This window comes from Pontibacter anaerobius (assembly GCF_026241195.1).
GTDB lineage: Bacteria > Bacteroidota > Bacteroidia > Cytophagales > Hymenobacteraceae > Pontibacter > Pontibacter anaerobius.
Map to the genome: position 1 here is coordinate 57,672 of NZ_JAPFQO010000014.1, position 56,226 is coordinate 113,897.

Below are 56,226 nucleotides of genomic sequence, written 5' to 3' on the forward strand. Positions count from 1 at the left end.
GAAACAAACGTATAGCCCTCTAAGGCTTATTTTTTAATAAGCTATGTTGTACTTTTGTAATTCGCCTTGGCCGGTGCAGGCGCACAGGCCTGCCATACCTGTTGCTGATGTAAGGAAAATCCGTTATTTTAGTAAGAAGATGCCCAAAACCAAGAAAGAAATCATTCTAGACACCGCATTAAACCTCTTTGCAGAAAAAGGGTACGATGCCACCCCAACCAGCCAGATAGCCAAAGCGGCTGGCGTATCAGAAGGCCTTATATTTAAGCACTACATCAGCAAGGAAAACCTGCTGGATGCAGTTGTAAAAGCGGGTTATAGGCGCATTACCGAGAAGAGTAAGAAATCGGTGGAGGAGAATGACCCGGCCAAGCTGATCAGCAATGTGCTGGACATGCCGCAGAAGCTGGTGGAGGACGAGCGGGATTTCTGGCGGATGCAGTTCCGGATGGTGGACGAGGAAGTGGCGCAGCGGCACCACCAGCGTTATTTGAACTCTGTAAAGGCCAAGCTGGTAGAGGCGTTCCGGAAGCTGGGGCATAAGGAGCCCGAGCTGGAGACGGAGATCCTGATGCTGTTGGTGGAGGGACTCTGGAGAGCCTACCTGACCAACGAGGATAAAACCCATTTCGCTAAAATGCTGGACCTGACAAAGGCAAAGTTCATCAACCAATAAGCTGAAGTATAAACCAGCATCATACTAAAACAGAAGAGCCTCCCGGCGCAACCGGGAGGCTCTTCTGTTTCTTATCCTGTAAAAACGCCTTAGCCTTTGTACACGATGTTGAATTTCTTCAGCTCATCCACCGGTCCGAAGTGCTGCTTCTCGATGGTTCTGCCGCGGCGCTTCAGGTGTACCTCCACTGGGGCCATGGTTCTGGTCATGTCGGAGTTAATCACCTTTACGTAAAATTTTCTGGCTTCTTCAGAGGCACCTTTCTCGAAAGTGTGCTTTTGCTGGTTGCCGTTTACCGGTAGTCCCGGAATTACCTGGTAAGAGGTGCAAACCACTTCATACTTAGGAAGAAACGGTTTGATGATGCTGGAAGATACTTTTCTAAGTAAGCTTTTCATATAGTAAACATTTAGGGGATGCTTCTTCTACACTGCAATGTAGCGTTTTATTTATTATTTCAAAGTATGGCGGCTGCAAAAAAGTGCAATTTAGTCCCTAACTATTTCGTTGTGGATTAGGTTCATCTTTGATCAGGACAAAATGCAAAAAAGTGTCGTGCAGCCTAAGCGGCTTGTTTCCAACACAAGAGGCAGGCAAAGTATAAGCGGTGTTAAAGTATAACTATTTGGTTGTCAGGGTGTCGGGTTGCTTGCCCTCCTTCTGTGCCTCTTCCACCCCTTCCTGTATCGTTTCTACCGCCTCTTCGTGGGTATCCTCGTCCGGGGCTGGGGCTACCTGCTCATACTTCTCGTCCGGCTCATAGCTCAGTGTCACAAAAATTGGGAAGTGGTCCGAGTTGATACCCTTCAGCCTTTTCATCTCCACCAGCTTGAAATGGTTGGAGTGGAAAATGTGGTCGAGGGGCCAGCGGAACATAGGGTAGTGGGCATGGTAGGTGCTAAAGAAGCCGCGGCCCACGCGCGGGTCCAGCAGCTGGCTTACCTCCTGGAAAAGCCGCGTGGTAGGCGACCAGGCCACATCATTAAAATCGCCGGCCACCACCACAGGGTATTTCGAGTCGGCCACCTCTCTGCCTACTATAATGATCTCTGCGTCGCGCTTACGCGAGTGCTCTTCCTCGGTAGGCACCGGCGGCTTGGGATGCACCCCCCTAAACTCAATCCAGGCGCCGCTGCGAAGCTGCATATACGTTTTAATGGATGGGATCTCATCATCCAGGATATAGCTGACCTTCTTCTGGCGGAGGGGCAGCTTGCTGTACAGGTGCATGCCGTAGGTGTTGGGTAGCGGCACCTCCACGCGGTAAGGGTAGGCTTTGGTAACCTCCTTCAGGCCTTCCTGCCACGCCGAGTCAGACTCCAGCGCCAGCAGTACATCCGGCTCATAGCTGTTTACCATTTCTATAAGATGGCTGTACGCTGTGTTAGTCATCAGCACATTAGAAACCAGGATGCTCAGGTGGGTGGTGTCGGAAAGGTCGCGCTCGGTCTGCTCCGTCTGCACCGGCGAAAGTATGGTGTAGGGGTAAATGTTGATCGATTGGTAAACCACAACGGTAACCAGCGTGAAAAGCAGCAACTTGCCCCTTTTGCGGTGCTGGTAATCGAAAAAGTAAAACAGCACCAGGCTAATGACGGCCAGGAAGAAAAGCTGCAGCCTCGGGAAATCGAAAACACGCACATACCATTCTTCTGAGGAGAAAAGCGGGATCACGGTACCGATGACAGCGATAGCTGCCAGGGCGCGGATCAGAATAATAAATGCTTGTTTCATAAGGGCTAGATTATTACCGCCTGCCGTGCAGAGGCTTTGGGTGGTGCCAACCGCTTTTCAAAGTTACTGCAACAGCCCTGCACCATAACCTGCATTACCTGTCGGCTGGCAGGGGCTTCACGCCGCGTGTCATCTCGCGTTTGCCCGGAGGGCCAGGTAGTGCCTCCACCTCGAAACCGGCTGCTTTCAGGCTGCGCTTAAAAGAGCCTTTGGCGCAGTAGGTAACCAATATGCCGCCCGGCCTTATGGCCTTGTATAGCCTCTCGAACATGGCATTGGACCACAGCTCCGGCTGCTTCTCGGGGGCAAAGGCATCAAAGTACACCACATCGTAGTACGAGTTCGGTGCCACATACTCCTCCAGCGACTCGTGCATTTTTTGCAGCGTAAAGTATGGGATGATTTCTGCAGGCACATTCCAGGGGGCAGCATGCAGCTTCAGGAAGTACTCGTGCAGCTCTGGGTTCAGGATGATGTTCTCATAGTGCAGCTGCTGTACCACCTCCTCGGAGAGTGGGTACTTCTCCAGCGTATCGTACTGGATAAAGGCTTTTTTTGCCAGCGCGAACGGGAAGGTAAGGATGGCGTTCAGGCCGGTGCCGAAACCAACCTCCAGCACCTTCAGGTCCTTTTTTTGCTCCAGCACATGCTCCAGGCCATACTTTATAAACACATGCTGCGACTCCTGCAGGGCACCGTGCACCGAGTGGTAGTGCTCGTTTAGTTCGGGCACGTAAAGGGTGTTGGAACCGTCTTTTGTCTGTCGGATTTCGAGGTGCATGTTTTTTGTATTACTTTGCAAAGGTACGCATTACTGCCATGAGGCCGCAATATATACGAATCAGAATTTAATAAAATAAAATGAGCCGGCAAGCGGATTTAAAGTATAATACTGCCGCTACCGCTGTTTCTGTACCATATGGCACGAGTTAAAGTAGATATTCCCACCCACACCCACTTTACGGCGCATATTCCGGTGCGCGTTACCGACCTCAACTATGGCAACCACCTCGGCAACGACGCCCTGCTTTCCATTATGCACGAGGCGCGCATGCAGCTGCTAAACCACTTCGGCTGGAGCGAGCTAGAATTGGCCGGGGCAAGTATGATTATGGCCGATGTCGCGATCGAGTACAAGGGCGAGGGCTTTTACGGCGATGTGCTAAGTATAAGCCTGGCGTTTAACGACCTGAACAAATATGGCTTCGTCATCACCTACCACATCACCAACCAAAATGGCAAAGAAGTGGCCCGCGCCAAGACCGGCATGCTGTGCTTTAACTACCAGGAGCGCAAACTAATGAGCCTGCCCACTCAAGTAAAGGAAAAGATTGAAACTAAAGCCTGAGGATTTTTGTAATTTTGCAGTATGAGTTTGATTGCAGATATAAATATCCTGAATAAAAAGGACATCCGGAAGCTGACGCTGGACGACCTGAAGGCGTGGCTGGTGGAGAACGGGGAGAAGGCTTTCCGGGCCAAGCAAGTATACGAGTGGCTCTGGAAGCACTCGGCACAGTCGTTTGCGGAGATGAACAACGTGAGCCTGGCCCTGCGCGAGAAGCTGGACCAGCACTTCACCATAAACGCGGTGCAGGTGGCCACCGAGCAGCTGAGCAACGACGGCACCATAAAGTCAGCTTTCAAACTGCACGACGCCCACATTGTAGAGGGGGTGCTGATTCCGCACGACGAGCGTAAAACCGCCTGTGTGAGCAGTCAGGTAGGGTGCTCGCTTACCTGCAAGTTCTGCGCTACCGGCTACATGGACCGTGTCCGCAACCTCGATGCCGCCGAGATCTACGACCAGGTGGTGCGCATCAACGAGCAGAGTCTGAAGCAGTATAACCAGCCGCTCACCAACATCGTGTACATGGGCATGGGCGAGCCGATGCTGAACTACGCCAACGTGATGAAGAGCATCGAGCGCATCACGGCACATGATGGCCTGGGGATGGCTGCCCGCCGCATCACGGTTAGTACCGCCGGTATCGCCAAGATGATCAAGAAGATGGCTGATGATGGCGTGAAGGCAAATCTGGCCCTGTCGCTGCACGCGGCCAACGATGAGAAGCGCAACCAGATCATGCCGATAAACGAGACCAACTCTTTGGAGGCTCTGAAGGATGCGCTGAAGCACTACCACCAGGTAACCGGCCGCAAGGTAACGTATGAGTACATCGTGTTCGATAACTTCAACGATACCCTGCAGGATGCCGAGGAACTGCTTCGCTTCTCCAAAATCATCCCGTGCAAGATCAACCTGATTGAATATAACCCGATCGAGAACGCCGATTTCGTGAATACGGATGATGACCGCCTGCAAGCGTTTATCTACTACCTGGCCGACCGTGGCCTGCAGGTAAACGTGCGCCGCAGCCGTGGAAAGGACATCGACGCTGCCTGTGGCCAGCTGGCCGTGAAGGAGAAGCTGCCTGCGTAAAGTATAAATCTCAGTTTAGAGTATAAGAGAACGGCCCCTGCTACACTAGCAGGGGCCGTTCTCTTATACTCTAAATTTGATAGAAAAAAATTCCCCTCTGGCGCCCCGAAAGGTTTCGGGGTGTCTTTTTATGATGTTGAGTTTGTAACTCAACTGGCTCGCAGAGCCATACTTTATACTTTGGTTGTACTTCGTACCTGTCTATTTATACTTGTCTAGCCTTCCTATAACATGAGTCAAGCTATACTTTATAGCTGCTGCTGATCCTAAGTCTTACAATCCTATCGTTTCATCTCTGACTTTGGCTCCCTCAAGGCCGGGAGGCCTCGTCTTCGGGCATCGCGCTGGGAGCTTTTCTTTGCTCGCTGTCGTTTTGCAATCCCTTCGGGACCGAAAAACTCGCATAGGCGCTCAACCCAAAGACTGGAATCAGTTCGATAGCCGCCGCTGACGGAGCTTGTACCAAGTCCCCCTTCGAAGGGGGCAGGGGGATGACCCGAAATGGCTGAGGATACGAAGCTTATACCTCTGATGTGACAGCTACCGAATTCCCCTCCTTAAGCAAGGAGGGGTAGGGGTGGTTGGAACCGGTACTGCGAAACTCCCTCTCCTGTTTTGGGGGTAGGGGTGGGTTTACACTTCTGATGATACCAGCAGTTAAGCAACCTATACTTTAGCTAAAGCAATCACGACTTCCCATCCTTAGACAAGAAGGTTGTTACCAACAACGCTGTCAACCACTTGAGGCAGAGGCATCCGCTTGCGCCAGACTGTTTATCGAATAACCAACAACGATCAGCCAAAGTTACCCCTCATACCTCCCCTCTGCCCGTGGCCGGCCGGTGCCCTCGCGGTCTTTTGGTTTGTCGGTAATCTCCCGCTCCTCCACAAACACGGCGTGCGCCTTAGGTGATATTTTCTGGCCAAATTTACGGGCATACTGCTGGGTAACCTCGGCACCGTAAAACACGATCATGGAGGAGTAATAGATCCAGACAAGTATAAGTATGATGGAGCCGGCGGCGCCGTAGGCCGAGCCGGGGTCGGAGGTGCCGATGTACCAACTGATAAGGAACTTGCCGATAGTGAAAAGTATAGCCGTGATCAGGGCCCCGATCAGGGTGTCTTTCCAGCGGATGTGCGCATCTGGCAGGTACTTATAAATAAGGGCAAACAGCAGTGTGATCAGGCCGATGGAGATAGCGAAATCAAGGAGCTTGATCACCCACACGCCAATGCCCGGCAGCAGTTCCGACAGGTAATCGCTCAGCACCGACACAGCCGCGCTTATGATGAAGGAGATAAGCATGAGCAACGCAATACTCAGGATGAGGCCGAAAGAGAACAAACGCTCTTTAGCCATGCGCATGATGCTGCTCGTTGGTTTCACCTTAATATCCCAGACGCTGTTGAGCGACTGCTGCAGTGTAACGAAGAAAGTGGTGGAGGCAAAGATCAGCGTACCGATACCGACCCACATCGCCCATCCTGTAGACTCCTGGGTGCTGGCGTTCTGCACCATGGTTTGTACCTGGGAGGCCGCATCCGGGCTTATGGCCTGCGATACCTGGTCCTCCAGCTTACCTGACACGGCCTGTTCTCCGAAGAAGAAGCCGGCCGCCTTAATAACAATAAGTAGTAGCGGCGGGATGGAGAAAATTGCGTTATAAGCCAGCGCTGCCGCTAGCCGAAGCGAGTTGTTCTCAAGAAAATTGTTGACGGAAACCCTCATCAACTGAAAGATTCCTTGAAGTGTATAATTAGCCATAGGCGTTTGTCCTTTTGTGGGATTAGGTACGCAGCGCCTGAATATTGGGTTAAATAATGTATGCCTGCACGGCTGACGCGGCATCCCGGGCAGGTATACATCCGTACACGAAAGCGCAACGATCAAGTATACACCGATGTCTCTGAAAAACCTGCTGAAACCGCTGCTGCTCTGCCTGTTGGCGCTGCCTCTGCTCTTTGCCTGTGCCCAGGACCCAGGCAACAAGGCGAAAGCCATAGCCCAGGAAGTAATGAAGAATATGGGTGGGGAGAAAGGCTGGAACGACACCCGCTACCTCGCCTGGACCTTTAGAGACCAGTACCAGGTATGGGACAAGCAGCAGAACCGCTTCCGGTGGGAGCAGGACAGCCTCGTGGCCATCATCAACACCGAAACAAAGGACGGGAAAGTATACGTGGACGGTAAGGAACTGCAGGACCCCGAGGAGAAGCGGGAGTTGCTGGAGCGCGCCCACGCCCTCTGGATAAACAACTCGTACTGGCTCGTGATGCCGTTTAAGCTGCAGGACCCGGGTGTTCACCTGGTGTATGTGGGCGAGGACAAAACCATGGATGGTGCCCAGGCCCATGTGCTGGAGATGACCTTTGAGGAGGTGGGGCTGACGCCGCAGAATAAGTATAAACTATGGGTGGATGAGGAGCAGGGCCTGATAACGCAATGGGCTTACTTCAAAAACAACGGGGATGCCGAGCCAGGCTTTACCCGCCGCTGGGGCAACTACAAGGACTTCGGAAGTATAAAGCTGGCCAGCGACCGCAGCAACCCTGAGAGCGACTTCGTGATTTCCCATATCGCCGCCCCCGCCCAAGTGCCGGATAAAGTGTTTAACAGCCCCAGGCCAATCGAGAAACTCTGATTTTTATACATTGACAAAGCATCATAAGACAAAGGACTTCTCTCTACCTGAAAGAAGTCCTTTGTCTTTTGCCGAAACTCTACTGCCTCGTAAAGCTACAGCTTATCGATAGTGGCTGTCAGTGTGCCCTTCGCGTTTACCACGGCCTTTATGCCGTCCTGGGTCAGGTAGAGATTGTCTGGGGTAATGTCCTTTATACTTCCGCGCAGCAGCACCGACTCGTGCACACGGCCTTGCTTGTCCAGGGTGGATTGCAGCATCTTTCTGGCATTATCCAGTTCGCCTTGCACCGGTATACTTACCTGCTGCTGTATCATTTCCTCAAACTTATTCTGGGCCAGCCAACTGGCGGTGCTCAAAATCCTGTCCTTGGTGTCGAGGTCGTAGGCTACGTCGCGCACCCGGATGGTGGCCGTTTCGGCATCGTAGTACGGGGTGCCGCGCAGGTATACTTTGCCCACGATCTTCTTGGTGAAGATGCCGGCCTTGGTCTTGCCGTTCACATCCAGCATCAGTACCAGTTGGTTACCGCCGGGCGTAATGGCTGCTTCGTTTACCGTAATCTCGCTCTTGCCTCCGTCAAAGGTATAGGTCTGTTTGGCCACCTGCTCCTGCACCATTTTGCTGGCGTGGGCATAGGGAATGCTGGCCGTTAAGCCGATCTGGATATCATCGCTCATGCGGCTGTCCATGATCAGCCTGGGCAGGGTTTTGTTTACCTGTACCTGTGGTTTGCCGTCGGTGGTAACGGTGATGTAGGAGGTGATGCCGAGGCGGGTGTTCAGGTTGCCGTTATGGGCCAGCAGCGGTGCCATGCGTATCTCCTTCGGAACCACGGTCAGCCAGGCGTTCAGGTCGTTGTTTAGCATTACGGGCTGTTGCAGTTGCTGCCAAGCCTCCGCCACATACTTCCTCACGTCCAGGCGGCTTTGCAGTTCCTTGTCCAGCTGCTTCGATAGCGTAGCCATTTGCTTGTGCAGGGTAGGCTCCACGAAACGGGCCAGGCCAATCCTGAGCGGGCCCAGCTCCAGTACCGGCTTGGTACTGCCCCACTCAAAATCCCCGCTGGTAATGGTGTTTATCTGGTAGTCCTCCGTCAGCCCTATTTTGCTTTCTGTTTTGATGATCATGTCGAAGGTGGTGTCCTCGGCCTTGTCGATGGATGGGCAGAGCTTGCACGGGTCCCATTTCCAGCGGCCTTTGGCGTAGATGCGCAGGGGCACCGTGAAGTATACTTTGTCGCGCTCGGCACGCATGCTAAGGCTACCATTTCGGGAGACGGTTACTGCAACGTTATCGTCGTTCAGGTTGGTATCTTTATAGAGGATGTCGGCGATTTCGTGGTTCAGCTTGTCTTCCAGGGCCGCCACCGAAATAGAAACGGGCACGGTAACCGACGATAGCTGAGGTTTGTAAGCAGGCGCCGCGGAAGCTGTGGCGGCAGGGGCGGCCGTGTTCAGTTTGTCGGTGCTGGAGCAGCCGGGTATGGCAACGGCTGAGGCCACCATCAGGAGCAGCACAAGCAGTGTTTGGATGTTTTTTAGACTCACGTATTTAGCTGGTTATAAAAAGCGGCGCAAGGTAGCACAGGTTTTCCATAACAGCTATAGGGCAAAGGTCGTTCCAGAAAGAAAGTAAGGTTAGTGGAGTTGTAGCAACATGCGCAGCATCTCCCGCAGCTCTTCCTCGGTGGCGGCTATTCCGCAGTCGGCAAGGGTGCCTTTGTTATAGGTGGCAAAAAAGGGGGTGCCTTTCAGCTTCACCTCCCTGCTGGATACCGGGTTCTCTTTGGCGTTCATGCGCAGGAAGGCAATCTCTTGATACATGGGCTCTTCAGAAATTCTTTTATACTTCGGCTGCATTACTTTGCAGATAGGGCAAGCCTCATCTGTAAATTTCACAATTACCTTATCACGTTCAAATATCAGTTTTCGCAGTTCGTTGTCGTTTGATTCTAGTACCATCATTGTCTATTTTCTTCAGTAGTGCCACCGGTCACAGAAGTATAGACGGGGTTTGGTAAATATGGGTTAAAACAGATATATGGGGAGGGCATGGGTAAAACAGCAAAGGCAGCAACTTCAGTTGCTGCCTTTGCCGGTTCCTTGGCGCTTTTAAATTGCAGTTGCTCCAGCACGCAATACGCTATCTGCTCCTCCGGTTGCTGCTATGTAAATGGCCAGTGTTCCACGTGTACCGCTCCGGTTAAAGTATACTTTTCCGCCTGGTCCTCGCTCTTTCGGATTTGCAATCCGAAAGTATAGTTGCCGCAGATTTGTAAACCTGGAACCTCTCTGCCGCAAGTTTAGCGGTAGCGTAACTTGTGGTTCAACATCATGTTGAGTTTGTAACTCAACTGGACCGGAGGGCCAAACAATAGGCCATAACAAGCGAGTTCAAGATCTTTTTTCGAAAATACTGTGTACTTTTCTGCTCCGCAGAAAGCAAGTTGAAAACTTGCAGCCATGAACAGCCACAAGTTACGCTACCGCTAAACTTGCGGCAGGTAAGGGTAGTCCTGAAAATCGTGGTAAAGGAGTCACCTATAAAATAAAAAAAGGCGATGCTGCCGCACCGCCTTTCCCTGTGGTTTATACTTTAGAGCTGCAGCTACACTGCCTGCTCCTGCTTCATCTTCTTCAGGTTCACGAGCATGTCCTCAGTCATGGCGTCCAGGTCATACTTCGGGTTCCAGCCCCAATCCTGCTGGGCAGCACTGTCGTCGATGCTTTGTGGCCACGAGTCGGCTATTTTCTGGCGGGAGTCCGGCTTGTATACGATTTCGAAATCCGGGATGTGCTTCTGGATAGAGGCCGCGATCTCTTTCGGGGAGAAGCTCATGGCGCTCAGGTTGTACGAGTCGCGCACTTTTATCTGCTCTGCCGGTGCGTGCATCAGGTCCAGGGTCGCCTTCAGGGCATCCGGCATGTACATCATCGGCAGGTAAGTGTCTTCGCTCAGGAAACACTCGAAGGTCTCATCCTCCAGGGCTTTGTGGTAAATATCCACGGCATAATCTGTGGTGCCGCCGCCCGGCAGAGCTTTGTAACCGATCAGGCCAGGGTAGCGGAGGCTGCGCACATCCAGGCCATACTTCTGGAAGTAGTACTCGCACCAGCGCTCACCAGCCTGCTTGCTGATGCCGTACACGGTGTTCGGGTCCATTATGGTTTGCTGTGGCGTGTTCTGTCGCGGCGTGCTCGGGCCGAAAACAGCGATAGAGCTTGGCCAGTAAACGCGGCCTACTTTGTGCTCCAGGGCCAGGTCCAGCACATTGAACAGGCCGTCCATGTTCAGTTTCCAGGCAAACTTGGGGTTCTTCTCACCGGTAGCCGACAGCACGGCCGCCAGGTGGTAGATCTGCTTGAATTTATACTTGGAGGCTAAGTCGGCCAGTACGTTCGTGTCCAGCACATCCACCTTCTCGAAAGGGCCTGAGTCGCGCAGGTCGGCTTGCTTGGGAGGGGCAATGTCGGCCGCCACCACGTTTGCATCACCATACATTTTGCGCAGCTCCATTGTGAGTTCAGAGCCCAGCTGCCCGCAGGCACCAATCACCAATACCGTGTCACTTGTGTTTGCCATAGCGAAATAAGAAATCTTTGCACAAAGTAACCGAATTCAGTGCAATCCAAAAAATATACTTCAAGAAGAAAGGCGGGGGGCGGGCGGAAAGTATAAAACGGAAAGAAGCCGCGGACTCAAAGTCAACGGCCTCTCCTCAACCTAACGTAAACTAACCGTTATTTCACCTTGGCAACAAAGGTATGGCGGGGTTAGAGGCGGGAAAAGTGCCCAGGGCAACCTTAACGATTAGATAACCCGGCGTAAACTATCGGTAACCTTAGCCCGGCGTGGCAGGCGGATTTTCTTATATTTGTAGGGATACCGGCACAAAGCAGCGCATGAATAGTCAATTTGAGCCCGAAACCGTAACTTGCGCCACCAAAGGCCTGTAACGTATGACATTTGAGGAGTTCCTGGTAAAAAAGCGGATAAACAAGGCGGCTTTTGAAGCGGCTGATCCGGCACGCTTTGCGGCGTGGCAGGAGATGTACGCCCAGATGCACCCCAACAGCTTTCTGGTGCAGGTGAAGATGGTGCTGAACGATGTGCGCCTGCGCTATCACCTGGCTGAAGAGGATATTCCGAAGCCAGAACCGACTGCTGCCCGTCCGGCCGCGGTGCGCAGGGCCGTTCCGCCTAAGCCTGCCACGGAAGAAACTGCCGCTCCGGCCGCAGCATCCGCCGGAGAAAGTACACCGAAACCAAGACCAGTAGTACGCCGGCCAGCCGCCATGCAGAAGCCCGCAGAGGGCGAGCCCACAGAAAAGCCGGCCACCACAGAAGCGGAGGAAACCAAGCCGGTTGCCAGACCTAGGCCAGTGGTGAAGCGGCCTGTTATACCTAAGCCATCGGCAGAGCATGCTGAGGGGGCAGAAAAACCGGAGACCAGCGAGGCTGCCAAGCCGGCTGCTCGCCCACGGCCAGTGATAAAGCGCCCTGCCGCACTGCAAAAGCCGGAGGAAGAGAGCGCTGCTCCCACACCATCAGATGAAAGTATAAATCCAGCTTCCGGGGAAACGCCTGCAGCTAAACCAGTACGCCCACGGCCGGTGATAAAACGCCCTGCAACGTTACAGCAGCCTAAACCGGAGGAAGAACAGCAGGAACAGGCCTCCGATCAGGCACCTGAAAGCGCACCAAAACCGCCACGGCCGCGGCCAGTGATGAAAAGGCCTGCCGCGTTGCAGAAGCCACAGGAGGAGCAGCCAAAGCCGGAGGCAGCGGTAGAGCAGTCTGCTGAAGAAACAGCACCCAAACCACTGCGCCCAAGGCCCGTTATCAAGCGACCGGTAGCACTGCAGAAGCCAAAGGAGGAGGCGCCGGAGCAAGGTATACCGGATGCTACAGAAGGGGCACCTGCGCCTGCCGCTGAAGATAAACCGAAACCGCCAAGGCCACGGCCCATCATACGCCGGCCACCGCCCAAAACCGACGAGACCGGCGAGGCAACCGGCCAGTGATCATACTTTAAAAAGAGAACAACGAGTAACGTATAACAAACAACGAAACTATGTACGAGACCTTAAAACCAGACTTAGAGCAGCAGCTTGCCGAGATTAAAGAAGCAGGCCTGTATAAACAGGAACGCATTATCACCACGCCGCAGGGCGCTGATATCGATACCACGCAGATGCACCATGTGCTTAACTTCTGCGCCAACAACTACCTGGGCCTGTCAGCACACCCGAAGGTGATAGAGGCTGCCAAAGAGGCGATAGATACGCACGGCTACGGTATGAGCTCGGTGCGCTTTATCTGCGGCACCCAGGATATTCACAAGGAACTGGAGCGTAAAATCTCTGAGTTCCTGGGCACCGAGGATACCATACTTTACGCAGCCGCTTTTGACGCCAACGGTGGTGTTTTCGAGCCGCTTTTCGATGCCGATTCAGCCATTATCTCTGATGCGCTGAACCATGCCTCTATTATTGACGGTGTGCGTCTGTGCAAAGCGCAGCGTTTCCGTTACAATCATAACGATATGGCAGACCTGGAGGCAAAACTGCAGGAGGCTGTAAACGCTAACACCAAGCACCGCATCATCGTCACCGATGGCTCCTTCTCGATGGACGGCACTGTAGCCCAGCTGGATAAAATTGTAGCGCTGGCCGAGAAGTATAATGCCCTGGTCATGGTGGATGATTCCCACTCTACCGGCTTCATGGGCAAGACCGGCCGTGGCGTGCACGAGTACCACAACGTAATGGACAAGGTGGATATCATCACGGGTACGCTGGGAAAAGCCCTGGGCGGCGCGATGGGTGGTTTTACCTCTGGCCACAAAGAGATCATCGACATGCTGCGCCAGCGCTCGCGCCCGTACCTGTTCTCTAACTCGCTTGCCCCGTCTATCGTGGGCGCCTCTATCGCCGTGCTGGACATGCTGAGCTCTACCACAGAGCTGCGCGACAAGCTGGAGTGGAACACCAAGTACTTCCGTGAGCAGATCACCGCGGCCGGATTCGACATCAAGCCAGGCGACCACCCGATTGTGCCGGTAATGCTCTACGACGCCCCGCTGGCGCAGGAGTTCGCTGCCCGCATGCTGGACAAAGGCATCTACGTGATCGGCTTCTACTACCCGGTAGTACCGAAGGGTCAGGCCCGCATCCGGGTGCAGCTATCGGCCGTGCACGACAAAGAGCACATCGATAAATGCATCGCCGCCTTTGTGGAAGTAGGCAAAGAGCTGGGTGTGATCAAGTAAGTATACCCCCGGATTAAAGTATAGAAAAGCCACTCCTGCCATGGGAGTGGCTTTATTTTTTTATAACTTGTACCACACTCAGGATAAAACCAGAAGTATGAATAATATCAAGATAAAGCCGGGGCAGGTGTTGTTGGGCACGGTGCTGTCGTGGATGGTGATCTCTTTTCTGGCTTATACTACGGCAGATATGCGCAACGAGCCAAACGTGGTGTACACGCTGCTGCAGATAACATTCTACTTCTCGCTGTTGCTGTCGGTGGAGGCGTACCTGAGCCTGCTGCTGAACCCGCAGTGGACGCGCCTGCACTTTGGCACCATTCTGCTGCTCATAGCACCAGCACTGCTGTACCTGATGTGGTTCGTAAGCGAAACCCTTTTCTAACTTATGATGGACCTGTTCGCACGCAACCCTGAGATTTTCCTGCTGGTCACCCTGAACTACCTGCTGGTGGCCATTGCCCTTATTCACCTCATTTTCAAGTCTGATTACCCCGTTGGCTCGCGCCTTATCTGGATGGCCATACTGTGGCTGGTACCTGTACTTGGTATAGCGGCTTATTGGCTGGTATGGTATAGGCGGGAAGGAAGGCTATAAAGTAATAAGTGTAAGTATACCAAGCACTCGCAGGAGCTCTGCATAAGCGAGATCTTAGGGAGTCCGCGTACTTATACTTCCTGCAACAGGAACCAAGCTATCCTTTCCTGCTAATGTTCATCCTCAGTCTTACGAGCGACATTTTCCATAGCTGACTTTGGCTCCCTCAGGCCCGGGAGGGCTCGTCTTCCCGCATCGCGCTGTGTACATTTCCTGCCCTCGTGCCTCGGGCTGCCTCGCTTCGCTTGTCACCGGAAATCTACAAGGCGCTCAACGGAAAGACTGGAATCAATTTGATAGCCAAAGCTATACTACTTGAACCAAGTCCCCCTTCGAAGGGGGCAGGGGGATGTAATCTCCTGCTGAAAGTTCCCCTCTCGGGAGGGGCAGGGGTGGGTTTATACTTTTGCTTATGACATCTATCCCCAATATGAAACTTATACTTCGGCCAAAGCAGTTACAGACTCCTCGTCTTAACAAGGAAGGGAGCTATACTTAACTACCTTTCCAAGTATAAACTTACGCGGCGCTAACTGATTTCTCAGAGACGGCGGCGGCTGGCTTCTGGTCGGTGTCGAACAGGAACTGGTTTAGTTTTACGCGCAGGTCGGCGGAGGACAGGTTGCGGTAAGCCTCGCCGTTACGCACCAGCGCAATCTGGCCCGTTTCTTCGGATACCACCAGCACAATGCTATCGGTAATCTCGGTCAGGCCGATGGCGGCGCGGTGGCGCAGGCCCATGGAGGCCGGAATCTCCTGGTTTTCGGAAACCGGAAGTATACAGCGAGCAGCCTTGATGCGGTTGCCGGAGATGATCACGGCGCCGTCGTGCAGCGGGCTGTGCTTGTTAAAGATCGACATGAGCAGGCGCTTCGAAATCACGGCGTCAATCAAATCACCAGACTCGGCGTAGTATTTCAGTTCGGAGCTTTTCGCGAATACAATAAGCGCACCGGTATTTTTGCCAGCCAACGATTTGGCTGCCTCAATAAATGGCGTCAGGCTTAGCTTCTCGCTCTGCTCGCGGCGCCACGGGAAACCCCAGAAGCGGTCGTGGTTAAGGGAGGTTGTTTTACCAATCAGCAGCAGGAAACGCCGTATTTCGGGCTGGAAAAGTATGATGGCAGCCAGCACACCCACGCCCATAAACTGACCAAGTATAATACTCAGCAACTCCATGCCTGCGGCGCGCACCACCAGGTACAGCAGGTACACCGACAGCAGGCCCAGGAAAATCTTCAGCGCCACGCTGCCCGTCAGTAGCTTGTACAACTGGTACAGCAGCACCGTCACGAGCAGGATATCGATGATATCGAGCAGCTCAATCTCTAAAAAACCTATGCTGAATAAAAAGATCAAAGTTTAGTTTTCTCTAAAAGTATAATGGTTTGCTTAGCTTCTTTTACGTCGTGCACCCGCAAAATGTCGGCACCTTTCATCAACGCTACACTGTTCACGGCTATTGTGCCGGTCAGGGCATCGGCCTGGTTAATTCCCAGCGATTTATAGACCATAGACTTGCGCGACATGCCGGCAAGTACCGGCAGGCCTAAGATACGGAAATCCTCCAAATGACGAAGCAGTTCAAAATTATGTTCCACGGTTTTCGCAAATCCGAAGCCGGGGTCCAGAATCACGTCTTTCACGCCGAGCTGCTGCAGTTTGGCCAATTGGCTTTGCAGTTCGTCCAGCACCTCCACCACTAAATTATCATACTTGGCGTGGCTGGCCATGTCTTGTGGTGTACCGCGCATGTGCATCAGCACGTAAGGCACCTGCAGCCGCGCTATGGTCTCGAACATGGCCTCATCCAGCAAGCCGCCCCCCACATCGTTTATGATGTGCGCGCCGGCGGCTATACTTGCCTCGGCCACGCTAGCCCTAAACGTGTCTACGGAAATAATCGCCTCCGGGAAGTTGCGGTGTATGGCCTCAATGGCTGGCAGAATGCGGTCCTGCTCCTCCTGAGCCGATACCTCTGCCGCGCCGGGGCGTGTGCTGTAGCCACCAATATCCAGTATGTCAGCGCCATCGGCCAGCATTTGCGCGGCCTTCTGAACGGCCTCGTCGGCGGAGTTCAGGCGGCTGCCCGGGAAAAAGGAATCAGGGGTAAGGTTCAGGATGCCCATCACGAGCGGCACCTCCAGCGAGAGTAGCTTTCCGCGGCAGTTTAGTGTGGATTTTTTCTTAAAAAGCGTATCTTTCGCTTCCAATGTTGGCATCTGGGTCAATTATTTTTAAAATTAAAGCTAAAAAGTTGATTAGTCAAACGCTGCAGGAATATAATCAGGTAGTACAACGCTGCAAGGATACATTTGTTAAAAAGACGAAGGACTACGGCACCGCCTGGCGCGTGCTACGGCTACCTTCCATCACCGATCAGATCTTCATCAAGGCCCAGCGCATCCGCTCCATACAGGAAAAGGGCAAGCAGCTGGTAGAGGACGACATCAACGGGGAGTTTGTGGGCATCATCAACTACTGCGTTATCGCGCTGATGCAGCTGAACCTGCCTGCCGATGCTCCGCTGAGCCTGTCGGCGGAGGACGTGGAGCGGGAGTATACCCATCATATCGAGGAGAACATTGAGCTGCTGAACGCCAAAAACCACGACTACGGCGAGGCCTGGCGCGACATGCGCGTGAGCTCCATCACCGACATTATCCTGATGAAGCTCTACCGCACCAAGCAGATCGAGGATAACGAGGGGCAGACGCTGATATCAGAAGGCGTGGAAGCCAACTACCGCGACATGATCAACTATGCCGTGTTTGCGCTCATAAAATCCGGGTTTGCGGAGAAGGTCGGCTAAGGTACGAGCTACAAGCTCGCACCAGCGATAGCAAACTGTACGCTCGCATCAGCGAAAACATAACTCCTAAACTCTCTAACTTTTTAACTCTCTAACTACTAAGGTTGATGAAGTTCATAAGTAATCTTTTCTGGCTGTTTGTAGCAGTGTTGTTCATTTTCTCTGGCCTGATCAAGATAAATGACCCGGTGGGCACGGCGATTAAGCTGGAGGAGTATTTCGAGGTATTCTCCACAGATATTGCACCTTTTTTCAAGAGCTTTGAGCCTTACTCGTTGTTTCTATCCATCTTTCTGAGTGCGGCGGAGATTGTGCTGGGCGTAGCGCTGCTGGTGCGGTTCAAACTCAAGGCGGTGCTGTGGCTGCTGCTCGTCATGATCGTGTTCTTCACCTTCCTTACCTTCTACTCTGCTTACTTCAACAAAGTAACCGACTGCGGCTGTTTCGGCGATGCCATTAAGCTTACACCGTGGGAGTCGTTTACGAAGGATATTATCCTGCTGGTGATGATCGTGGTGCTGCTGCTCACGCAGAAGTACCTGCAGCCGTTTATGCGCGCCTCTTCCGGGGCCATCATCACCATCATCACGGCGGCACTGTCGGTGGTGGTGGGCTGGTATGCCTATGAGCACCTGCCCTATATCGATTTCAGATCCTATAAAGTCGGCAACAACATCCCGACGCTGATGAAGCCCTCGGCACCGCTGCGCTACAAGTATATCATGGCAAAAGACGGACAGGAGGAGGAATTTGAGGAGTACCCGACTGACACCACCTATACTTTTAAGGAGATGGTGGCCATTAATCCGGAGGCCGGCCCCAAGATCACCGACTTTAACGTATGGAACGACACGGCCGATTTTACCCAGGAGGTACTGACGGGCAAAAAGCTGTTGATTATCGTGCAGAGTGTGGCCAAGGCCAAGCAGGACAACTTTGATAGTATAAACACGCTGGTAAAAGCTGCCGAGGCGGCTGGCATTACGCCAATGGTGGTAACCAGCAGCAGCGCCGCCGACTTTGAAGCCTTCCGCCACGAGGTGAACCTGGCTGCCCCTTACTACTTCGGCGACGGCACCGTGCTTAAGACCATCATCCGCTCTAATCCTGGCCTCGTGCTGCTGCAGGACGGCACCGTGAAAGGCAAGTGGCACCATAACGACACCCCGGATATAGAGGAGGTGACAGAGTTGGTTTCGACGGATGAGGAGTAGGCTTTTCCTTGCTTTGCTTGCTTTAATGCTGATCTCCTGCGCTGATGGTAAAACCTCTACTTCCTTTGATAGTTTAGAGACAATGCAAATCGACTCATTAGAAAGAGTTGATATAAAACAGGAATTAGGATTTTGGGAAGTAAGCAAAGCATCTCCCTATTTAGGAGGTTTAGGAAATAATATCTCATTTGCTTATGGGTTCGCGATGTGTGGAGATACAAGTTACTGCCAAGATTCTAAATGGCAGTATGGCGGATTTATTTGTACTTGCAGAAACCTTGTCATCAAAAGAGATAAAGGAATAGAGGTTATCAAAAATAGGTTTGAACTCAAGGAAACTTTTGCTCCTATAGAATCAAGGGGAGAGGCGTTAAGCTACGCTATTATCATGACAAGTAATTACCCTGTATTTGATGAAGAATACTTTAAGGACGAATATAGGTACTTCAGTAGTAAGCCAAGGCCAACAGCAGTACAGGAATTTAAGAATCACTATTTAGTTAAGTTATTCGACTATAAAACGTTTGGATGTGATCACCCATACTATTCAGTGCTGGTTCGTGTTGATAAGAACGGTGATGTTTCAGAGTATAGAAGGCAGGCTATATTCGAGGATCCGGAAGATGATGGGCTTTGTCGCGATTAATCACATCTAACATTCTATAACCGACAGTTCTAATGCGGATCTTCCTGATAGGCATGATGGGCAGTGGCAAAACCACGCTGGGGCGGCAGCTGGCGCAGCGGATCGGCTACACTTTCGTGGACCTGGACGAGTACATTGTGCGGCAGCAGGGGCAGAGTATTGCGCAGATCTTTGAGCGGCAGGGGCAGGAGCACTTCAGAAAGCTGGAGCGGCAGGCGCTGGAGGAAGTGGTGCAGCAGTACGAGCAGGCCGTGGTCTCTACCGGAGGCGGGGCTCCATGCTTTTTTAACAACATCGATTTTATTAACCTTCACGGCGAAAGCTTTTACCTGAAAGTACCCGTAGAGCAGCTGCTGCAGAGGCTGTTAGACCAAGGGCAGGCCGAGCGTCCCCTGCTGGCCGGCAAAAGCCCCGCAGAATTAAAAGTATACCTTACCGAAACATTAGCCCACCGAAAGCAGTTTTACGAACGCGCGAAGCATACTTTAGCTGAGGCGAGCCCCACCACCGAAAGCTTTCTGCGCTTGCTCAACCTATAGCGGACACACCTCGTTAATAGCAGTACATTGGTGGCCTGGGTGGGCTAACCTCAAAATTTATTTAGTTTTGCAGCGTTAAAAAATACAGCAAAATCTAACTATGAAACCTAATCACAAAGGAAGCGCACAGCTTTTTAAGAACCCTGTTCTGGAGAGGATGACCAGAACCCACATTGCCCTGCCTATATCAATTTTCCTGGTTATAGCCGTAGGGCTGATCTATTATGGCATCACACATGGCTTTATAAGTATTTTCGAGGCCATAGGCTTCTTCTTCGTGGGGTGGTTTATCTTCACGTTGCTGGAGTACCTGGCGCACCGCTACGTGTTCCACATGGATACCAACACCCCCCTGAAGGCACGTTTGCAGTACCTGTTCCACGGCAACCACCACGAGTACCCCAAAGACAAGAAGCGCCTGGCCATGCCGCCGGTGGTAAGTATACTTTACTCCTCCGCCTTCTTCTTTATTTTCAAGATCATCTTCGGCACGTTTGTGTTCGGGGTGGTGGCCGGCATGCTGTTCGGCTATGCCATGTACCTGCTGGTGCACTACGTAGTGCATGCCTATCCGCCGCCCAAGAACTTCCTGAAGCAGCTTTGGATCAACCACAGCATCCACCACTACAAAGACCATGAAAGAGCCTTCGGGGTATCTTCCCCGCTTTGGGATTACATTCTGGGTACGATGCCGAAACGCCCGAACAAGTAGTTGCCGAAAGTATAAGATATTAAAAAAGGAGCCCCTAAAGGCTCCCTTTCTTTTTTTCGGGCTTATCTTCTGAACTTCCTGAACAGCCAGGAGATCAGCACCACGATCAGTACGATGATGATTAGGGCCGTCCACATGCCGGCTTCAAAGATATCTCCTACCAACTCGCAACTGCTCATGGTAAACGTTAGCAGCACGAGCAGCGTCATTACATATGCTCTTATATTTTTCATAGTTTTATACGTTAGTTCATGCGCTGGCATTCAGCAAGTATGGCAATCGTAAAGCCAGGGCGAAATATGATGATATTGCCATTTATAGTTACTGCAAATCGGCTTAAAAGGTTAGCAAGCCGGAAAATGGCAGCAGGGCAAGTATAAAAAAACAGGTGCCCATACCTGAGCACCTGTTATACGGTTTATATGTTAAGAGAGGTGGCTTAGTTCTTGGCCCCTTTCCACTCGTTGTAGGCCGTAACAACAGCCAGAACATCCAGTACCCCAAACTCCTTGTTCTCTATTTTTGCCGCTAACTCAGGATAGTCGGCAAAGTACCTCCCCGCTAATTTTCGGAAATTTCTATTAAGGTTGATTCCTTGTGCACCGGAGGTAAAATATACTCCTACTGATGATGCCGCCTCTTCGTTTGGACGCTTAACGTAGAAGTTAATGTCTGAAACTTGGTGGTCGAAGCCACTTCTTTGGAAGCCAAACCCACCGTTCAGAGCATATAGCGTAACAGGTCCTTTAGACAAAATCCTTAGCCAATAAGCGTTTTTGGACATTTTGTCATTGTAGGCCAGGCGCATCGGTACGTATTCAGTTGGCTCAGCACCTTCTTGGGTAAAGATAATTCTCGTTAGTTCGCTGCTGCTGATCTTCTCGTTTTTAGAGCCCGCCTCTGCTGCCCTGTAAACAATGCTTTTCTCTCCAACAGATGATGCCTTAACAAGGCCGGTCAGTTCTTTGCCATCGGCAAACAGCACTTTGGCCTGCTGAAAATCTTGTGCAAAAAGGGTGGTGCCGCAAAACAGCAAAACAAGCGTAAAGAATGCTTTCATATAGTGTGTGTTAAATGATAGATGATGAATTCAAATATATTAATTAAATTATATATGCTATTGTGCCGGGGTGGGATTTTTTTGTGCACCATACTTTAAAGAGGCTTTGAGACTTTAGGCCAACCAGAATGTTTATACTTGCGGCCTACGGAGGCATGGTGGGTTTCATGCTTTAAATGGATGTGCGGGTGGGGCGGCGGATAGCGCACTGGCAACGTATAAAGTATAAAAATCAGTGCAATAAAGTAATTCTGAGCAGCGGCATACAGCAAGAAGGAGAGTATGCGGCTAAGCGGTGAACTTCAGGTGGCTGAGAAGTGGAGTGTGGGTATCAACGCCAGTGTGGTGGTAGCTTTGGTGGCAGGCACAGCCTCTGGAAAAGGTGATCTCAGCTAGGCCATACTTTAAAATGAGTCGGAAAGAGTGGCTACGGTCCCTTTCTGATTTTATACTTTAACAGCTAGAGAAGATATAAAAACAAAAAAGCCACTCATTTCTGAGTGGCTTTTGCTCCCCCTCCTGGGCTCGAACCAGGGACCCCCTGATTAACAGCAATTAGCCCTGCTGCCTTTGTTGATTTTTGCAATTTGGTGTTGTCTGATTATCAGTTGTTTATAAAATATTTATTTATCATAATTATTGAATATTTGCCGCTATTTTCTACTTTTGTTTAAACCATATTTAAACCGTCGGAAAGTTTAAACAACCAGATAAGCAGCGAACATGGCCTCAGTCAAAGTACTCCTATACACCTCCAAGGTGCTCAAAAACGGCGAGCATCCCATCATGCTCCGCCTGATCAAAGATCGCAAGATAAAGTACGTGTCACTTGACCACTCCTGTTCCAAGGATCTGTGGGATGATGATGAGCAGCTGCCAAGTAAGAAGCACCCTAACAAGGTAGAGCTAATCATCAGGATCTCCAAGATGTTCAACGATGCCAACAAGGTGGTTCTGGACTTCGAGAACAACGACCAGCATTACACTGTGGATGACATCGCTAAGGCGCTCAGCAAAAAGAGTGTGGGCAAGCTTACCTTCTTCAAGTTTACTGACGAGCTGGTGCAGCGGCACAAGGACGTGGAGAAGATCGGTACCGCCAATGCCTTTCAGGATGCCAAGCGCGTTGTGTCACGCTTCACAAAGGAGAAAGACGTGACCTTTAAAGAGGTCGATTACATCTTTCTCACAAGGTTGGAGGAGGATCTGCTGAAGCGTAAGGTGACGGAGAACTCCATAGCGGTTTACATGCGCACCATCCGCTCTGTATACAACAAGGCCATAGCCGAAGGACACGCGCGCGAAGCCGAATATCCTTTTAAGACATACAAGCTGACCAAGCTCAACACAAAGACCAAGAAGCGGGCGCTAACGAAAGAGCAGGTAAAGAAGATTGCAGACCACAAGCTGGAGCTTGGCAGCAAGCTATGGGTAGCCAGAAGCATCTTTCTGTTCTCCTACTACTGCCGAGGCATCAACTTCATCGACATGGCCCAGCTCAAGTGGTCCAACATCCAGGACGGCAGGCTGCACTATACTAGGGCCAAAACTGGTCACCAGTTCAACATTGCCCTGCTGCCTCCGGCCCTGGAGATACTAGACTACTACCGTGAGCGTCAGGATGGCTCCGGCTTTGTGTTCCCGATCTTGGGTGCTTACCACAACACAGAGCAAAAGGTGAAGAACAGAGTCAAGAAGATAATGAAGGAGGTAAACAGCAACCTGCGCACGGTAGCAGAGAAGGTGGAGATCGACTTCAACGTCACCACCTACGTGGCCAGGCACAGCTATGCTACGGTGCTTAAGCGGCAGAACGTGTCCACTTCGCAGATCAGCGAAGCACTGGGCCACAGCAGCGAAAAAATAACTCAAGTTTACCTGGATAGCTTTGAGAACACTGTGTTGGATGAAGCCGACAAATTCTTACTTTAGTGCCCCTTTAACCCAATAATTTAGGAAAAATTTTACATGAACAAACTCGCTGAAGCCTCCTATAAAGTTGTAGAAAATGTGTTGAATAGTCGAAATGCAATAATTCACCAAGCCACAGAGATGTGTGGGGTGATGTTAGAGACTTGCAACCTTAAAGCCTCCATGTACAACAACAACGTGAAGAGGAAGATAGAATTCTTAGGGAGTGAACTAGAAAGTGCCATGAAATACCTCGATAATCCGTCTGCTGTGTACTACCTCAGGCTGATGGAGACAGAGGACGTTCAGGCGAAGCTGGCGGAGATAAAAGCTAGTTTGGAGAGCCTAACCGAAAGTGATTTGGAGTTTGCGTCTATAGCACCTATTGTCTCTAAAGCAAAGCTGTCTGCCGAAGAGGCTGAAAATGCCCTTTATGAAGACTTAAACAACTTGGATAGAAAAGCTAAGGATATAAAATACGATATAATCAATACATGGGCATCTCATTTTTACTGCAAAGGAGTCAAAGACTCCCAGCTTATACTAATGAAAAAAATGCACGAACTGAGAGCTGCGGCTTCCGAGCCAGTCAGGCAAGAGAACAGTGATGGGAGGAAAGGTGTCAAGGCATTAACAAACGCTCAGCAGGTGTTGATGATTGGGCTTCTTAATGATGTGTATAAGATCAACAAGAGTCAAGACAAGAAAAGCTTAAATGATTTCATACATGCTTTGACAGAAAAAACAGAAAAAACCATCGAAAACTATAGCAGGTTATATGAAAGGAGTGGACACATACAGTCAAAGAAAAAGCAGAATTTAGAAGATTTTAAAGCTGTCAGACCATTCTTCGAAAAGCTAGACCAGGTTAAGGTTCTCAACATTATTGATGAGAAGATAAAGTATTTTAATAGCCTGAAAGAGTAGTAGTTGCAAAAAGCGAGCCCCTCGGCGAGGGGGCTCGCTGTACTAAGTGCCCTCCATATTTGTGAAAAGATACAACCACAAATAATGGAGAAATTAACCCTCACCACCCTAAGCCATGATGAACTAACGGAGTTAGTGCTGTCATGCGTGCAAAAGGCCTTGAACCTAGCACACCCCTTTCAAAAGTCGGAAGAAAACTTCCTCAACCTCAAGCAGGCTGCCGCCTTTACGCTGATGCCGGAGTCAACGCTCTACAGCTACACCAGTAAGCGGCTCATTCCACACATCAAGCGCGGGAAAAGGCTATTATTCAAGCAATCTGATCTTGCGCAGTGGCTGTCAGATGGCAAGAAGAAAACTATTGCCGAAATCGAGGAAGAACTAAACAGCCCAAAAGGTAGGAAGGGGGCGCGCAGGTAATGGCATCACTCTTTACACCCACCACCGGCCTGGACCAGCTGGCAAACATCATCAGCAAAGAGCGCGGCGTACTTCAGGAGTACGCCGCCAAACCAACAGCCAACCAGGAGCTGGTAAACACCAGAGACCGATTCCTGCAGTCACTGGCAAGCGCCTACAACCAAGTCTACGCCGAGATGGCTGCAACGAAAAGGTTGCTGCACACCGACAGATGGCTACTGGTCGAAGAGCAGATCAGGCAACTGCAGGAAGGCGAACTCCTTGACGGCATTCACATTAAACTGACGCTGGGCAACGGAAACAGGTACGGACTCATAAGCCTCTAGCGCCATGATAAACTACACACCCGTTTCCGCAGCCAACACGGTTAGCAGGCCGGTCTCCCATGGCCATGCCAACAATACAGAAGATGAGTTTGCCATGAATATGCCGAGAAGCCCTAGCCACGGCAAACAAGAGTTTTCCGGCGGCTGGCCGGAGAGGATACAGGCGAACATCAACATAATAGAGGGTAACGCCTCCAAGCCCATTGTCCGGTCCCCGCCCATCATCAAGCTGAACGGAAAGGGGATTATCGGTAAAAGAACAATTAACATCATCCAGGGCAAGTTCGGCTCCCACAAAAGCCGCCTGGCCGAGATGCTGCTAAGCCTGCTGCTTTCCGACAGGTACTGCGACACGGACTTCTGCGGCTTCACCAAAGACGAGATGATATTGTTTTTGCTGGCCTATGTGGACACGGAGCGAAACCAATCGGAGCAGTTTCCGATGGCCATTCAGCAGATCAGGAAGCTAGCTGGGCATGATCCTTTCCAGAGCCACGACAGGCTGATCCCCTACAGCCTGATTGGATTTGAGAGGAAAGATAGATTGAATGCACTGAAAGCATTTGTGGAGGCGGCGATGCAGGTTTCATCTCACCACCTGTTTATCCTGCTGGACGTGGTAACGGACTGCATCGGGGACTTCAACAACGCCTCCGAATCGCTGGAGCTGTTCGATTTCTTGAACATGCTCATCAACGACCATAACATTACTTTCTTGCTGATCATCCACGAGAACCCAGGCACCGACAAGGCCAGAGGGCATACGGGTACGGAGGCTTCCAACAAGGCCTCCACCATCATGCAGATCGGCTTTGAGAAGGTTAACAATAAGGACAGTGACCTGATCGCGGTGAAGTTCCTGAAGCTGCGTAGCGGCAAGAAGCCAGACCCGCTCTACCTGTACTTCGATGAGAGCAGGCACTGCTTGGCACGCGCTAGCCAAGATATGATTAACAGCACCATGCAGGAGAGGCGAAAGAAAGCCGACACGGGCATGATAGCCGATTGCCTTGGCGATCTATTGGCAGAACCCAGGAAGCAAAAAGACCTGGTGGACGAGCTTTCGGCAAAGTTTGAGGCTCACGCCAATACCGTTAAGGAACGCCTGAGGGAGATAGCCGAGCAGCGGTTACCGATCAATGACGCCAACGGCATCGCCTGCGAACTGGCTATAGAGGAAAGTGCCGGAAAGCCAACCATGTACAGCTTAGCTCCTAGCCTGGAATCATGGGCAGCGTAGTGCTGGCTCACCCAAACACGAACAGTGGCCTATATAGGCGAGTGTATGTGTTTGGGTACCTTCGCGGCCCTCCAATCTATCATTGACTGTCATTCCACAAGATTAACCCAAGGCTGTGCTACCGACGACGCAGCCGACATTACCCATCATTTAACAATAGATAAAATTTAATTCTTAACCATGAATAAAGAGAGTATCGCCGCTCAAGTGCAGCGGCTGCGGCAGGAGAATGCCTCCATTCGCGATATCGCCAAACGACTTGGTGTAAGCAAGTACACCGTGGAAAAAACACTCAAAGAACTGGAGGCAGCGAGGCTCCAAACGATTTACCTAGCAATGACTGAAGACTCAGTATTACCCAAAACAGACACAGCCATGACTGTTTCTCAGACAGCTGGAAAGGTTGATCAGGTGAGTTCAGACATCAACAACAAAGCACGTTATTCGGGGGGTAACCTGTTGCTTTCTCGTGTGGATGCACTGCTAAACGGTGCTTCTACAGAGGAAAAAGAGTCAGGAATAGCCGAAAAACAGTTGTATAGCACATATTTCTTTGATGTAATGATGTTTTTATCAGAATACAGAAAGCTGATGGTGTTGTTGCAACGTGACGTTGGCCAGGGGCGCAATGTATGGCTGCACGTGGTCAATGGAAAGTATCTGAAAGAGCTAGCAAGGCTTCAGCAAGAGGCTTCGCGTCTATGTCAAAGGGATACTCGGGAGTACAGCAGAACACAGTTGGCAGATGTGCTGATAGCGTGTGAAGCTTACCTGAAAAAGGTGCTACTGACACCGGAGGCACGCGGATCTATGATCGGCCTTAGCTGGGTGAGGCTGCCCAAAGACGAGCGGATACTGGCACTGTGCAAAATCACCTTTCGTGCCGAGGATCCTTTTGTTTACACCCATGGCTGTCAGGCTGCCGCTTAATCAAGTCACCTAACCAATAAATAAAATTTAAGATGAATTCACTCAAAATTACCCCAAAGATCACCATGACCCAAGAAGCAGTTTTCAACCGAGAGGTGGCAGGCTTGATTCGTACTTGCCCGACTTTCCAGGCATGTATCGTTATTAACGAATACATGAAGCGGCACGGCGGGAAAAGCTATTATTATGCCCTACAGCGCCTTGGCGTGGGCATAGGCATAGAGTACCAGGTGATAGAGGTCGAAAACCCCAGAATCGGCAAGGTGGAGGGGTGGTGGCCTGCTATCAAGTATAGTGCGGGCAACCCTAAGACCGGCAAGGAAGAGGTCATGACGTTCATGTCAGCTCCTTATGATTGCCCTATCAAGTGCTATGACTACCTGGCGAGGAATTACGTGTACAAGCTGAATGATACGCCGAAGCTAGCTTTGCATGTGCTAGGGGAAGAGATGTAGTGCAAGCAGCATAAAGAGTAGTAGCGTTTCTGCAGTTGTAGTTAACAGCGACGGGTCCTTAACCAGCTTTTGAAGAGTTGACCAAAGATCCGCCGCTGCTTTAGCTTGTTATAAGCCTTGAAGCAATTATGCACCATTGGCTGCTACAGGTATAAAGCAACATTTATACGTACTTAAAAGCCGTCTGTCCGCTTCTTTTGTAGTGCGCTACATAGAGTAGAAAAAGGCTTGGTGGTGTTTTCTATCAGCTCTAGAACTTACCTTAATATGATAGTCTGCTTGCTCATTAGTGTTGAACTTTATGGGCAGTAGGTGATAGAATAGACATAAAAAGTGTAGTACTCTAGCATGAAAACAGTACAAAAACCGTAGCTTTGCTGAAAGCATTGTTAAACAACTTAATTAATTTTCTTAATGGGAAAAGTAAACTTTAGACAGGAATCTCCACAGGCAGGAATTAAGTATTCAATTATCAATATTCCAGATGATAGCAACCTTGGTACTGGAAGCTTTACTACAGTATATGAAAAAGCGGCTGTTGCAAAGAATGAGGCTATCGGTAGTATGATGGTAAATGCTCCTGCATTTCAAATTTCTGTTACCATAAATCCAGCAACTAAGGAAGTGCCTGCGTTATTGGGTAGAGCCGATGGGGCGAACCTCAATAGAAAAGCATTCAAGCTGCCGGTTGACCTAGCTTCGAAAGGTGATTGTGCTGTTGTGGTTGATTTTGAGGATTGGACCATAAAGTCAATGACTTTAAATGATGAGCCGCTTGAAGAAATAGTCTAACACTCTATGACTAAGAACTGCTATTTGTGAATAGCAGCCTCAATAAAGCTGTGTCAAAGAATAATTTAATAAAAGCCGCGTTCAAAGTTTGAATGCGGCTTTTTTGCGCCCTCGCCTATAATTTGAATCACTAAATTTTACCTGCTCACTCTTCCGGCGCTATACTTTAAGCTTTAGCAATTGCCACGAGCATCCTTAAGAATAAATTGTAAGAAAAAGCCGCAGCTGGTCAGCCTGCGGCTTTTGTTTTTGACGGGATTAGACGCCATAAGTATAGTCAATCTGCTTATCCATCAACCCAAAGTTTAAACTTGCACTAAGTATACTAATTTTACTATCTTGTTGTAAAATTCAAGACTGCCATACTTATACCAAAATACCACTTTTAGCTTACCCATGTCTGAAAACCACAAAAAACAATTAGAACAACAACTCTGGAACATCGCCAACACCTTGCGTGGCAAGATGGACGCCGACGAGTTCCGGGATTATATACTGGGCTTTATCTTCTACAAATACCTGTCGGAGAAGATGGAGCTGTATGCCAACAAGATACTGGCCGAAGACGGCATCAAGTACACCGGCATCAACGAAAGCACCGAAGAAGGGCAGGAGTACCTGGAGGCGATAAAGGAGGAGGCGCTGGCTAGCCTAGGCTACTTCCTGAAGCCGACGGAGCTGTTTAAGGAGTTGGCCCGCAAAGGCAACTCCAACAGCAAAGAAGAAGGAGCGAGCAATTTTATATTGGATGAGCTGACTCAGGTGCTCAAGCACATTGAGCAGAGCACCATGGGCACCGAAAGTGAAGACGACTTCAATAAGCTCTTTGAGGACCTGGATCTGACTTCTACCAAGTTGGGCCGCACCGAAGCTGCCAAAAACGACCTGATTGCGAAAGTGCTGGGCCACCTAGACAAGATTGATTTCAAGCTGGAAGACACTGAGGCCGATGTGCTGGGCGATGCCTACGAGTACCTGATCGGGCAGTTTGCCAGCGGCGCAGGCAAGAAGGCCGGTGAGTTCTATACCCCGCAGGAGGTATCTAAGGTGCTGGCCAAGCTGGTGACCACCGGCAAGACCAAGCTGAAATCGGTGTACGACCCTACCTGCGGCTCGGGCTCTTTGCTCTTGCGCGTGGCCAAGGAGGTGAAGGAGGTATCCAACTTCTACGGACAGGAGCTTAACCGCACCACTTATAACCTGGCCCGGATGAACATGATCCTACACGACGTGCACTTCCGGAAGTTCGACATCCGACAGGAGGACACGCTGGAGCACCCGCAGCACCTGGAGCACCGCTTCGAGGCGATTGTGGCCAACCCGCCCTTCTCGGCCAACTGGAGCGCCAGTCCGCTGCACCTCTCCGACGACCGCTTCAGCCAGTACGGCAAGCTGGCTCCAAGCTCGAAGGCTGACTTCGCTTTTGTGCAGCACATGATCCACCACTTGGCCGAGAATGGTACCATGGCCGTGGTGCTGCCGCACGGGGTGCTGTTCCGTGGCGCGGCCGAGGGGCACATACGCCAGTACCTGATCGAGGACCGCAACTACTTGGACGCCGTGATTGGGCTGCCGGCCAACATCTTCTACGGCACGTCTATACCTACCTGTATTTTGGTGTTCAAGAAGTGCCGCGAGCAGGCCGACAACATCCTGTTCATCGACGCCAGCCAGCATTACGAGAAGGCCAAAACGCAGTGCTACCTGCGCGACATTGACATTGAGAAGATCATCTCGACTTACCGCGAGCGCCGCACTGAGGACAAGTACAGCTATGTGGCCAGTCTGGAGGAGGTACGCGAGAACGACTATAATCTGAACATCCCGCGCTACGTGGACACCTTTGAGGAGGAGGAGCCGGTAGACCTGCAGGAGGTAGCCGATTCACTTTCACTCCTGGAAGAGGAGATGCAGGTGACTGACACCACCATTGCCGCCTATTGCGAGGGGTTGGGTATAGCTAAACCGTTTTAAGCCATGGAAGCAGCAGTAGAAATAACAACTGAGGTAAAAAATGTGCCGGCCTTGCGCTTTCCGGAATTTAACGGGGAGTGGAAAGAGGTTAGATTAGAAGATATTTGTGACACTTTTAAAAGCGGTGAATCCATTACATCTAAAGACATTGCTGACTCTGGAGAGTATCCAGTATATGGTGGTAATGGCTTAAGAGGGTATACTACTAAGTATACACATGATGGCTTTTATACTTTGATAGGTCGTCAAGGTGCTCTTTGCGGAAACATTAATCGTGTTTATGGCAAGTCCTATATTTCTGAGCATGCTATAGCTGTATCTACAAATAATTCATCAGATACAGAATGGTTGGCTCAAAAATTGGATTACATGAATTTAAATAGGTTGTCTGAATCGTCAGCACAACCTGGGTTAGCTGTAAATAAACTTCTTAGATTAAAGTTAAAGGTCCCAGTTCTCCATGAACAGCAAAAAATAGCTTCCTTCCTTTCGGCCGTTGACGAGAAGATCAAGCAGCTGAGCAAGAAGAAAGAGCTGTTGAAGAAGTATAAAAAAGGGGTGATGCAGCAGCTCTTCTCTCAGCAGATCCGCTTCAAAGACGACCGCGGCAATGCCTTTCCGGAATGGGAGGAGAAGAAGCTAGTAGAAGTTTTATCAGAACATAAAGGTCGAAATACAGACTTAGCAATAGAAGAAGTGTTTTCTGTTGCTAAGGAAAAAGGAGTGGTTAACCAGATTGAGCACTTAGGACGCTCCTATGCTTCCAATGATATCTCCAATTATAAAGTCGTTTATCCAGACGATGTTATTTATACCAAAAGCCCTACAAGTGACTTTCCATATGGTATCATCAAACAAAATAAACTTGATAGAATAGGGGTGGTTTCGGTTCTGTATGCTGTCTTTAAGCCAGTCAACAGAAACATTGGCTTGCTCTTGGATTACTACTTCTCTTCATGGGTTAATACATATAATTACCTGAATCCACTGGTTCAAAAGGGTGCAAAAAACACAATGAATATTAACAACAGTGATTTCTTAAATGGAAGAAGAATAAGCCTACCTAGCTCATTAGAAGAGCAGGAGAAAATAGCTAACTTCCTTACTTCCATCGATAGCAAGATAAACCATACTTCAAAACAACTGGAGCAGGCCCAGCAATTCAAGAAGGGCTTGCTCCAGCAACTATTCGTCTGATACCAACGCCACTACTATACCTATGGGAACACAACCGGAGCAGGTACTCGAAGACAGCCTGGTAAAGCAGCTGCAGGGGCTAGGCTATAGTTACGTCACGATAAAAGACGAGCAGGCGCTGCTGGCCAACCTGAAAATTCAGCTGGAAAAGCACAACCAGGTAACGCTAACCGGGAAGGAATTTGAGCGCGTCCTGAACCACCTGAACAAAGGCAACGTGTTTGACCGTGCCAAACTGCTCCGGGATAAAATGCAGCTCACCAAGGACGATGGCACGAGTGTATACCTGGAGTTTCTGCAGCAGGAGCACTGGTGCCAGAACCTGTTCCAGGTAACCCAGCAGGTAACGATGGACGGCACCTACAAAAACCGCTACGATGTAACGCTGCTGGTAAACGGTCTGCCGCTAGTGCAGATCGAGCTTAAGCGTCGTGGGCTGGAGCTGAAAGAAGGTTTTAACCAGACAAACCGTTATCAACGGCATTCATATAGTGCTTCTTATGGGTTATTTCAGTACATACAGCTGTTTGTGATCAGCAATGGCGTAAATACCAAGTACTACGCTAACAACCACAAGCAGAATTTCAAGCAAACCTTCTACTGGGCTGATGAGGATAATAAACTGATAACCCAGCTAGAGGCATTTACCCTTGCTTTTCTGGAGCCCTGCCACATGGCTAAAATGGTAACCAAGTACATCGTGCTCAACGAGACGCGGAAGATCCCGATGGTGCTGCGGCCCTACCAGTTTCATGCCACCGAGGCAATTATCGAGCAGGTAAAGAACTCCGACAGGAATGGCTACATCTGGCATACCACGGGTTCCGGTAAAACACTCACCTCGTTTAAAGCTAGCCAAATCCTGATGCAGCTGCCCAAAGTGCACAAGGTGGTGTTTGTAGTAGACCGTAAAGACTTGGATTACCAGACCACCAAGGAGTTTAATAGCTTCTCGGCAGGCAGCGTGGATGGCACCGACGACACCCGCGCGCTCGTGAGTCAGCTGGCAGGCAATACCAAATTGATCGTAACCACTATCCAGAAACTCAACAACGCCATTGGCAGCCGCTTTGCGAGCAGATTGGAGGGCCTAAGAGAGGAGCGTGTGGTGTTCATCTTCGACGAGTGCCACCGCAGCCAATTCGGCGAGACGCATAACCGCATCAAGAGCTTCTTTACCAAGGCGCAAATGTTCGGCTTCACGGGTACACCGATCTTTGCCGAGAACGTGATCAAAAACGACCTGGGCAAGCGCACTACCCGCGACTTGTTCGATGAGTGCCTGCACAAATACTTAATTACCGACGCCATCAAAGACGAGAACGTGCTACGCTTTTCGGTGGAGTATGTAGGTAGGTACAGAGAGAAGGAAGGCAGCAATACAGAGATAGACATTGAGGTAGAGGATATCGACACTAGAGAGCTATTAGAGGCTCCACAGCGGCTTGAAAAGATTGTTGACTACATCATTGAGCATCACCCGCGCAAAACGCATGGTAAGGTTTATACGGCCATGTTTTGTGTAAGCAGCGTGGAGGTGCTGATTAGGTACTACGAACTCTTCCAGCAGCGTAGAGCTGAAGGCAAGCACAACCTGAAAGTGGCCACTATATTCAGCTACACCTCCAACGAAGAGGATAAAGACGCCACCGGTGACTATGTGCTGGAGGAGGAAGAGATAGCCGTAGCGGCAGAGCCTAAGGTTGCCTACACCGCCAACAGCCACACTCGCGAGAAACTAGATGCTTTTATCGCTGATTACAACAAGCTGTTCGGTACAAAGCACTCTACTAAGGACAGCCAGGCCTTCTACAACTATTACAATGACCTGTCGAAAAAGGTAAAGCAGAAGGAGGTGGACGTGCTGCTGGTTGTTAACATGTTCCTGACGGGTTTCGACGCGCCAGGGCTTAACACGCTCTATGTAGACAAGAACCTGAAGTACCACGGCCTGATACAGGCCTACAGCCGCACAAACCGCCTTGAAAAGGAGCAGAAGTCGCAGGGCAATATCGTCAGCTTCCGCAACCTTAAAAAGGCCACAGATGAAGCCATTGCCCTATTCTCGAATAAAGATGCCAAGGACATCATCCTGATGGAGCCCTACGAGGACTATGTGGCAAAATTCAATGAAGTCTTAGCGGATTTGCGTGGCATTGCACCCACGGTAGACAGCGTGAACGAGTTGGTAGGCGAAGGCGAAATACTGGCTTTCGTGAAAGCCTTCCGCGAAATGCTTCGTCTCTGGAATATCCTCAAAACCTTCTCCAACTTCAGCTTTGACGATTTAGGTATAGCCGAGCAGGAGTTTGTGGATTACCGCAGCAAATACGTTGATATCAGCGACTGGAAGAAAGGCGATCCAAAAGAGAAAGAGTCGATTCTCAATGACGTAGACTTTGAGCTTGAGCTGATCCACAGAGACGACATCACAGTAGACTACATTCGCACCTTGCTTTCGCGCATGGTAGAAGCCAGCGAGGAAGAAAAAGAGAGACAGAAAAAGAGCATCCTTGACACCCTGACCGGTGAGCCATCGCTTCGCAGCAAACGCGAACTGATTCGCAAGTTCATTGAAGAAAGCCTGCCGAAGATCATAGACGCAGACGACGTGCAAGAGGAGTTTGAAAAGTTTTGGGCAAGGGAGCAGCAAGCAGCCTTTGAGGCAATAGCCACAGAAGAGAAACTTGACCCTGTGAAGCTGCAGGCCGTGCTTGGTAATTACCTGTTCACTGAGCGCAAACCCCTACGCGAGGAGGTGCTGGACATGCTGTCAGCCAAGCCCAAGCTGTTGGAGCGTAAGCCCATTGCAGAGCGCATCACAGCGAAGATGGTGGGCTTTGTGGAGACGTTTATCAGTGGGATGGGGTTGAGGAGATAAAATAAACGCTTTCCATTATGATACAGCAAGTAGTAATTTAGGCTTATCAACGAAACTGATATGACAAGACGTAATACCTTATATTACGTCTTGTCATATATAATAGCATTGAATCTCAATTAATTTTAAGTAGCTAAGCTGTTAATCTCTTGTCTAAGTTGCCAACGCCTGGAAGAAGCATACCATCGTCATTTAATTCATCTTCTTCAATCAGAAGAAAATTGTAATGAGGAAACTCATTAACTAATTCTTCTATTCCGACTTGAGTATAGAATACGGATGCGATAATAACAGTCCTTGGCTTATATTTCTGAATTGCATTTTGTGTGATTGAGATTGCTGTACAACCAGTAGCTAAAACTGTCTTCGCAACTACTAGTACATCTATGTATGGCTTGTTTATTTCTGGGAGGTGTAAAGTTCTAAACTCTTCTCTAAGGGCGTCTTTGCCTCTTTTTCCAGCGTAATCAATATAACCTCGATAACAGTTTCTAAAATTGCTTGCTATACCTTGAGCATAATTATTATAATCAGCATCTGTGCTAATGATTACAATTGATTTCTCTATGTTCAATATGCCCTTATAAGATTGGGACATTGGAGTGGTCACATTGGCTTCTTGGGTAAAGTAACTGTTGAATATATTTCTACCAATGCTTTGACCAACTATTGTTAGACTTTCTACTAGTTGGTCTCTAGAGGTATCCTTATTTCTTACATTAGTTAGGTGAAACTTATCAGTGGCATCAACATCGAGTATCTTGAGATTCATTAGCTTAAGTTTTGAAGTTTAGTTTGGAGCTTACTTACTTGACCCCAGAAGTTTTCATAAATACTTTTTCTGGTAATATGTGTTATTACTGTCTCTCCAAAATAAGTATATTCTAATTCGACATCCGTTGGAGTAATACGATAAATTAACTGGGAATTAGGTTCTGGTTTAAGTTTATTCGCTAACCTTATAAAATGATCAATGTATGTTAGTTCCTTACCAATACTAGATTTTTCTATTAACCAGTTATAAAATGAATCATTCACTAATTCCCTTAGTCGATCAATGCTGCTAAAAGTTGTTCTCCAGAAGCCGGAATAATAATCTGTTACTTTACTAATAAACTCATTTTGGCTCTTATCATTCTGTTCATCAAGCTCCTTCTGAAAGACTAGTATTTTAGTTGGGTCTTGCTTATAAGCTTGGTCAAATTCTATTTCCGTAGCTGATTTGCCACTTTCTGTTACCCAGCCAAATCTGTTGCCTAACACAAGTATGTATAAGTCACATGACTTTGCTAACTCTGTAGTGTGGTTGTATGAGTTGCTAGAAGTTGATGTATAATTAAAGGGGTATGCCCCAACTAGTTCTACAAAAGGAATCTTTCTTAGTTCTTCAGCTATCGCATTGCGTTCATCAACTAGATCTTTAACGGTCGAGCTAACCAATATTTTTATTTTGTTCATTTGTTATAAATTTAAACCTTTCAATTTTTTCATTATTATGCTCTAATACATTATTGAACATTGATAAAGGCCTAATCCATAGCTTATCCGGATTATCTAACTTATGATAAACCGCAAATACTTCTTCTGTTTCGCTATGTAAGGCAAAGGAGATTATTTTATAATAGTCTCCTTTGAAGTGTTTGTAAATTCCTAGTTTCATGATTAAGCTTAAAAAGTAGTAGAATTGAAATAAATAGAAGCTTTTATCAATTCTGGTATAGCCCGGCTATAAAAGTCCTATTAATTAATCATGTTATGATAATGTTAAAGAGTATTGTTGTCTAAGGTGCTGTACAACCATTTGAATCTAAGTAGGAGGTAGGTCAGGTATGATATTAAATTAGCTAATGACGCCTCTTGGCATTACTTCCTATCAACATTACCCACAAAAACAGAAGGATGAAAGATCCTGTTAAAAAAAGATTTTTCAAACCGAACTGCCTGCCTAAGAATTCTCCGCAATAAAGTATGGTATAAGGAATACTATTATACAATTATATATTTAATACTGCAAGTTGTAGTTGACTGAACTAATTCCAATACTGCTGTAACGAAAAACAACATCTGAGCACATTAAGCCAGGATACTAGGCTTTGTAGAGACTTTTATCAGTAGGATGGTCGGAGCTGTTTATTTTAATAGAAGCTTTTGATGAAGATTCAATGTTTTATGACAGCGTGTTTGGAGACGATTAGACAGCAATTTAGGCTTCCTCTTATGGGTATGGTATAAAAGCTCTAGCCGCTATAACATGTAGGAAAGTTTAAACCATGTTTAAACCAAAAAGAAAAAGGACTTACGATTTCTCGTAAGTCCTTCATTCTTAGGCTCCCCCTCCTGGGCTCGAACCAGGGACCCCCTGATTAACAGTCAGGTGCTCTAACCGACTGAGCTAAGGAGGAATCTCGACATATCAAGTGGCTGTTTCCAGCCGTTTGATGATGCAATATTACGGCAGTAAAGCTTAATACGCAAGTGCAGGCCTAAAAAAATCTTGTAAAATAGTTTAAGCTGCTGTAAATCAATTCTAAAAAATTAGTTAGAAATGTAGAGCGTAGAGGCTACAAGCGATGTTCTGTACTGGCGTAGGGCAGAAATAGCCGGCCCGCCGATCACTTGGCCCTGCAGGTTGAACTGCGAGCCGCAGCACGGGTCGGTAATGTATAACCGCGACGGGTCTACTTCCAGCTTGCAGTCGTTGCCTGGGTCGTAGGTGCAGGTGCGCTCAAAGGCAAGGTAACTGCCAGCGTTCTGCCGCACCACAATGATGCCTTTGTAGCCTTCCGGCAGGTAGGCGTAGCCCCCGTCCTGGCGCAGGTCCGGGTAGAGCTGGCTGTTCACGTTGAGCTGCGCGCTTACAGGCACGGTAGGTATAATCGGGCTATTGTTGCTGTCTTTGCACGAGCCGGCAAGTATAACCAGCAGGGGCAGCAGCAACAGAAACCTACTCCTCATAAGTATAAAAGCCTTTGCCCGACTTGCGGCCGTGGTGTCCGGCGTCCACTTTCTGCTGCTGTATGCGGCTCGGCCTGAATTTGGGGTCATAATGGAATGCCTCGAACATGGAGGTGGTTACGGAATAATTAGTATCAACACCGATCAGATCCATGAGTTCAAAAGGGCCCATCTTAAAGCCGCTGGCCTGCATCAGCTTGTCGATGGTTTCTACGTCAGCGACCCCCTCCTCCAGCAGTTTCAGCCCTTCCACGTAGAAATGGCGCGCCACGCGGTTCACGATAAAGCCTGGTGAGTCCTTGGCCATCACGGCGGTCTTGCCCAGCTTCTCAGCCAGCTCTTTTATCGTTTGGGCTGTCTCCGGAGAGGTGGCAGCACCGGAGATTACCTCTACCAGCTTCATAATGTGCGCCGGGTTAAAGAAGTGCATGCCCACCACACGCTCCGGGTTTGGCACCTTGGCGGCAATCTGTGTGATTGGGATAGAGGATGTGTTAGAGGCAAGTATGGTATCGGGTGTGTTGATGTCGGCCAGCTCCTGAAAAATGCTCTGCTTCACCTCCAGCCGCTCCACCACGGCTTCGATAATCACGTCGCAGCTCAGTTGAAGCGTTTCGCCGGTATAGCTCAGGTTGGCGAGTGCGGCTTCTTTCCCGGCTTCGGTCAGTTTGCCCCGCTCAATGCCTTTGTCCAGGTTTTGCACAGTGGTTTGCTGCGCCGTCTCGAGCACCTGCTCGTTGATGTCGAAGAGTATGGTTTTATACCCGGCCTGCGCACAGATCTGGGCAATGCCCTGGCCCATGGTTCCGGCTCCTACCACGCCTATGGTCTTGATGTCCGCTAACTTCATAGTTTTGACTGTTACTTATAAAAAAGGAGAGTGAATGCTCTGCGATACTAGTACGGCAAAACATTCACTCTCCTATTCATTTCTTTGCTCAAAATTAAATCACGCCCTCAAACTGGCGCAGGAAGCGCACGTCGTTCTCGGTGAAGAGGCGCAGGTCCTTTATCTGGTATTTCAGCATGGTAATACGCTCAATACCCATACCGAAGGCGAAGCCGGAGTATACCTCAGGGTCGATGCCAGAGCTTTGGAGCACGGCAGGGTCTACCATGCCGGAACCGCCGATCTCTACCCAGCCGGTGCCTTTGCAGATGTTACAGCCCTCGCCTTTGCAGATAAAGCAGGTAATATCGATCTCGGCGCTTGGCTCGGTGAAGGGGAAGAACGACGGGCGGAAACGGATCTGCGTGTCCTGGCCGAACATCTCCTTGGCGAAGTAATACAGGGTTTCCTTCAGGTCTTTGAAGCTTACGCCTTTGTTCACGTACAGGCCCTCTACCTGGTGGAACACCATGTGCGCACGCGCCGAGATGGCCTCGTTGCGGTACACGCGGCCCGGCATGATGCTGCGCAGCGGCGGTTGGTTGTTCTCCATCAGGCGCACCTGTACCGTGGAAGTATGGGTGCGGAGCAGTTTTTCCTTGTCCTCGCTCAGGAAGAAGGTGTCCTGCATCTCGCGGGCCGGGTGGTTCTCCGGAAAATTCAGGGCAGAGAAGTTGTGCCAGTCATCCTCCATTTCCGGGCCCTCAGCCACGTTAAAGCCGATGCGCTCAAAAATGCGCACGATCTCCTGGCGCACCAGTGAGAGCGGGTGGCGTGTGCCCAGTGTGTTCGGTATAGTTGGCAGGGTAAAGTCGAAACCAGTGTCTCCGGCTGTGTCGGCGGCGCTGGCCAGTTGCTCCTGCGCCTGGTCGAAACGCTCCTGGGCGCGGTTCTTCAGCGTATTCAGTTGCTGGCCCACCTCGCGGCGCTGCTCCGGGGCTACCTCCTTCAGGTTATTAAAAAGATCGGCAATGCGGCCCTTGCGGCCAATATAAGCGATGCGAAATTGCTCCAGCTCGGCGGCGTTGGTAAGCGGTGCCGCCTCTATCTCTTGTGCTACTTGTTGTATGTTCTCCACCATAATACGCAAAGATAATAATTTGGCGTGTTTTCACTCTATTTAGGTAATTCTGAGTTGGTACGCAAATAGGAGGGGAGGGTATGGAAGAAATTACTGGAATGAGGGTTTTCAGGAATGTTTTGGGTAAACAGGGTTTTGTTGCAGGCCCGGGCCTCTTTACTACATTTCTGAGGTAAGCGTCTGCTTATGCCGCTTTAATATCGGTTGAAGTATGAACCCACCCCTAGCCCCTCCGAGGAGGGGAATTATACCTCTCCCCAGCCCTCTCCTTTTCTCGAGGGCCCCTACCCCAAAACAGGAGAGGGAGTTTTCGGCAGACGATTGTCATCCCCCAACCCCCTTCAAAGGGGGACCTGGTTCAAGCTCCGTGAGCAGTGGCTATCGAAAACTGTTCCCAGTCCTTGGGTTGAGCGCCTTGTGAGATCCGGTGCCCGAAGGGCAGCGCCCTGGCGCAGGAGGGAACACAGCGCGATGCCCGAGGACGAGCCCTCCCGGGCTGGAGAGAGCCAAAGCCAGAGGTGAAACTTTGAGCTCGTAAGACTGCGGATAAACAGCCGCTAGAAAGGATAGCTTGTATCAAGCTAAAGGAAGCAGCAGCTATGGGAAGTATAAAGTACGGATTGCGCGGATTAGGAAATCCGCGGCAGAGAGGTTCCGGACAGGGATGTCCGGAACAGCGGGAATGGCAGGTATAAGAGGATAGCCAAAGTATAAAGGATGGCTACAGTTGAGTTACAAACACAACTCCATAAAAGGACACAAGTCTGAAGACTTGTGCCAGATGGGGGTCAGAGGAAACAGCGGGAGCAACGGCTACGAAAGTATAAAATATAGAAACCTGATTCCACCAGACAATCGGTAAATTGCACAAATACAATATACTTCGTAGTTTACCGACGCAAACCCACAGCTTACCTACTTCTCTGCCAGCCCGGCCTATTGCCTGTAGACGCGCAGGCCTGTTTACAGTACATTTGGTCTATAAACTAAATCAAAAGCAACTATGGAAAATAGAAACCAAACCCCGGACAACAACTACGGCGACAATTGGCAAAGCCCTCGCTCTGGCTCCAGTGGCAAAGTAATGGCAGGCCTGCTGCTGATTGCGGTAGGCGTAGTTATACTTGCCTCCAAACTACACATCTTTTTTCTGCCTTACTGGGTTTTCTCGTGGCAGATGCTCCTGATCGTGATAGGCCTTTTTATCGGTTTTCGCCACAATTTCCGTAAGTCAGGGTGGCTGGTGCTGGTACTTATCGGCTCTGTGTTTCTGGTGAACGATTTGGTGGCCGGCTTCAACCTGCGCATTTACTTCTGGCCCATCCTGCTAATCGGCATTGGCCTGTGGGTGATGCTGAAGCCGCGTAACCGTTATGAGCGGCGCTTTGAACGAGCTGGACCCGGTGCCGGGGCGGATTCAGGACATCATGCATACAGCCAAGGCGCCGCGTCAGGCACTGACAAAAACGCAGGTGCGTATTACTCCACAGAAGACATCGTGGACGCCACTGCTATACTTGGCGGCATCAAAAAGAACATCATCTCTAAAAACTTTCTGGGCGGTGAGGTAGTGAGCGTGTTTGGCGGCACCGAACTAAACCTGAGCCAGGCCGACATCCAGCACCCCGTTATTTTGGAGGCAACGCAGATATTTGGCGGCACCACGCTCATCATCCCGCCGCACTGGCAGGTAAAGTCGGAGATGGTGGCCATACTTGGGGGCGTGGAGGATAAGCGCCCTATGTTGCCTGACGGCTATGACCCAAACAAAGTACTCATTCTGAAAGGCACCACCCTCTTCGGAGGCCTCAACATCAAGAGCTACTAAGTATAAAAGCGCATGTCTCCGAGCCGGGTTATACTTGCATACCTTGTGTGGGCGCTGCTGTGGGCAGCGGTGCAAACGGTGCTGCTGTGGTCGGTGGGCTTTAGCCTACAGGTGGCCGCTACCGATGCGCTGCTCACCAACCTGTTGATAACGGCCGGAGGCTATGCCATGGGCACCGGCCTGCGCTACTACCAGCCAAGTATAAAAGAGGCGGCTTACCTGTTGGGGTGGAGCATGGGGCTAGCGGCGCTCAGCACGGTTGTTTTTTACTGGGCCACAACCAGGGCGTTTAAAGACGATGTGGTATACCTCGATTTTGTGGAGGCCACCCTGGCTGTGCGCTTTGTGTTTACCTGGCTGATGGTGCTGCTGCTGTTGTTGCTGAGTTGGTTCTGGTTTTATACTTTAGAAAGGCAGCAGGACGAGCAGCGAAAGGCCGCCGCCGAGAAACTGGCCCGCGAAGCCGAGCTTCATACCTTGCGTCAGCAGTTGCAGCCGCACTTTTTATTCAACAGTCTCAACTCCATATCGGCGCTGGTGGTAGCCAGGCCGGAGCAGGCGCGCAACATGATACAGCAGCTCTCCGATTTTCTGCGCGGCACCCTGCGCAAAGACAACCAGCAGCAGGTGAACCTCTCCGACGAACTGCAGCACCTCGGTTTATACTTAGAGATAGAGAAAGTGCGCTTCGGACACCGCCTGCAGACTGCCATTGAAGTACAAAATGAAACGATGAACATGCGCCTGCCCGCCCTGCTGCTGCAGCCCGTGGTGGAGAACGCCATCAAATTCGGCCTTTACGACACCACGGGTGATACCGTGATACGTATAAAAGCCACCGCCCATGACCACCACCTGCTGCTGCAGGTGCAAAACCCGTACGACCCTGCCACCGCCCGCCCGCAGCACGGCACCGGCTTCGGCCTCAGTTCTGTGCAGCGCCGCCTATACTTGCTCTACGCCCGGCAAGACCTGCTGCAGACGCGGCAGGAGGAAAACCAGTTTATCACCAGCATTAAAATCCCGCAGAAAAATGATTAAGTGTTTAGTTATAGACGATGAGCCCCTGGCCCGCAGCATTGTGGTGGAGTACCTGCAGCAGCACCCCGAGATAAAGGTGGTGCAGGAGTGTGGTGATGGGTTTGAGGGCGTGAAAGCCATACAGCAGCACCAGCCCGACCTGATCTTCCTGGACATACAGATGCCCAAGATAAACGGATTCGAGATGCTGGAGCTGGTGGAGCAGGCGCCGGGCGTCATCTTTACCACCGCTTTTGACGAGTATGCCCTGAAGGCCTTTGAGGCCAACGCCGTGGATTACCTGCTCAAACCTTTCAGCCAGGAGCGCTTTGATGCCGCCGTAAAGAAATGGATGGAGAAACGAAGTATAAACGCACCCGGAGCCAACGCGGAAAACCTGAGCGAAGTACCCGCCAAACAGCCTGAGGAGCAGCTGCGCATCGTGGTAAAAGCCGCCAACGACATCCGCATCATCCCGGTGAAAGACGTTTTGTACCTGGAAGCCTACGACGATTACGTGAAGGTGCACACCGCCGAGGGCCTCTTCCTGAAAAAGAAAACCATGAGCTACTACGAGTGCGTGCTGGACCCGAAGCAATTCGTGCGCGTGCACCGCTCTTACATTATTCCCCTCACCCAACTCACCCGCATAGAACCCCTGGAGAAAGATAGTCACGTGGCCCTGCTGAAAAGCGGTGTGCGTATACCCCTGAGCCGGAGCGGCTACAGCAGGCTTCGCAGCGTGCTAGGCATCTGATAACGAAAATTTAACAATATAAACCTGCCCTGCTGTCTGCTTCCCTACGGGTAAAACATGGCTTGCCTTTGCTCTGTATGGCGCAGGTGTTTGTCTATATAACATTGCTGTTTATCTAATTCTACTGGCTGTTGCTGTATTCATAGCCAGTGTAAGTGTTTGTAATATAAGTAGAAGCGAACATTTAAGGCAGTGGGGTGTTAACTAAAAACAAAGCTGGAAACTTTAGAAATGAAAAATGTTTCCATAGTTTTGCCCTAATTTTAGATATGGAGACAGCAGAAATAACCGACATTCAGAAGAAGATACTGCAGGGCGCATTTGGCATGTTCTGCCAGCGAGGCATCAAAAGCGTGTCTATGGACGATATTGCCCAGCACCTGGCCATGTCGAAGAAAACGCTTTACAAGTGGTTTAAGAACAAAGACCAGGTGGTGTACGACTCCACTACAGCCTACCTGCACACTATACAAAACGACTGCGAGTGCTTCATCAATAAGGCCGATAACGCCATCGATGAGCTTTTTCAGATCATGCAGCTGACCAAAAAGGTCTTCTCCATCATTCACCCTTCCGTTTTCCATGACCTGCAGAAGTACCACCGCGACAGCTGGGACCTGTGGATGAAGCACAAGAACAGCTTTATGCTGGGCATAGTGAAGCAGAACATTGAGCGGGGGATGCAGGAAGGCCTGTTTCGCAAGGACCTGGACGTGGAGGTGATGGCCCGTATGCGACTAGCCCTGATCGAGCTGCCTTTTAACGCGGAAGTATACCCGCCGCACCAGTACAACATTAAGCATGTGCAGTTGGCGGTGCTGGAGCACTACATGCTGGGCATGGCTACCCTAAAAGGGCATAAGCTGATAAATGAGTACAAGCAAGTTACCGAAGAAGAATAATCACTACCCACTACTACCTAATAAAATAAAGTATGAAAAAACAGATCAGCCTGCTATTAGCCATACTTGTGCTGTGTGGTGCCAGCTTTGCGCAGGGGCAGCAGGAGCCCATGCGTTTGAGCCTGGAGGAAAGTATAAAGTATGCGCTGCAGAACCGCGCCAGCCTGCAGGCCACCCGGAACGAGGAGCGTAGCGCCAAAGCCAGGGTAGGCGAGATACGCGCTATGGGCCTGCCGCAGATAGATGCCACACTGGATGCAGGCGATAACTTTATACAGCAGCAGAGCTTCCTGCCCGGAGATTTCCTTAACGACCCGGACGACCCTAACTCGCCGCAGCCGGGTACTTTCGTGCCGATCACGTTTACACCGGCCTATACCAGCAACATTAACATTGGAGCCAGCCAGTTGCTTTTCGACGGCTCCTACCTGATCGGGTTGAAGGCTGCCAAGACCTATACCGAGCTGTCGCGCAAAACGACTACGCAGAGCGAGATAGAGGTGGCCGAGCAGGTAAGCAAAGCCTACTATAGCGTATTGGTGAGCGGCGAGCGCATGGAGTTGCTGGAGCAGAATATTGTGCGGCTGGATACACTGCTGTTTCAGACGCAGGTGATGTTTGATAACGGTGTGGCCGAGAAGCTGGATGTGGACCGCCTGCGCGTGCAGCTGAACAACCTGAAGGTGGAGCAGCAGAAAACCCAGCGCCTGCTGCAGCTCAGCGAGAACCTGCTTAAGTTCCAGATGGGCCTGCCGCAAAAGCAGCCTGTGCTGCTAACCGACAGGTTGGAAGAGGTGGACATAGACATGAGCCAGCTGCACCCGCAGAACTTCGACTATGGCAATCGCATCGAGTACTCCCTGCTGGAGACGCAGCAGAACCTGGCCGAGCTGGACCTGCGCAACATCAAATCAGGTTACCTGCCTAAGCTGTACTTAAACGCCCGTTACGGCTACAACGCCGCCAGCAACGAGTTTAAGGGTATTACCACCACCAGCAATTACCTGGAGTACGGCTATGCAGGGGTGCAGCTGCGTGTGCCGATCTTCGACGGGTTGCGCAAGCACTACCAGATACAGCAGAGCAAGATAACGCTGGAGAACACCAAGCTGGGCTTTGAGACGCTGCGCCAAAGTATAGACCTGGAGCTGGAGCAGGCTTCTGTTGAGCTTACCAATGCCCTGGATGTACTGGATGCGCAAGAGGAGAACCTGGCGTTGGCCGAGGATATCGCCCGGGTGGCCAAGATCAAGTTTCAGGAGGGCGTGGGCTCTAACCTGGAGGTGGTGACCGCCGAAACCGACCTGCGCGAGGCCCAGACCAATTACTATGCCGCCATGTACGATGCCCTGATCGCGAAGGTAAACCTGGAGAAGGCCACCGGAACACTACTTGCTGAATAAAACGATTGAAAAAACCAACCTATCTACACCAAGACATGAACCGAATCATAGCCATAGTAGCTTTCGCATTTATACTTACCCTCGCCTCCTGCGGCGGCGAAAACGATAAACAAGCGCAACTGGAAGACCTGAAGGAGCAGCAGGCGCAACTGCAGGAGCAGATCGCAGAACTGGAGGCGGAGCTGAAAACCGAGGGCCAGACGGTGGCGGCAAAGCAGAAGACCGTGCCGGTATCCGTAACCACCATCGCGCAGGATACCTTCCGCCATTACCTGGAGGTGCAGGGCCGCGTGGACTTTACGCAGAACGTGATGGTGAGCGCCAAGGTGCCGGGTGTGCTTACCAGCGTGCGCGTGGAGCGCGGAGACCGTGTGTCGAAGGGGCAGACCATGGCAACCATTGATGCCCAGGTGCTGGAGCAGAATATCGCCGAAGTAAAAACCCGGCTCGACCTGGCGCGCATCGCCTACGAGAAGCAGCAGAACCTCTGGGACCAGAAGATAGGCACCGAGATGCAGTACCTCACCGCCAAAAACAACATGGAGGCCCTGGAGCGCAGCCTGGCAACCCTGCAACAGCAGCGCGACCAGTACAACATCAAGGCGCCTATAACTGGTGTGGTAGATGAGGTGGTGCCGAACGCCGGCGAGGCCGTGGCACCGGGCGTAGGCATTATTCGGGTAGTGAACCTGCAGGATGGCAAAATCGTGGCCGAGGTATCAGAAGCCTACCAGGCCAAGATTGGTAAGGGCGACCAGGCGGTGGTATACTTCCCTGACCTGAAAAAAGAGGTGCAGACAACCGTGGAGGTGGTGAGCAGCTTTATAGACCCCACAAGCCGCACCTTTACCGTGGAACTGCGCCTGAAAAACGGCAAAGATATTACGCTGCGCCCTAACATGGTGGCCGTGGTGCGCATCCAGGACTATAAGAACGAGGGTGTGGTAACGCTGCCGGTGAACCTGGTGCAGAAAGACGAGAAATCAAGTTATGTGTATGTGGCCCGGAAGAAGGGCAACGCGTACGTGGCTACGCGCCAGGAGATAGAGACAGGCATGAACTATGGCGGTAATGTGGAGGTGCTAAGCGGCCTGTCTGCGGAAGACAAAGTGATTACGGCGGGCTACCAGAGCGTGAACGAGGGGCAGCCGGTGGTGTTTGCAGAGAGCAGCCTCACGCAGAAGTAATACTCTAAAGTATAAAACTATGAAACAGTTTAAGCCAACCAGTTGGTCGATCGATAATAAGACCAGTATCTATATCATCACCATCATCATTACGCTGGCGGGTATCTTTTCCTACGTCAACCTGCAGAAAGAGAACTTCCCCGATATCGTTATCCCGACGATGTTCGTGAGCACCATTTACCAGGGCACCTCGCCCTCAGATATGGAGAATTTGGTGACGCGCCCGATTGAGAAAGAGATAAAAGCCATTTCCGGCGTGAAAGAGGTGACCTCCAACTCTATGCAGGATTTCTCGATGATCGTGGTGGAGTTCAATACGGATGTAGAGGTGGCGGATGCCAAACAGCAGGTGAAAGATGCCGTGGACAAGGCCCGCACCGACCTGCCTACTGACCTGACAAGGGAGCCGGATGTGCAGGAGGTCAACTTCTCGGAGTTCCCGATCATGTACGTGAACGTGTCGGGCAACTATAGCCTCGACCAACTGAAAGAATACTCGGAGGAGCTGCAGGACCGCTTTGAGTCTTTTCCGGAGATTACCCGCGTGGACATGGTGGGTGCCCTGGATAAGGAAGTACAGGTAAACGTGGACCTATACAAAATGCAGGCGGCACAGGTTACGTTCAACGACATCTCCACAGCTATTGCCCGCGAGAACATGACCGTATCAGGTGGCAACGTAACCGTAGGCGAGGCCAAGCGCTCGGTGCGCGTGGTAGGGCAGTATACCGACCCAGACAAAATCAATGATATTGTGCTGAAATCACTGGGCGGCGCCAACATAAAACTGGGCGATATTGCGGAGGTGAAAGAAGGCTTTGAGGAGCAGGAGAGCTATGCGCGCCTGGGCAATGAGCCGGTAATTACACTCAACGTGATCAAGCGCAGCGGCGAGAACCTGATAGAGGCATCCGATAAAGTACGCGAAACGATCGGGGAAATGCAGGGCACCACGCTACCCGCCGACCTGAACATCACCATCACTGGCGACCAGTCCAAGATGACGCGCCATACTTTGAACGACCTGCTCAACACCATCATCATCGGGTTTGTGCTGGTAACCATCATCCTGATGTTCTTCATGGGTACCACCAATGCCATTTTTGTGGGCTTGTCGGTGCCAATCTCCATGTTCCTGGCCTTTATCCTGATGCCGACCTTCGGCTTCTCGCTGAACATGATTGTGCTGTTCTCGTTCCTGCTGGCGCTGGGTATTGTGGTGGATGATGCCATTGTGGTGATCGAGAATACGCACCGTATTTACCATACCACCAACCTCAGCATTGTAAAGTCGGCCAAGGTGGCTGCGGGCGAGGTGTTCGTGCCCGTGCTGGCCGGTACGCTTACCACGGTAGCCCCGTTCCTGCCGCTGGCCTTCTGGCCGGGTATCGTGGGCAAGTTCATGTTCTTCCTGCCGATCACGCTCATCGTTACCCTGATGTCATCGCTTTTGGTGGCCTTTATCATTAACCCGGTTTTCGCCGTGTCTTTCATGAAAAAGCATGATGCGGAGGAGGCCTCATCCCGCGGCAGTAAGAAGTTCTGGATACTGACAGGTATAGGCCTTGCCGTGGCGGTGCTAGGTTATATTACCGGCTGGTACGGCACTGCCAACCTTGTTATGCTGCTGGTGCTGCTGATATTACTGAACAAGTTTGTGCTGAACAGCCTGATCGCTAAGTTTCAGAACCGGGTGCTGCCGCGCTTTATGTCCGGTTACGAGCGGCTGCTGCGCTGGATGCTGGTGGGCAAGCGCCCGATCGGGGTGTTTTCCGGGGTAATTCTCCTGCTAATTTTTTCAGTGGTTCTCACGGCGCTGCGGCCCCCTAAAGTATCCTTCTTCCCGCAGGGCGAGCCGAACTTCGTTTATACTTACATCAACATGCCGATCGGTACCGATCAGGCTGTAACAGACTCTGTTACCAAGGTGGTGGAGAAACGCATCTATGGCGTGATCGGGGAAAATAATCCGGATGTGGAGTCCGTTATCTCGAACGTGGCCATAGGTGCCGGCGACCAGAATGATCGCTCTACTACGGCACAATCTCACAAAGGGAAGGTTACCGTTGCCTTTGTAGAGTATAAAGACCGTGCGGGAGAGAAATCAACCACCGAATACCTGACGGGAATTCGGGAAGCCGTGAAGGGAATACCGGGGGCAGACATAACCGTGGATAAGGAACAGGGCGGTCCGCCGGTGGGCAAGCCGATCTCCATTGAGATTGCCGGAGAGGACTTTGGGGAACTGAGCGCACTTTCGAAGCAGGTGGAGCAGTACCTGGATCAGCAGAACATTGGCGGTATAGAAGAACTGCGCTCCGACCTGGAAGACAGTAAGCCGGAGATAGTGGTGAACATTGACCGCGAGCGTGCAAACCGCGAGGGCATCAGCACAGGCCAGATAGGGCAGGAGGTGCGTACCGCTATTTTCGGCACGGAGGCTTCTAAGTTTAAACTGGACGAGGAGGAGTACCCGATTCAGGTGCGCTATGCCGAGCCGTACCGCGACAACATCGACGCCCTGATGGACATGCGCATCACGTACCGCGACATGAACTCCGGCCTTATCCGCCAGATTCCGCTCTCGTCGGTGGCTACGCTGGAGTACTCCAACACCTATGGCGGCATTAAGCGCAAGAACCTGAAGCGCGTGGTTACCCTGGAGTCTAACGTGCTGGATGGCTATAACGCGAACGAGGTGGTGCAGCAGATACAGCAGGCGCTGGAGAACCTGGATACACCGGAGGGTTTCGAGATAAGTATGGGAGGAGAGCAGGAGGAGCAGGAGGAAACAGCCAACTTCCTGTTGATTGCGCTGGTAGCGGCTTTCTGCATCATCTTCCTGATCCTGGTAACGCAGTTTAACTCGGTGTCAAAACCGTTCATTATCCTGTCGGAGGTGCTGTTCTCGATTATTGGCGTACTGTTGGGCTTCTCCATCTTCGGCATGGATGCCTCTGTGGTGATGACCGGTGTGGGCATTGTGGCATTGGCCGGCATCGTGGTGAAGAACGGTATCCTGATCGTAGAGTTTACGGATATGCTGCTGAGCGAGGGCAGCGAGCTGAAAGAGGCGATTGTGGAGGCCGGCAAAACGCGCCTTAATCCGGTGCTGCTGACGGCCACGGCTACTATACTTGGCCTGATTCCGCTGGCAATTGGCCTTAACCTTAACTTCTATACTTTGTTTACGGAGTTTAAGGCGGGCTTCTTCCTGGGCGGCGACAGTGTAGCATTCTGGGGGCCGCTGGCCTGGACCATTATTTTTGGCCTGGGTTTTGCGACAATCGTTACCCTGCTGATTGTGCCGGTTATGTACCTGCTGAATGAGAAACTGAAAGACAAAATAATAGGAAAAGAGAAACGCGGCGCCCTGAAACTAGAGCAGCAGGAGCAGCGCGTAAACGGAAAAGTTAGAGAATACACACTATAACACTTATGCTTATAACAGATACCGCTATTGAGAAGGAGGTTATCCGTATCATTAGCAAGACCAAAGAGATAAAAGCTGAGCGCCTGTGGACAGACAGAATGTTGCAGGACTTTGGGTTCGATACGGTAGATGTCGTGGATATTATCCTGGCGCTGGAGAAGAGCTTCAAGATCACCATCCCGGATGAGGTGCCGATTGATACCGTAGGCGACTTTGTGGATTTTGTGGCCACCCACACTATTAAAAAAGCCAGCTGATAAAGAAGTTTTATACCATAAAGCAGAAGCCCCGGGACTTGGTTCCGGGGCTTCTGCTTTATAGTCTGGATTAAAGGAGGTTTTGATTGAGGGTTATACATTGTAGCTGTACTTGTTGGCTGTTGCTCAGCGTATACTTGCCGGCTGCTGTTGATCCTCAGGATTATACTTTTCTGGTCTGGCCCCCATCTGGCGCAAGTCTTCAGACTTGTGTCCTTTTATGGTGTTGAGTTTGTAACTCAACTGGCTCGGAGAGCCAAGCATATACTGTGGCTACTCTTTAGCGGCTGTTCAAGACATCCCTGTCCGGAACCTCTCTGCCGCGGATTTCCAAATCCGTGTACTTGTACTTCCCTAGCCGCTGCTTTCTGCAACCTGAGCCAAGCTATCCTTACTAGCTGCCGTTCATCCTCAGTCTTACATATCTATTGTTTCATCTCTGACCTTGGCTCCCTCCAGCCCGGGAGGGCTCGTCTTCCCGCATCGAGTGGTGTTCCCTCCTGCGCCAGGGCGCTGCCGCTCTCGCGGCACCGGATCTCACAAGGCGCTCAACGGAAAGACTGGAATCATTTTCCAATAGCCACCGCTGACGGAGCTTCAGATCAATTCCCCTCCTCGGAGGGGCCAGGGGTGGGTTCATTTTTCCCTAACTTTTGACCCTGAACTCTTAACTTCCAGCAGGGATGAGCTTAATCGGCAGCAGAACCCAACCTGATGCCTCCGGCCTCAGTGAAGTCTCAGACTTCACATCAATTGTAGGACACGAGTCTGGAGACTCGCGCCAGAAAATAAACAGCGTGGTGTAAAACAATCCTGTCCATCCCGGGGGTAGGAGCCCTCTTAATAATCCTGCAAATCCTGATTCAGACAAAAAGACATTAGAAGTGCCTCCGGACACAGCCAGATCATTAAGCAAACAAGATCGCGAATCTGGAATCTGCGAGTTAAAAGTAAAAAGCGCTGTAGGGAAGCCTGCAGCGCTTTTTTTGTGCCAGTTTAAGAGAAAGACACAGTTATACTTTTGAGCAGCAGCCGAAGCCGTTGCCAGTTTGTTCTCAATCAGGAAGTATAAATCGGCTTAGTAAAGTAGGGGAATAGGCAGATTTTTAGAAGATGGAGATTCTGTAGGCTTTCAGTTTCTTATCGAGCGCCCTGGCGTTGCCGCAAACACTGTCGAGCAGCGCCCAGAAGCGCGGTCCATGGTTTTTCTCTACGGTGTGGGCCAACTCGTGCAGGATCACATAATCGCAGAGAGCGTCTGGCAGGCGCATCAGGTGCAGGTTCAGGTTGATGTTGTTGGTGTGCGAGCAGCTACCCCAACGGCTTTTGGCGTTCTTAATGAACACGTTCTGGTACTCAAACCCAAACTTGTCGGCAAAGTAGGCCACCCGTTCCGGCAGGTGCTGCTTGGCCTCTTTTCGGTACGCCTCCTCAATGGACTTGCGTATGAATTTCTGCACATCCGAGTCACCAACCTCCTTGAAAGCCGGGTAAAACACATTGATGTAGCCGCTCTGGATAACGCAGCGCATGTCGTAGCGGGCATGGGTAAGCAAACGCAGGGTGTGGTATTTCGTCCTGAACTCACTGTTGTGGTCATAGACGGTTACCTGCTGCTCTTGCTGCTGCATGCGCGTCTGGTGCTCTTTGATCCAGTCGGCCTTGGTGTAAATGAGCTGTTCTGCTTTCTCAAAGCTGATGTGCGGCGGCACGGCCACCCGCACGCCTTTTAACGGACGCACGCTGATACTCAGGCGTTTGGCTTTGTCGCTCCGCTCAAACAGCACCTTTCCGATCCCGTCGATATGCAGATTGACGGATGTAAGACGTAAGAATGATGAAGACACTGGCTAAAAGTTAAAGTACAAATTCCTATGGCCAAAGATAAGTATTAATTTAATTAAAAAAAGCCTGACGGATAAGCTTTTGTGGCTTTTTATCTAAATTAGTGTATCAATATTGTACTATATAATGCCAGATAAAGGCAGGATAGGTAAATTGGTTATAGGAAGGAGTATAATTTGGAAAGCTATATAAAGTACAAGAAAGCAGCAGGGGCAGGCCATATATGACCTGCCCCTGCTGCTTGGTTCAATGGGTATTGCTTAGCGTACGTTACCGCCGGTAGGCATATCGTCGCGCGGGTTTTTAGGCTCGCGGCTGCTATCGGTGGTGGAGGAACGCTGCGACTCCTCGTGGCCCTCCGAGCTGTGGCCCTGTGAGGTATGGTGCGCCTTTGGCTCATCCTGCTTGCCCTGCTTTGGCTCGCCTTTCACCGGGGCGGGGTCGTTACGGTTCTTATCGCTTACGTTGCGGTACTGCTCTCCGGTATGCTTATCCGGAATACGGCCTGTTTTCAGGTCGCCTTTCGCATCCTGCGCTGTCTTGTCCCAATCTTTTTTATCCGTTTTCATAGTTATTCAGTTTTAAATTAAAAGTTCGTTTTTGTATCTGTCTGTATGTCGCCGGCCCCACGGTCGCTATACTTTGGCGTACCGAAGGAGATGTCGGATGTGTGCTGCTCGTTATGGTGCTGCACCGTTTTAGGCTCCACCTTTATCGGGCGCGAGGCATCCCACTCCTTAAACTTGTCCAGCTCTGTTTTTATACTTGCCATAAACCAGGCCAGCAGGCTGGCGTCATCCAGCAGGCCCACCACCGGAATCACGTCCGGAATAATATCGATTGGCATCAGAAAGTAGATCAATACGGCCACGCCGCCAACCAGGGTAGCAGTAGGTATACCTTTGTACTCACCGGAACTGGCCGCCTTCAGCATGCGCGTCAGCAGTTGCAGGTTCTCCCATACTTCGCCGGCCAAGGCGCCCACGCCTTTCTTGGCAGTTGCTTTCTTCAGGGTCTCGCTAACCAATTTGGCTACTTCTGACGGGTGCTTCAGGTAGGCCTCTGCTTTCTGCAGTAACTTCTTAAAAATGGGGCTCTCGGCCACCTTTTTGCCTTCCGGTCCTTTGTTATCTGTCATTATTGTACGTGCTTATACTTGTTGTGTTTGCAATGGCGGACTCTTGAGCCCACCAAATCGGGTGCAATTTGCTTAAACAAACGGTAACCTTCCTATACTTGCTCCCTATAAAATTGTTATAGTTTGAGCCAACAAAAAGCCGAAGTGGAGGGGGCTTAGGTTCGAAGTGATCTGTGAAGGTAAACCACTCCTGTCGCTCTGCGGAAGGGGGCTTGCTGAGAGGTAGAAAGGCTAGTTTACCCGGCCAGCTGCAAAGTAGTAGCTGCGGAAGTATGGCTCTGAGAGGGAGCTGACCATAACGCCTTTGCTGGTGGCTGAGTGGATGAACTTATTGTTTTTAAGGTAGATGCCTACATGGAAGATCGGGCCATTGGCGCTGCGGCGGAAAAAAACCAGGTCGCCGGTGCGCACACTGTCTTTCTGAATGCGGGCCACATCCTGAAACATGGAGCGGGAGCTGCGGCTAAGGTTGATGCCGTAAACCTCCTCGTAAAGGCTGGTGACGAAGCCGGAGCAGTCGGCGCCGCGTTTGCTGCTGCTGCCGTAGCGGTAAGGGGTGCCAATCCATTTAGAGGCGGCCTCTACCAACGCGCGGTAGTCGGGGTTTCTGAACCTGAGGCCCAATTTTTTGATGTAGTACTCCTCTTGCAGCTCTTCGGCTTCTTCCTCTGGCAGCGGCTGTTGCCATTCTATGGCCTGCAGTACGTCTTCGGGCGTATTGATGGCGTAAGGTGTAATCATGCCGGCCTGCGCTGGGGCAGGCCGGTTGGCCGGGGCCACCTCGTAAAAGTATGAAAGCACCAGCGACAGGATCGCCAGGGCACTTAGTATGATTGCTTTTTTCATAGAACGTAGCAAGTTCTTAGCCGCCGAAGCAGACAAAAATTGCCTTAAAAGTATGGTTCTGGCTTCAGCAGCAGGTGCTGCCACGGGTGCCAGTGCATCCCGATCGGTGCAAAATTACACTACATCTGCCTAAGTGCCAAACCTTAAGATGGTGCCACAGCCGCTGTGCTGTGCAGCTTCTGCGGGTGAAAAGTAACTTTCAGGCACGGCAGGCAAGTATAAGGGATATACTTCGCTTCGCAGCGAGTACTATTTTTAAGGTTGATCTATGGATTTTAAAGTTGTAGAACGTTCCTTTTTTGCCCGCATTGCACGTGTGGTGCTAAAAAGCAACAACGTGGCCATGGTGCTGGGTAAAACTATTCACCTGAGCGGTGTTAGCCGGGATGCTTTTCTGAAGGATGAGGGGTGGGTTGCACATGAGCTGTGCCATATCCGGCAGTTCCGGGAGCACGGTTTTTTCCGGTTTCTGTGGCTGTACCTGAAGGAATCGTGGCGGGTGGGTTACTACAACAACAAGTATGAAGTAGAGGCCCGTGTGGAAGGTATGAAGCACCGCCGGCATATGAATCCAACGCAGAAGACTGCCAGTGCTATTACCCCCACAGGTGCCCCTCTACCCATTGACACGAAGAAAACAGAATAGAGCAGCTTTTGCCGCCCTATCTATACTTTATAGCTTACTTTTCGCCGGTAGCAACCTTGCGCCCACTTCTCGACCACTCGCTCCAGGAGCCCACGTATAGTTTCGGCATCTCCATACCTGCGTAATCCATGGCCAGCAACGTATGGCAGGCCGTAACGCCGGAGCCGCAGTGCACCATCACATCTTCTGCCTTCCGGTTGCCGAGCGCCTCCGTATACTTTGTGCGTAGCTCCTGCTGCGGCAGGTAAAATCCTTTGCTGTCTAGGTTAGAAGTAAAGGGTACGTTTACGGCACCCGGAATGTGGCCGGCCACCAAATCAATGGGCTCTGTCTCGCCGCGGAAGCGTGCGGCGGCGCGTACGTCTATCACCAGGTTGTCGGGGTTCTGTGCGGCTTTTTCTACTTCCTCTACGGTGGTTGTGGGCAGTTGCCAGCCCTGCTGCGGGTACGGCGGCTGTGGGGTAGGCTGCTCAGTTTGGCTGCTGGTGGGCACACCGGCTTCTTTGGCGGCCTCATAGCCTCCGTCCAGCACTTGCACCTGCTCATGCCCCAGGGCGCGCAGCATCCACCAGAAACGCGCAGCGGCGTTGGCCCCGCTCATATCATCATACACCACCACATGGCTGTTTGGCTTTATACCAAGCCTGCCCAGTAACCCGGCAAACGCTGTAACATCCGGGAGCGGGTGTCTGCCGCCTTCGGCTGCGTTGGCCGGAGGAGTGGCCAGATCGCTTTCCAGGTCCACGAACTGCGCGCCCTGCAGGTGCTCGGTTTTATACTTGTCGCGGGCGGTGGGGCCGGAGCGGGCATCTATAAGTATAAGCGCTTCTTTTTGAAGGAGCGAAACCAGTTCCTGTGGTTTGATGATGGGTTCCATAGTGTATGGGTTAGGGTTAAAAACCAAACTCCGGGACAAGTATAAAACGTTGCTCCCGGAGTTTGGTGTATGACTTAATTTACTCGCCGCCGGCTACTACCGTCCACTGGCGCACCTGCCACTCCCGTATCAGGCCGTTCTTTACATAAGGGTCGTTCTTGGCGAAGGCCTCGGCTGCCTGCGGGCTGTCGCCCTTAAAGATCAGCACGGCTCCGTCGGCTGGCTCTGCCAGGGCACCGGCCATTACCAGTTCGCCTCGCTCCAGGGCTTTGTTGATCAGGTCAAGGTGCTCAGGGCGATAAGCGCCGCGTTTTTCGAGATAATCTTCCGTGGTTTTGTAGAAAAGGATGTAGTACATGTGTATGTATGGGTTAATGATTTTTAAGTGTGGAAAGTATAAGTGAATAAAGAACAGGACGCGGCAGAAATTATAAGGTTATTCTCTGCCCTCCAGTAGCTTTTTAATATTTCTAAGGTCTTTATTGTTCGCCTTGCGCATCATGGTTGCCATAAGTGGGGCAAACAGTTTCGAAAATCCTGAGGGCTCCCCAGCGTTACGTAAGGTCATGCGCGTTTGTCCTGCTGGCAGCGCCTGCCATGTGTAAGTGGTTTGCATCGGGAAAGGGCCTTCTGCTGTTTGCATCACCAGCTTTTCTCCGGGGATAAATTCTTTTATCTCATACGTGTAAACAAGTTCCCGCCCCAGGAAGTGTGCCTTAAATGCTATCTGCGAGCCAACCGCTAGCGGCTTTGGCG

General features: G+C 50.8%; 58 protein-coding genes and 1 tRNA gene (1 of these 59 cut by a window edge). 34 read left to right on the forward strand and 25 right to left on the reverse strand.

Annotation, left to right across the window (positions count from 1 at the left end; genetic code table 11):
* Nucleotides 1–43 precede the first annotated feature (43 nt).
* Nucleotides 44–676, forward strand: a complete 633-nt coding sequence (locus OO017_RS18535; RefSeq protein WP_266054194.1) for a TetR/AcrR family transcriptional regulator — start codon at nt 44–46, stop codon at nt 674–676.
* An 89-nt stretch (nt 677–765) separates the two neighbouring features.
* Here OO017_RS18535 and OO017_RS18540 read toward each other — a convergent pair whose 3' ends face one another.
* The 3 genes from OO017_RS18540 to mnmC2 form a co-directional block, all read right to left on the reverse strand.
* A complete protein-coding gene (locus OO017_RS18540; RefSeq protein WP_266054195.1) occupies nt 766–1,074 on the reverse strand; it encodes a hypothetical protein in 309 nt (102 codons plus the stop codon).
* 223 nt (nt 1,075–1,297) lie between these two features.
* Nucleotides 1,298–2,410 carry an endonuclease/exonuclease/phosphatase family protein gene (locus OO017_RS18545; protein WP_266054196.1) on the reverse strand — a complete coding sequence of 371 codons (1,113 nt, stop codon included), beginning with the start codon at nt 2,408–2,410 and terminating at the stop codon, nt 1,298–1,300.
* A gap of 94 nt (nt 2,411–2,504) precedes the next feature.
* On the reverse strand, nt 2,505–3,191 hold the full coding sequence (mnmC2, locus tag OO017_RS18550) for a tRNA (5-methylaminomethyl-2-thiouridine)(34)-methyltransferase MnmC2 (RefSeq protein ID WP_266054197.1): 687 nt from the start codon (nt 3,189–3,191) through the stop codon (nt 2,505–2,507).
* 138 nt (nt 3,192–3,329) lie between these two features.
* Between mnmC2 and OO017_RS18555 the strand changes: the two genes are divergently transcribed.
* Nucleotides 3,330–3,758, forward strand: coding sequence for an acyl-CoA thioesterase (locus OO017_RS18555; protein ID WP_266054198.1), 429 nt, complete (start codon nt 3,330–3,332; stop codon nt 3,756–3,758).
* A 21-nt stretch (nt 3,759–3,779) separates the two neighbouring features.
* Nucleotides 3,780–4,853, forward strand: a complete 1,074-nt coding sequence (gene rlmN / locus OO017_RS18560; RefSeq protein WP_266054199.1) for a dual-specificity RNA methyltransferase RlmN — start codon at nt 3,780–3,782, stop codon at nt 4,851–4,853.
* Between the two features lie 805 nt (nt 4,854–5,658).
* Here rlmN and OO017_RS18565 read toward each other — a convergent pair.
* Nucleotides 5,659–6,621, reverse strand: a complete 963-nt coding sequence (locus OO017_RS18565; RefSeq protein ID WP_266054200.1) for a YihY/virulence factor BrkB family protein — start codon at nt 6,619–6,621, stop codon at nt 5,659–5,661.
* Between the two features lie 136 nt (nt 6,622–6,757).
* On the opposite strand from OO017_RS18565, the gene OO017_RS18570 reads away from it, so the two are divergent.
* Nucleotides 6,758–7,498 (forward strand): DUF6503 family protein, encoded by a 741-nt coding sequence (locus tag OO017_RS18570; protein ID WP_266054201.1) that lies wholly within the window; start codon nt 6,758–6,760, stop codon nt 7,496–7,498.
* 95 nt (nt 7,499–7,593) lie between these two features.
* Here the strand turns inward: OO017_RS18570 and OO017_RS18575 are convergent, their stop codons facing one another.
* From OO017_RS18575 to OO017_RS18585, 3 genes are all read right to left on the reverse strand, one after another.
* Nucleotides 7,594–9,048 (reverse strand): DUF4403 family protein, encoded by a 1,455-nt coding sequence (locus tag OO017_RS18575; RefSeq protein ID WP_266054202.1) that lies wholly within the window; start codon nt 9,046–9,048, stop codon nt 7,594–7,596.
* Nucleotides 9,049–9,138: 90 nt separating this feature from the next.
* Nucleotides 9,139–9,465, reverse strand: coding sequence for a thioredoxin family protein (locus OO017_RS18580; RefSeq protein ID WP_266054203.1), 327 nt, complete (start codon nt 9,463–9,465; stop codon nt 9,139–9,141).
* Nucleotides 9,466–10,108: 643 nt separating this feature from the next.
* On the reverse strand, nt 10,109–11,083 hold the full coding sequence (locus OO017_RS18585; protein WP_266054204.1) for an NAD-dependent epimerase/dehydratase family protein: 975 nt from the start codon (nt 11,081–11,083) through the stop codon (nt 10,109–10,111).
* A 377-nt stretch (nt 11,084–11,460) separates the two neighbouring features.
* Here OO017_RS18585 and OO017_RS18590 point away from each other — a divergent pair, with 377 nt between their 5' ends.
* The 4 genes from OO017_RS18590 to OO017_RS18605 all read left to right on the forward strand — a co-directional run bounded on the left by OO017_RS18590 (nt 11,461) and on the right by OO017_RS18605 (nt 14,370).
* On the forward strand, nt 11,461–12,525 hold the full coding sequence (locus tag OO017_RS18590) for a hypothetical protein (protein ID WP_266054205.1): 1,065 nt from the start codon (nt 11,461–11,463) through the stop codon (nt 12,523–12,525).
* 50 nt (nt 12,526–12,575) lie between these two features.
* Nucleotides 12,576–13,772 (forward strand): glycine C-acetyltransferase, encoded by a 1,197-nt coding sequence (gene kbl, locus OO017_RS18595; RefSeq protein WP_266054206.1) that lies wholly within the window; start codon nt 12,576–12,578, stop codon nt 13,770–13,772.
* A 97-nt stretch (nt 13,773–13,869) separates the two neighbouring features.
* Entirely contained in the window at nt 13,870–14,157 is a 288-nt protein-coding gene (locus OO017_RS18600; protein ID WP_266054207.1) for a hypothetical protein, read from the forward strand.
* Nucleotides 14,158–14,160: 3 nt separating this feature from the next.
* Nucleotides 14,161–14,370, forward strand: coding sequence for a PLDc N-terminal domain-containing protein (locus OO017_RS18605; protein ID WP_266054208.1), 210 nt, complete (start codon nt 14,161–14,163; stop codon nt 14,368–14,370).
* A gap of 519 nt (nt 14,371–14,889) precedes the next feature.
* Here OO017_RS18605 and cdaA read toward each other — a convergent pair.
* Nucleotides 14,890–15,729, reverse strand: a complete 840-nt coding sequence (gene cdaA, locus OO017_RS18610; RefSeq protein WP_266054209.1) for a diadenylate cyclase CdaA — start codon at nt 15,727–15,729, stop codon at nt 14,890–14,892.
* Nucleotides 15,726–16,592: a dihydropteroate synthase gene (gene folP / locus OO017_RS18615; RefSeq protein WP_266054210.1), complete on the reverse strand. Its 867-nt coding sequence runs from the start codon at nt 16,590–16,592 to the stop codon at nt 15,726–15,728. Before folP ends, cdaA begins: the two co-directional genes overlap by 4 nt.
* A gap of 35 nt (nt 16,593–16,627) precedes the next feature.
* Between folP and OO017_RS18620 the strand changes: the two genes are divergently transcribed.
* The 5 genes from OO017_RS18620 to OO017_RS18640 all read left to right on the forward strand — a co-directional run bounded on the left by OO017_RS18620 (nt 16,628) and on the right by OO017_RS18640 (nt 20,293).
* The gene (locus tag OO017_RS18620) at nt 16,628–17,182 is read left to right on the forward strand and encodes a DUF1599 domain-containing protein (RefSeq protein ID WP_266054211.1); all 555 of its coding nucleotides are present in this window, start codon (nt 16,628–16,630) and stop codon (nt 17,180–17,182) included.
* A 107-nt stretch (nt 17,183–17,289) separates the two neighbouring features.
* Nucleotides 17,290–18,396 carry a BT_3928 family protein gene (locus OO017_RS18625; protein WP_266054212.1) on the forward strand — a complete coding sequence of 369 codons (1,107 nt, stop codon included), beginning with the start codon at nt 17,290–17,292 and terminating at the stop codon, nt 18,394–18,396.
* Complete coding sequence (locus tag OO017_RS18630) at nt 18,386–19,042, forward strand: hypothetical protein (protein WP_266054213.1); 657 nt, start codon at nt 18,386–18,388, stop codon at nt 19,040–19,042. Before OO017_RS18625 ends, OO017_RS18630 begins: the two co-directional genes overlap by 11 nt.
* Before the next feature lie 32 nt (nt 19,043–19,074).
* Nucleotides 19,075–19,581: a shikimate kinase gene (locus tag OO017_RS18635; RefSeq protein ID WP_266054214.1), complete on the forward strand. Its 507-nt coding sequence runs from the start codon at nt 19,075–19,077 to the stop codon at nt 19,579–19,581.
* A 100-nt stretch (nt 19,582–19,681) separates the two neighbouring features.
* The gene (locus OO017_RS18640; protein ID WP_266054215.1) at nt 19,682–20,293 is read left to right on the forward strand and encodes a sterol desaturase family protein; all 612 of its coding nucleotides are present in this window, start codon (nt 19,682–19,684) and stop codon (nt 20,291–20,293) included.
* 62 nt (nt 20,294–20,355) lie between these two features.
* Here the strand turns inward: OO017_RS18640 and OO017_RS18645 are convergent, their stop codons facing one another.
* On the reverse strand, nt 20,356–20,526 hold the full coding sequence (locus tag OO017_RS18645) for a hypothetical protein (RefSeq protein WP_266054216.1): 171 nt from the start codon (nt 20,524–20,526) through the stop codon (nt 20,356–20,358).
* Between the two features lie 206 nt (nt 20,527–20,732).
* Nucleotides 20,733–21,353, reverse strand: coding sequence for a hypothetical protein (locus tag OO017_RS18650; RefSeq protein WP_266054217.1), 621 nt, complete (start codon nt 21,351–21,353; stop codon nt 20,733–20,735).
* A gap of 723 nt (nt 21,354–22,076) precedes the next feature.
* Here OO017_RS18650 and OO017_RS18655 point away from each other — a divergent pair.
* From OO017_RS18655 to OO017_RS18705, 11 genes are all read left to right on the forward strand, one after another.
* Nucleotides 22,077–23,285 (forward strand): site-specific integrase, encoded by a 1,209-nt coding sequence (locus OO017_RS18655; RefSeq protein WP_266054218.1) that lies wholly within the window; start codon nt 22,077–22,079, stop codon nt 23,283–23,285.
* Between the two features lie 36 nt (nt 23,286–23,321).
* Nucleotides 23,322–24,191 (forward strand): hypothetical protein, encoded by an 870-nt coding sequence (locus OO017_RS18660; protein ID WP_266054219.1) that lies wholly within the window; start codon nt 23,322–23,324, stop codon nt 24,189–24,191.
* Between the two features lie 84 nt (nt 24,192–24,275).
* The gene (locus OO017_RS18665; RefSeq protein WP_266054220.1) at nt 24,276–24,611 is read left to right on the forward strand and encodes a helix-turn-helix domain-containing protein; all 336 of its coding nucleotides are present in this window, start codon (nt 24,276–24,278) and stop codon (nt 24,609–24,611) included.
* Entirely contained in the window at nt 24,611–24,937 is a 327-nt protein-coding gene (locus tag OO017_RS18670) for a hypothetical protein (protein WP_266054221.1), read from the forward strand. Before OO017_RS18665 ends, OO017_RS18670 begins: the two co-directional genes overlap by 1 nt.
* A gap of 4 nt (nt 24,938–24,941) precedes the next feature.
* A complete protein-coding gene (locus OO017_RS18675; RefSeq protein WP_266054222.1) occupies nt 24,942–26,177 on the forward strand; it encodes a hypothetical protein in 1,236 nt (411 codons plus the stop codon).
* Between the two features lie 180 nt (nt 26,178–26,357).
* The gene (locus OO017_RS18680) at nt 26,358–27,107 is read left to right on the forward strand and encodes a MarR family transcriptional regulator (protein WP_266054223.1); all 750 of its coding nucleotides are present in this window, start codon (nt 26,358–26,360) and stop codon (nt 27,105–27,107) included.
* A 32-nt stretch (nt 27,108–27,139) separates the two neighbouring features.
* Nucleotides 27,140–27,562, forward strand: a complete 423-nt coding sequence (locus tag OO017_RS18685; RefSeq protein ID WP_266054224.1) for a hypothetical protein — start codon at nt 27,140–27,142, stop codon at nt 27,560–27,562.
* A gap of 414 nt (nt 27,563–27,976) precedes the next feature.
* Nucleotides 27,977–28,354 (forward strand): hypothetical protein, encoded by a 378-nt coding sequence (locus OO017_RS18690; RefSeq protein WP_266054225.1) that lies wholly within the window; start codon nt 27,977–27,979, stop codon nt 28,352–28,354.
* 396 nt (nt 28,355–28,750) lie between these two features.
* Nucleotides 28,751–30,328, forward strand: coding sequence for a type I restriction-modification system subunit M (locus OO017_RS18695; protein ID WP_266054226.1), 1,578 nt, complete (start codon nt 28,751–28,753; stop codon nt 30,326–30,328).
* Between the two features lie 3 nt (nt 30,329–30,331).
* Nucleotides 30,332–31,525 carry a restriction endonuclease subunit S gene (locus tag OO017_RS18700; RefSeq protein WP_266054227.1) on the forward strand — a complete coding sequence of 398 codons (1,194 nt, stop codon included), beginning with the start codon at nt 30,332–30,334 and terminating at the stop codon, nt 31,523–31,525.
* 22 nt (nt 31,526–31,547) lie between these two features.
* On the forward strand, nt 31,548–34,406 hold the full coding sequence (locus OO017_RS18705; RefSeq protein ID WP_266054228.1) for a type I restriction endonuclease subunit R: 2,859 nt from the start codon (nt 31,548–31,550) through the stop codon (nt 34,404–34,406).
* A 133-nt stretch (nt 34,407–34,539) separates the two neighbouring features.
* Here the strand turns inward: OO017_RS18705 and OO017_RS18710 are convergent, their stop codons facing one another.
* The 7 genes from OO017_RS18710 to pheS all read right to left on the reverse strand — a co-directional run bounded on the left by OO017_RS18710 (nt 34,540) and on the right by pheS (nt 39,331).
* Nucleotides 34,540–35,178 (reverse strand): uracil phosphoribosyltransferase, encoded by a 639-nt coding sequence (locus tag OO017_RS18710; protein WP_266054229.1) that lies wholly within the window; start codon nt 35,176–35,178, stop codon nt 34,540–34,542.
* Nucleotides 35,178–35,864 (reverse strand): DUF4062 domain-containing protein, encoded by a 687-nt coding sequence (locus OO017_RS18715; RefSeq protein ID WP_266054230.1) that lies wholly within the window; start codon nt 35,862–35,864, stop codon nt 35,178–35,180. Before OO017_RS18715 ends, OO017_RS18710 begins: the two co-directional genes overlap by 1 nt.
* Nucleotides 35,839–36,066: a DUF1653 domain-containing protein gene (locus tag OO017_RS18720; protein WP_266054231.1), complete on the reverse strand. Its 228-nt coding sequence runs from the start codon at nt 36,064–36,066 to the stop codon at nt 35,839–35,841. The genes OO017_RS18715 and OO017_RS18720 overlap by 26 nt, the downstream gene beginning before the upstream one ends.
* 668 nt (nt 36,067–36,734) lie before the next feature.
* Nucleotides 36,735–36,808, reverse strand: a tRNA-Asn gene (locus OO017_RS18725).
* Between the two features lie 133 nt (nt 36,809–36,941).
* Nucleotides 36,942–37,361: a Rieske (2Fe-2S) protein gene (locus OO017_RS18730; RefSeq protein ID WP_266054232.1), complete on the reverse strand. Its 420-nt coding sequence runs from the start codon at nt 37,359–37,361 to the stop codon at nt 36,942–36,944.
* Nucleotides 37,351–38,211, reverse strand: coding sequence for a 3-hydroxyacyl-CoA dehydrogenase family protein (locus tag OO017_RS18735; RefSeq protein ID WP_266054233.1), 861 nt, complete (start codon nt 38,209–38,211; stop codon nt 37,351–37,353). Before OO017_RS18735 ends, OO017_RS18730 begins: the two co-directional genes overlap by 11 nt.
* Nucleotides 38,212–38,305: 94 nt before the next feature.
* On the reverse strand, nt 38,306–39,331 hold the full coding sequence (gene pheS, locus OO017_RS18740) for a phenylalanine--tRNA ligase subunit alpha (RefSeq protein ID WP_266054234.1): 1,026 nt from the start codon (nt 39,329–39,331) through the stop codon (nt 38,306–38,308).
* Nucleotides 39,332–40,334: 1,003 nt separating this feature from the next.
* Between pheS and OO017_RS18745 the strand changes: the two genes are divergently transcribed.
* The 9 genes from OO017_RS18745 (at nt 40,335) to OO017_RS18785 (ending at nt 50,924) form a co-directional block, all read left to right on the forward strand.
* Nucleotides 40,335–41,159, forward strand: coding sequence for a LiaF transmembrane domain-containing protein (locus OO017_RS18745; RefSeq protein ID WP_266054235.1), 825 nt, complete (start codon nt 40,335–40,337; stop codon nt 41,157–41,159).
* Nucleotides 41,160–41,171: 12 nt separating this feature from the next.
* Entirely contained in the window at nt 41,172–42,200 is a 1,029-nt protein-coding gene (locus OO017_RS18750; protein WP_266054236.1) for a sensor histidine kinase, read from the forward strand.
* On the forward strand, nt 42,193–42,936 hold the full coding sequence (locus OO017_RS18755) for a LytR/AlgR family response regulator transcription factor (protein ID WP_266054237.1): 744 nt from the start codon (nt 42,193–42,195) through the stop codon (nt 42,934–42,936). Before OO017_RS18750 ends, OO017_RS18755 begins: the two co-directional genes overlap by 8 nt.
* A gap of 269 nt (nt 42,937–43,205) precedes the next feature.
* Nucleotides 43,206–43,838, forward strand: coding sequence for a TetR/AcrR family transcriptional regulator (locus OO017_RS18760; RefSeq protein WP_266054238.1), 633 nt, complete (start codon nt 43,206–43,208; stop codon nt 43,836–43,838).
* 32 nt (nt 43,839–43,870) lie between these two features.
* On the forward strand, nt 43,871–45,241 hold the full coding sequence (locus OO017_RS18765) for a TolC family protein (protein WP_266054239.1): 1,371 nt from the start codon (nt 43,871–43,873) through the stop codon (nt 45,239–45,241).
* 35 nt (nt 45,242–45,276) lie between these two features.
* Nucleotides 45,277–46,428, forward strand: a complete 1,152-nt coding sequence (locus OO017_RS18770; protein ID WP_266054240.1) for an efflux RND transporter periplasmic adaptor subunit — start codon at nt 45,277–45,279, stop codon at nt 46,426–46,428.
* 19 nt (nt 46,429–46,447) lie between these two features.
* Nucleotides 46,448–49,861, forward strand: a complete 3,414-nt coding sequence (locus OO017_RS18775; RefSeq protein WP_266054241.1) for an efflux RND transporter permease subunit — start codon at nt 46,448–46,450, stop codon at nt 49,859–49,861.
* Nucleotides 49,862–49,866: 5 nt separating this feature from the next.
* Nucleotides 49,867–50,118: an acyl carrier protein gene (locus OO017_RS18780; protein WP_266054242.1), complete on the forward strand. Its 252-nt coding sequence runs from the start codon at nt 49,867–49,869 to the stop codon at nt 50,116–50,118.
* Nucleotides 50,119–50,801: 683 nt separating this feature from the next.
* Nucleotides 50,802–50,924: a hypothetical protein gene (locus OO017_RS18785; RefSeq protein WP_266054243.1), complete on the forward strand. Its 123-nt coding sequence runs from the start codon at nt 50,802–50,804 to the stop codon at nt 50,922–50,924.
* Between the two features lie 300 nt (nt 50,925–51,224).
* Here OO017_RS18785 and OO017_RS18790 read toward each other — a convergent pair whose 3' ends face one another.
* From OO017_RS18790 to OO017_RS18805, 4 genes are all read right to left on the reverse strand, one after another.
* Entirely contained in the window at nt 51,225–51,965 is a 741-nt protein-coding gene (locus tag OO017_RS18790) for a M48 family metallopeptidase (protein ID WP_266054244.1), read from the reverse strand.
* Nucleotides 51,966–52,223: 258 nt separating this feature from the next.
* Nucleotides 52,224–52,532 (reverse strand): hypothetical protein, encoded by a 309-nt coding sequence (locus OO017_RS18795; protein ID WP_266054245.1) that lies wholly within the window; start codon nt 52,530–52,532, stop codon nt 52,224–52,226.
* Between the two features lie 17 nt (nt 52,533–52,549).
* Nucleotides 52,550–53,101 carry a YkvA family protein gene (locus tag OO017_RS18800; protein WP_266054246.1) on the reverse strand — a complete coding sequence of 184 codons (552 nt, stop codon included), beginning with the start codon at nt 53,099–53,101 and terminating at the stop codon, nt 52,550–52,552.
* Nucleotides 53,102–53,332: 231 nt separating this feature from the next.
* Nucleotides 53,333–53,947 carry a C40 family peptidase gene (locus tag OO017_RS18805; RefSeq protein WP_266054247.1) on the reverse strand — a complete coding sequence of 205 codons (615 nt, stop codon included), beginning with the start codon at nt 53,945–53,947 and terminating at the stop codon, nt 53,333–53,335.
* A 268-nt stretch (nt 53,948–54,215) separates the two neighbouring features.
* Here OO017_RS18805 and OO017_RS18810 point away from each other — a divergent pair, with 268 nt between their 5' ends.
* On the forward strand, nt 54,216–54,593 hold the full coding sequence (locus OO017_RS18810; protein ID WP_266054248.1) for a hypothetical protein: 378 nt from the start codon (nt 54,216–54,218) through the stop codon (nt 54,591–54,593).
* A gap of 34 nt (nt 54,594–54,627) precedes the next feature.
* On the opposite strand, the gene OO017_RS18815 is transcribed toward OO017_RS18810, so the two are convergent.
* From OO017_RS18815 to OO017_RS18825, 3 genes are all read right to left on the reverse strand, one after another.
* Entirely contained in the window at nt 54,628–55,470 is an 843-nt protein-coding gene (locus OO017_RS18815) for a sulfurtransferase (protein ID WP_266054249.1), read from the reverse strand.
* Nucleotides 55,471–55,549: 79 nt separating this feature from the next.
* The gene (locus OO017_RS18820; protein WP_266054250.1) at nt 55,550–55,828 is read right to left on the reverse strand and encodes a YciI-like protein; all 279 of its coding nucleotides are present in this window, start codon (nt 55,826–55,828) and stop codon (nt 55,550–55,552) included.
* Between the two features lie 78 nt (nt 55,829–55,906).
* A protein-coding gene (locus OO017_RS18825; protein ID WP_266054252.1) for an SRPBCC family protein crosses the window boundary here: on the reverse strand, nt 55,907–56,226 show its 3' portion. 121 nt of this gene lie beyond the right edge of the window; only the last 320 of its 441 coding nucleotides appear in the window; the start codon falls outside the window, past its right edge; the stop codon is at nt 55,907–55,909.

Excerpts from the sequence above, each read along its gene's own strand:
- OO017_RS18625 (WP_266054212.1), top strand. The coding sequence starts at position 17,290 with ATGAAGTTCATAAGTAATCTTTTCTGGCTGTTTGTAGCAGTGTTGTTC.
- OO017_RS18630 (WP_266054213.1), top strand. The coding sequence starts at position 18,386 with ATGAGGAGTAGGCTTTTCCTTGCTTTGCTTGCTTTAATGCTGATCTCC.
- mnmC2 (WP_266054197.1), bottom strand. The coding sequence starts at position 3,191 with ATGCACCTCGAAATCCGACAGACAAAAGACGGTTCCAACACCCTTTAC.
- OO017_RS18540 (WP_266054195.1), bottom strand. The coding sequence starts at position 1,074 with ATGAAAAGCTTACTTAGAAAAGTATCTTCCAGCATCATCAAACCGTTT.
- OO017_RS18650 (WP_266054217.1), bottom strand. The coding sequence starts at position 21,353 with ATGAAAGCATTCTTTACGCTTGTTTTGCTGTTTTGCGGCACCACCCTT.
- pheS (WP_266054234.1), bottom strand. The coding sequence starts at position 39,331 with ATGGTGGAGAACATACAACAAGTAGCACAAGAGATAGAGGCGGCACCG.
- OO017_RS18815 (WP_266054249.1), bottom strand. The coding sequence starts at position 55,470 with ATGGAACCCATCATCAAACCACAGGAACTGGTTTCGCTCCTTCAAAAA.
- OO017_RS18775 (WP_266054241.1), top strand. The coding sequence starts at position 46,448 with ATGAAACAGTTTAAGCCAACCAGTTGGTCGATCGATAATAAGACCAGT.
- rlmN (WP_266054199.1), top strand. The coding sequence starts at position 3,780 with ATGAGTTTGATTGCAGATATAAATATCCTGAATAAAAAGGACATCCGG.
- OO017_RS18735 (WP_266054233.1), bottom strand. The coding sequence starts at position 38,211 with ATGAAGTTAGCGGACATCAAGACCATAGGCGTGGTAGGAGCCGGAACC.
- OO017_RS18765 (WP_266054239.1), top strand. The coding sequence starts at position 43,871 with ATGAAAAAACAGATCAGCCTGCTATTAGCCATACTTGTGCTGTGTGGT.
- kbl (WP_266054206.1), top strand. The coding sequence starts at position 12,576 with ATGTACGAGACCTTAAAACCAGACTTAGAGCAGCAGCTTGCCGAGATT.
- OO017_RS18820 (WP_266054250.1), bottom strand. The coding sequence starts at position 55,828 with ATGTACTACATCCTTTTCTACAAAACCACGGAAGATTATCTCGAAAAA.
- OO017_RS18655 (WP_266054218.1), top strand. The coding sequence starts at position 22,077 with ATGGCCTCAGTCAAAGTACTCCTATACACCTCCAAGGTGCTCAAAAAC.
- OO017_RS18680 (WP_266054223.1), top strand. The coding sequence starts at position 26,358 with ATGAATAAAGAGAGTATCGCCGCTCAAGTGCAGCGGCTGCGGCAGGAG.
- OO017_RS18800 (WP_266054246.1), bottom strand. The coding sequence starts at position 53,101 with ATGACAGATAACAAAGGACCGGAAGGCAAAAAGGTGGCCGAGAGCCCC.
- OO017_RS18640 (WP_266054215.1), top strand. The coding sequence starts at position 19,682 with ATGAAACCTAATCACAAAGGAAGCGCACAGCTTTTTAAGAACCCTGTT.
- OO017_RS18695 (WP_266054226.1), top strand. The coding sequence starts at position 28,751 with ATGTCTGAAAACCACAAAAAACAATTAGAACAACAACTCTGGAACATC.
- OO017_RS18545 (WP_266054196.1), bottom strand. The coding sequence starts at position 2,410 with ATGAAACAAGCATTTATTATTCTGATCCGCGCCCTGGCAGCTATCGCT.
- OO017_RS18555 (WP_266054198.1), top strand. The coding sequence starts at position 3,330 with ATGGCACGAGTTAAAGTAGATATTCCCACCCACACCCACTTTACGGCG.
- OO017_RS18660 (WP_266054219.1), top strand. The coding sequence starts at position 23,322 with ATGAACAAACTCGCTGAAGCCTCCTATAAAGTTGTAGAAAATGTGTTG.
- OO017_RS18710 (WP_266054229.1), bottom strand. The coding sequence starts at position 35,178 with ATGAATCTCAAGATACTCGATGTTGATGCCACTGATAAGTTTCACCTA.
- OO017_RS18690 (WP_266054225.1), top strand. The coding sequence starts at position 27,977 with ATGGGAAAAGTAAACTTTAGACAGGAATCTCCACAGGCAGGAATTAAG.
- OO017_RS18745 (WP_266054235.1), top strand. The coding sequence starts at position 40,335 with ATGGAAAATAGAAACCAAACCCCGGACAACAACTACGGCGACAATTGG.
- OO017_RS18720 (WP_266054231.1), bottom strand. The coding sequence starts at position 36,066 with ATGAAACTAGGAATTTACAAACACTTCAAAGGAGACTATTATAAAATA.
- OO017_RS18570 (WP_266054201.1), top strand. The coding sequence starts at position 6,758 with ATGTCTCTGAAAAACCTGCTGAAACCGCTGCTGCTCTGCCTGTTGGCG.
- OO017_RS18670 (WP_266054221.1), top strand. The coding sequence starts at position 24,611 with ATGGCATCACTCTTTACACCCACCACCGGCCTGGACCAGCTGGCAAAC.
- OO017_RS18535 (WP_266054194.1), top strand. The coding sequence starts at position 44 with ATGTTGTACTTTTGTAATTCGCCTTGGCCGGTGCAGGCGCACAGGCCT.
- OO017_RS18715 (WP_266054230.1), bottom strand. The coding sequence starts at position 35,864 with ATGAACAAAATAAAAATATTGGTTAGCTCGACCGTTAAAGATCTAGTT.
- OO017_RS18665 (WP_266054220.1), top strand. The coding sequence starts at position 24,276 with ATGGAGAAATTAACCCTCACCACCCTAAGCCATGATGAACTAACGGAG.
- OO017_RS18750 (WP_266054236.1), top strand. The coding sequence starts at position 41,172 with ATGTCTCCGAGCCGGGTTATACTTGCATACCTTGTGTGGGCGCTGCTG.
- OO017_RS18585 (WP_266054204.1), bottom strand. The coding sequence starts at position 11,083 with ATGGCAAACACAAGTGACACGGTATTGGTGATTGGTGCCTGCGGGCAG.
- OO017_RS18685 (WP_266054224.1), top strand. The coding sequence starts at position 27,140 with ATGAATTCACTCAAAATTACCCCAAAGATCACCATGACCCAAGAAGCA.
- OO017_RS18810 (WP_266054248.1), top strand. The coding sequence starts at position 54,216 with ATGGATTTTAAAGTTGTAGAACGTTCCTTTTTTGCCCGCATTGCACGT.
- OO017_RS18760 (WP_266054238.1), top strand. The coding sequence starts at position 43,206 with ATGGAGACAGCAGAAATAACCGACATTCAGAAGAAGATACTGCAGGGC.
- OO017_RS18795 (WP_266054245.1), bottom strand. The coding sequence starts at position 52,532 with ATGAAAACGGATAAAAAAGATTGGGACAAGACAGCGCAGGATGCGAAA.
- OO017_RS18590 (WP_266054205.1), top strand. The coding sequence starts at position 11,461 with ATGACATTTGAGGAGTTCCTGGTAAAAAAGCGGATAAACAAGGCGGCT.
- OO017_RS18730 (WP_266054232.1), bottom strand. The coding sequence starts at position 37,361 with ATGAGGAGTAGGTTTCTGTTGCTGCTGCCCCTGCTGGTTATACTTGCC.
- OO017_RS18605 (WP_266054208.1), top strand. The coding sequence starts at position 14,161 with ATGATGGACCTGTTCGCACGCAACCCTGAGATTTTCCTGCTGGTCACC.
- OO017_RS18600 (WP_266054207.1), top strand. The coding sequence starts at position 13,870 with ATGAATAATATCAAGATAAAGCCGGGGCAGGTGTTGTTGGGCACGGTG.
- OO017_RS18780 (WP_266054242.1), top strand. The coding sequence starts at position 49,867 with ATGCTTATAACAGATACCGCTATTGAGAAGGAGGTTATCCGTATCATT.
- OO017_RS18805 (WP_266054247.1), bottom strand. The coding sequence starts at position 53,947 with ATGAAAAAAGCAATCATACTAAGTGCCCTGGCGATCCTGTCGCTGGTG.
- OO017_RS18675 (WP_266054222.1), top strand. The coding sequence starts at position 24,942 with ATGATAAACTACACACCCGTTTCCGCAGCCAACACGGTTAGCAGGCCG.
- OO017_RS18700 (WP_266054227.1), top strand. The coding sequence starts at position 30,332 with ATGGAAGCAGCAGTAGAAATAACAACTGAGGTAAAAAATGTGCCGGCC.
- folP (WP_266054210.1), bottom strand. The coding sequence starts at position 16,592 with ATGCCAACATTGGAAGCGAAAGATACGCTTTTTAAGAAAAAATCCACA.
- OO017_RS18705 (WP_266054228.1), top strand. The coding sequence starts at position 31,548 with ATGGGAACACAACCGGAGCAGGTACTCGAAGACAGCCTGGTAAAGCAG.
- OO017_RS18565 (WP_266054200.1), bottom strand. The coding sequence starts at position 6,621 with ATGGCTAATTATACACTTCAAGGAATCTTTCAGTTGATGAGGGTTTCC.
- OO017_RS18785 (WP_266054243.1), top strand. The coding sequence starts at position 50,802 with ATGAGCTTAATCGGCAGCAGAACCCAACCTGATGCCTCCGGCCTCAGT.
- OO017_RS18755 (WP_266054237.1), top strand. The coding sequence starts at position 42,193 with ATGATTAAGTGTTTAGTTATAGACGATGAGCCCCTGGCCCGCAGCATT.
- OO017_RS18580 (WP_266054203.1), bottom strand. The coding sequence starts at position 9,465 with ATGATGGTACTAGAATCAAACGACAACGAACTGCGAAAACTGATATTT.
- OO017_RS18770 (WP_266054240.1), top strand. The coding sequence starts at position 45,277 with ATGAACCGAATCATAGCCATAGTAGCTTTCGCATTTATACTTACCCTC.
- OO017_RS18635 (WP_266054214.1), top strand. The coding sequence starts at position 19,075 with ATGCGGATCTTCCTGATAGGCATGATGGGCAGTGGCAAAACCACGCTG.
- OO017_RS18645 (WP_266054216.1), bottom strand. The coding sequence starts at position 20,526 with ATGAAAAATATAAGAGCATATGTAATGACGCTGCTCGTGCTGCTAACG.